This is a genomic window from Pontibacter sp. CAU 1760 (genome assembly GCF_054482735.1).
This window is the reverse complement of the sequence record NZ_JBTLRL010000008.1, coordinates 1-57,671: the sequence shown is the minus strand read 5'-3', so window position 1 is coordinate 57,671 and position 57,671 is coordinate 1. Positions and strand designations below refer to the sequence as shown.

The following is a 57,671-nucleotide window of genomic DNA, read 5'->3' as shown; positions in this document are numbered from 1 at the left end:
AGCGGTAAGATCGGGATGCGTATCTGGAAAGCGATTGACAATAACGGAAATGTCATTCCGAATGCTTATATCGTAGGCGCAGACTACCTGGGTACTGCCACCACTAACTACGACTACCAGGATAACATATACTATATCAGCAACATAAAACCAGAGTCTGGCACGGCTTATTATTCTGAGCTCAGCCCTGCTACCTCTGACGTTGACTTCGGCGCTGCACAAGTTAAAGGCACCAACTCACGTACGATCAGCCTGAAAAACCTTGGGCAGAGTTACGAAGACGGCACCAGCGACCCAAGTATAAAGATCACTAACATTGAAATTACAGGTGCCAACGCTGCAGAGTTTTCCGTAGGGGCCTTGTCGGCCAGCACCTTAGCGCCAGGGGCCACTGCTAGCTTAGCGGTCAATTTCAAGCCGATCAGCCGCGGAATCAAAAACGCGGATATGCTGGTGCATTATAACAATTCCCTTCCATTGCGCATCCCACTTTACGGGATTGCAAATGATGGCTGTGGAACGATCACGGCTGTCAAGCGCATCAAAGGCGCCGCTGATGCAAGCATCACCATTGCAGGTTTGGTCTGGGAAAGCGATGCCAGCTATCGCAAAGGCAGCATAAAACTCGACCGACCTGCCCCAACCCCAATAGCGGCTACGGATAAAGACGAGCTCTATCAGACCTATTTGTCTGCCGCGAGTGATCTGGCTGAAACGAGGTATGAAATTCCTGTAACCAACGGCAGTTACCTCATCAGAATGCACTTTGTGGAGAATTTCTTCACCAAGATTGGAGGCCGTGTGTTTAATGTATCGGTTGAAAACGAACTGAAACTGGCAAACCTGGATATCTACAAAGAAGTGTCTTATAAAACCGCCTTGGTAAAGGATTTTGAGACAGAGGTAAAAGATGGTGTGCTTACGATAAAGTTTAACCCATCCATTAACAGGGTTGCCCTTGCTGGTGTCGAAATATTCTCGATCCCCGGCAATGCGACTCCTCTTTCGCTGTCAACTGCTTCCATCAAGTCATCAGACTGTACAACCCCGAATGGAGCCGTGGAACTCAGGGTGTCGAATGGCTCCGGCAAAGTCGTGCAGTACAAATCAGGGCCGGCAGGAGCGTACCAAACCTCCCCTGTATTCTCTGGTCTTGCTCCGGGTACTTACATGTTTTTTGCGAGAGAAGAAGGAAGCACCTGTGAAGCTTTTATAGAAGTGGTTGTCCCTTCTAACAACAGTTTCTCCTTTGTTGTCTCTTCTGAAAAATTAAGCTGCACCGAAACGACAGGCAGTGCCACGGTGAGCAATATCTCGGGTGGCTCGGGCAATTTTGGGTTCGCCTGGAATACAAATCCCGTTCAGACAGGTAAAACAGCGACCAACCTGGCTCCGGGCATTTACCAGGTAACCGTGACGGACAATGCAAGCGGTTGCAGCGTCTCGAAGCAGATAACCGTTAACCAAGATCCGTCTTGCGGAACCTTGATTGCGAATGTGGCAAGCAAGACAAGTGGCAGCTATGTGTTGGCAAATCTGGTGACAGGCGTAAAGCACTACACTGATCGCAGTTACGAGGTGACCACGATACCATCTTACCTGGAGGGCGCCCCGTTTATCCGGACACCAAACAACGACAAGTCCAGCAGCAGTGCCGCTGTGGTCACTTTCGACCTGCTGCACAACGCTAACTTGTATGTGGCTTACGACCCACGCGCTACCATACTTCCTTCATGGCTGCAGAACTGGCAGCGTGTGCCTGAGGTATTGGGTGTGACTGATGGCAGCATCAACTCGCTTGTGCTGTATACCAAGGCGTTCCCGGCGGGCCCCGTTTCTTTAGGAGGTAATATGGTGAACCCGGCTGCTGGAGCATCTACCAACTACATTGTTATAGCAAACTATGGCTCACCTAGTTCTGGAGAGGTAAGTGAGTATAGCTTGGTAGTAACAGTTGATGGCAACGGTACCGTGAGCAAGAGCCCGAACCAAAGCACGTACGCAAGCGGCAGTACGGTGAGCTTAACGGCTACGCCTGCGGCAGGGTATAAGTTTATCGGCTGGACGGGAGCAGCGAGCGGTTCAACTGCCACTGTGAACCTCACCATGGACACAGACAAAGCCGTAACAGCCACATTTAGACCAGAAGAGAACACATCAGGTTTGATTTCGAACATAGCCTCACTGACAGGGCGTTCTTACCTTCTGGCTGAGCTAACACCGGGCGTGAAGCATTACACGGACCGTAGCTACGATGTGACCTCAGTTCCTTCGTTCCTGCAGGGTGCGCCATTTATTCGCACACCCAACAACGATAAAACTAACAATAAGACTGCCGTCGTGAGTTTTAATCTGAATCAGAATGCAGTTGTCTATGTTGCTTACGACCCGCGTGCCACGACTTTACCTGCCTGGCTGGATGGCTGGCAGAAGGAGTCTCAAGTGCTAGGTGTGAACGATGCCAGCATCAGCGCAATGAACATTTATAGCAAGAATTTTCTGGCTGGCCAGGTAACGTTAGGAGGAAACATGGCAAGTCCGGCTACAGGTGCTGAAGCAAACTATGTCATCATAGCCCAGCTTGCCAACTCTACACTTACCTCTTCTGCTTTGATAGAGCAGGAGCCGCTGGCGGAGGCTAATTCCACTATTGTTGCCTACCCTAATCCTGTGAAAGGCGATAAGGTACAATTGTCGCTGAAAGGGTTTGAGGGACAGGAAAAAGTTCAGGTAAGCCTGTACGATATGCTTGGCCGAATTGTGCATACGACACCAGTTGAACTTGACCATCGTGGCGATGTGCAAACAGAGCTTTCCGTAAGGAATCTAAAACGTGGCGTGTACTTGTTACGAGTAAAGACAAATGCTGGTACCAGACAGATCAAGTTACTGGTTCAATAATAATTGAATTATTCAACAGAAAAAGGGACTGTGCACCATAGTCCCTTTTTCTGTTGAATATTTTTTTGCTCATTAAATTCTGATGTTTAATATTTTAAGGTGTAAATAGGTTTCCAAAACCGGTTTTCGCCTGCTATTTTATCCGCACCTGATGTTTTATTTTTATAACATATCTTAGATGTAATTACTAAAAATGAAGTTGTTGCATTTTACTTTATAAGAAACAATTTCACAATATCCTTCATATTATATAGAACCAAACTGCGGTATTTTAGTATAAAGCATATAAAATATTTAACTTAAATCAGTTAAATTGCATTTCAAATACATTAATCAGTTTTAGCCCCAGGTATTAATGCATGTAGTCACCTGGATTTATTTTCAAACAGTTAGTTAAATATTATTAAGCAGTATTCGATCTGGCTCTTGGTAGTGGCATAGTACAACATCTGTTAAGAGATCACGCCTTAGACATGAGATCATCCTACTTATACAAATATTGTCTACGCCCCCTTTTTGCGCTATTAAAATGAAACAAATCCCCACATCTCGCCATTTACCGAGCATACTTAAACTGTTAGCCACGCTTTTCATGTTAAGTTTCGCTAGCTTCTTCCAAGGTAATTTTGCTTTTAGCCAGGATATCAAAGTCAATTTCCAGGATCCGAAATCCACACCTCCGCCGGGCTGGTTGAAAGACTATGGACAAGCATTTGGTGTACAGTCAGCCCCTTTTGAGGGAAAGAGCTTGAAATACGGTTGGAGGAACCGAGCCACAAATAGCCTGCTCGATTTGTCGATAGGAGGAAGCGTACCTGGTAATGGCCGTAACCGTAAAACTCCGGCCGATGTGCTTTTGGCCACCCTGATGCACATGCAGGCAGATGACGTTAGCGGATCGTTTAATGGTATGCCTGTGGAAGGCTACTGGGAAATAGAGGTACCTATCGGGATGTACAACATCACGGTTACGGTGGGTGATGGGTCTGTTAACAAAGACCCCGAAAGCCATAGCATCAACATTGAGGGCCTGAAAGTGATCACCGGATTTGTGCCTTACGGCCTGGCAGGTGAGCTGACCAGGTTCAAAACGGCTACGGCACAGGTATACGTGTCGGATGGCCATCTTACTATAAACGCTGATGGCGGGACGAACACGAAAATCAACACCGCCCACATAATACCTGTTACGCCCAGTATTTTCTGGTCGGCGACAACCCAGGACTTTGTGCTAGAAAAAGGCAAAGCCGGATCTAGCACCAGCTTCTCGCTCGATATCAGTAACACAAGGTATAGAGGTGATGTGAAGTATGCGTTATCTGCTGTTTATGACCAGCCTTCAGCACAGGGCTGGCTCAGCTTTGACAGCACGCACATGAGCAGCGAGCCGAACGTAACCTTCAATTATGCAGATGCTATGCAATTGCCGGGCGGCCTTTATTCTGCCACAGTCACCGCTGCAGCCCAGGGGTATACCAGTGGTACTTTCAGCGTGAAGGTTCATGTACTGGAGGGAGGTGATAACCAGCCCTTTGTTGTATCATCGTCGCCGGCATACGGTGCTACCAACGTGAGTATCAGCACTGTGAGCATCTCTGCAAATAACCTTTATGTGCCAGACGTAGAAGGATCGTTGGGTGGAGTGGATAACAGCACCCTGACTACATCAACAGTGAAGCTGCTTAAGTTGGCTGGCACCGACACAACGGAGGTGCTGGGCACGGTTCAGGGAACAGGCGGTGGAGATGCGATCTCATTTTCTCCTGAATTTGAGCTAGAACCCAACTCTACCTACCTCTTTGTGATTACAGCCGGCGTGCAGGCACACGGAGGCATACCGTTTCTGCCTTACGAAGCTACTTTTACCACCGGATCTAAAAAGATAGCGCCGCCTACAGATTTGTCAGACGTGGGCTTCAAAAAAATTGTGATACCGAGCACTGTGGGCAAACAGTATTCTACCGTTACTATTGGCCCGGACGGGAAGTTTTATGCCCTGCGCCTGAGTGGAGTGGTGGAGCGCTTCACCATCAACCCAGATGGGACACTTGATAACATGGAGGAAATCCAGACGTTAGTGACAAAGTATGGGCAACGATCCGCCATCGGCTTTACCTTCGACCCTTCCTCCACGCCCACCAACTTAAAAGTGTGGGTTTCCCATTGCTCGGCAGTCCTGTCCAGCGCTCCGGCGTTTGATGGGAATCTCTCATACCTCACAGGGGCTAACCTGGAGCAGGAGCAGCTTGTGCTTACGAAGTTGCCGCGGTCAGCAAAAGACCATTTAGTCAACAGCATCGCATTTGGCCCTGACGGCGCATTGTACTTTAATCAGGGGAGCAACAGCTCTATGGGCGCCTATGACAGAGCCTGGCAGCGCGATGAGAGCCTGCTTTCTGCTGCAGTGCTCCGGCTGGATTTGGCTAAGCTAGCCAGTTTCACGCTACCCCTGGATGTGATGACAACGAACGACCAGGCACTGATTAACAGTGCTCCTGAAAACCTCGTGAGGATGTCTGACGGCACGTATAACCCGTACGCAAGCAACGCTCCGCTGACAATTTATGCCTCTGGTGTGCGCAACGCCTACGACCTTCTGTGGCATAGCAACGGGCAGTTATACCTTCCTACTAACGGGTCTGCGGCTGGGGGCGTGACACCCGCCTCTGTTGCAGGTACCAGAAGACCTGACGGCTCCTTTTACAACGGGCCAGTTGTGCCGGGCACTTCCAGCGTGAATGTACAGCGCGATTGGCTGTTCCGGGCAAACCCGCAGAAGCCTGTAGGATATTTTGGGCACCCTAACCCGCTGCGTGGCGAGTATGTGTCATTTCGGGGCTATCTGGATAACTCAAAGTACATTGGTAATGTGCAGCCAGACTTTAACTTCAGAGATGCAGCCTATAATTTTGAGTTCAATGTATCGCCAAATGGGGTTATAGAATATAAGAGCGAGGCATTTGGCGGTAAGCTGAAAGGAATGCTGCTGGTTTGCCGCTTTAGCGGGGGGAGCGATGTCCTTGTGCTAGAGCCTGGGGCAAGGACAAAAGACTCTTCCATCACGATTGAGGATGATAGCATGTATGATATTGTGCGTTCTTACAGTGGAGCAGGGGCAGGAGGCATAGTTGGGCTCTCGGGCCTGACAAACCCATTGGACATAATAGAGGATGTGAATACAGGAAATTTGTATGTCATCGAGTTCAACTGGAACAATATCCCGGATAAGAGCTCGCAGATCACGCTACTCCGGGTGAAAGATGCCTCGGATCCGGGAGCAATAGCGACGGTAAGTCCGCTCAAGATAGTGGATAACGACGTTGCGGGGGGAGAACCCGGTAAGAATAAAACCATTACCGTTGGCAACAGCGGAGATGAAGACCTGTACCTCACAGGCATTGCAATGGCAGGTGCCGATCAAGAGCAGTTTAAGCTAATCGGCGTACCAGCAGCCAGTGTAGGGGCACCCGTAACGCTTGCACCGAATAGCGCCATCACCTTTAATGTTGCCTTTCATCCGACCGCAATTGGCATCAAAAAAGCTAAGGTAAGCTTGAGTTTTGCTAATAGCCCTAACCAGGAAATCCAATTGAATGGCCTGGGTACAAAAGGTATCGGTGGGGATAACGAACCATCTTTGCAGCAAATATTTGATGTGCATGGGTATGATGTTAAGGTAGGGGATGATGATAAAACCACCAAGATCATCCACAGCACTAATGCCAGTCAGTTGCTGCTTGGGGAGGAAGTAGATGTCAAGAGATTCCAGCGGGCGTTGAATGCGCCGGTTGCTGTAGAACCGCTGGCTGTTTTCGGAGAGGCGAGCACCGGTAACATAGCCTCGTTCGGCTGGCACCTGAGCGGCGACACCTTGACAGCAAAAGAGCTTTTCCAAGTGGAAGGCAAGGATTTCCAGACGGTAGCGGTGCAACCTGTCGGAGCGGTTTCATTTGAGCCGGATACGCTGTCCTTCGGCATATACGCTAAATGGTCTGCGGCCGGAAGCCACCGCCTATATGGCCAGGATACCCTTAACACGTTTACCGAAGCCTTACCGCATCATGTCAGAGTCTACAAACTCAAAAACACCGATAGCACAGCTGTCCCGAATGCCTATGCCGTAGCCATTGAATCGGGCAGAGACGGCTTGGATTACCAGGACATGGTGGTAGCGGTGCGGAACGTGAAACCATACGGGACTATCCTATACCATACCCTGTCCATAGCATCGGAAGGAGAAGGGACAGTCGTGAAATCTCCGGAGCAGAGCACATATAAACATGGCAGCCTGGTAACACTTACTGCAACGCCTGTATTTGGCTACCGTTTTGCGGGATGGAGCGGTGTTAGTGACACCACAGAGACAATCAAGCTTGTAATGGACAGTGACAAGGAAATAACGGCTATTTTTGAGCCTGCCAATCACGCAACAAATCTCATAACGAGCGTCACGTCGTTGACTGGCCGCAGCTATGTGCTGGCGAAGCTTGCCACCGGGGTGCAGCATTACACCGACCGCAGCTATGAAGTGACCGCGGTGCCGGCCTATTTGCAGGAAGCACCCTTCGTCCGGACGCCCAACAGCGATAAGGCCAGCAAGGCCTCCGAGGTGATGCGCCTGGAGCTCTCGCGCGACGCCCGGCTGTATGTGGCCTACGACCCGCGGGCCACGGCGCTGCCCGCCTGGCTCAGCGGCTGGAAGCAGGAAGCAGATGTGCTGGGCGTGACCGACGGCAGCATCAGCTCGCTGAAGCTATACAGCCGAAATTTCCTGGCAGGCACGGTGTCTCTGGGAGGCAACCTGGCCAGCCCTGCAGCAGGCGCCGGTACCGGTTATATTGTCATCGCTCATGAAGCGCAAGGAACAGTTGTGCCGTGGTATACCCTTTCTGTTACAAAAACAGGGGAAGGCACAGTCAGTAAATCGCCAAACCAAACCACCTTTAGAAGCGGTAGCAATGTGACGCTAATTGCTACACCCGCTTTCGGCTACCGTTTTGCAGGTTGGGGCGGAGCAGCAGCCGGAACCTTAAGCGACACTGCTGTGGTATTGATGGACGCAGATAAAGTAGTGACAGCACTGTTTGAGGAGATTCCTAAACCAGTAGACCTGGTAAAGAGCGTAACCAGTATAACTGGCCGCAGCTATGTGCTGGCGAAGCTTGCCACCGGGGTGCAGCATTACACCGACCGCAGCTATGAAGTGACCGCGGTGCCGGCCTACCTGCGGGGGGCTCCTTTTGTCCGGACGCCCAACAGTGATAAGGCCAGCAAGGCCTCCGAGGTGATGCGCCTGGAGCTCTCGCGCGACGCCCGGCTGTATGTGGCCTACGACCCGCGGGCCACGGCGCTGCCCGCCTGGCTCAGCGGCTGGAAGCAGGAAGCAGATGTGCTGGGCGTGACCGACGGCAGCATCAGCTCGCTGAAGCTATACAGCCGAAATTTCCTGGCAGGCACGGTGTCTTTTGGGGGAAACCTGGCCAGCCCAGCAGCAGGCGCCGGGACGAATTACCTGGTGATTGCATATGAGGCGCCAGAAAATAGTTTTGAAACCGCACAAGCAGCCCAAATCCAAGAACTTGGTTCAATTCCTGGTTTAGCAGTGTACCCCAACCCCACAGGAGGGGAAAAGGTGCAGGTGGAGCTGAATGGTTTTGCCGCCAGGCAATCGGTACGGGTAACTATGCACGATGCAATGGGGAGACACATCCAGACAAAAGCAGATGTAACTGACCGTAGCGGGGTTGCCAAGCTGGAGCTGCCGATAAACAACTTGAGCAAAGGTGTATACCTGATAAGAGCACAGACTGATACTGAAAGTAAACTTGTCAAACTACTGATTCGATAAACTCAGGAGCTCGGCGCTGTCGCAGCAATGCAGGAGACAGGATCTAAGAAAGCTAAATTGTAAAAGCGGTGACCCGATTCCACTTGGGTCACCGCTTTCATTTAGAGCTAAGAAGCTTCTTAAACAGGAACAGCGCCTTTGTTCATGCAATGATGAACAAAGGCGCTGTATGGTAGAGCACGAAATGTTCTAGTGTGCCTGCAGTGATTTTGGAACCTCTTTGCTTACTGTGCTGGTATCCTGGTCCATCGTAGCCTCGGTTGTTTCGGTTTCGATTGTCTCTTCTTCTACATTCTGGCTGCACGATGCAGTTAAAAAAAGGCATAGCACGAAGGCGAGTTTATACATAGCGTTTTTCATCTTGTTGAGTTCTAAGTTGACAAAAAATTAAAATCAGTTCTGAATTTCAAACCGGAAGATAAGCATAATTAGATTTTGGTGCAGCATTTTCAGCGGCTTACCAGCCCACCACTTCCAGGGTGCTTACACCCCCTGCCTTCTTCCGAACCTTGATTTGCGTGCTGATGCGGTCTTTCAGTGCTTCGACGTGTGAGATAATGCCAATGGTTTTTCCGCTTGCCTGCAGGTTTTCCAGGGTTGTGATGGCGGCATCCAAAGTGTCCGCATCCAGGGTGCCAAAGCCTTCGTCGATGAACAAGGAGTTAATTTGGGTACGGCGACCGGCAAGGTCGGAGAGCCCCAGGGCGAGCGACAGACTAACCAGGAAGCTTTCGCCGCCGGAAAGCGTGTTCATTGGCCGGATGGCTTCTGCCTGGTACGTGTCCACGATCAACAATTCTAAATCCTCTTTCGAAGATTTGAGGATACGGTAGCGGTCGTTGAGTTTCAGCAAGTGCTGGTTAGCCAATTCCACGAGGCGGGCTAGCGTCAGGCCCTGCGCAAAGCGGCTGAATTTATTGCCATCTGCCGACCCAATCAGCTCTGCTAACTGCGCCCAGCGGTGACAGACCTGCCTTTGGGTATGGAGTTGGAGCGCTAAGGCGGCGTGCTTTTCGCGCTGGGCCGCATCCTGATCCAAGAGTTGCTGCGTGCGGGCGCGCTGGGCAATCAATTCACGCTGCTGCGACGACTTCTCTGCCAATGCTATTTGTAAGGCTTCAACGCTGTCAGAAGTTAAGTTCTGCTCCTGCATGGCTGCCAGTTCGTGTTGCACGTCGAGCAGACTTTTCCGAAGCTCTGTCAGGTGTTTTTCCGTCTGAGCTTTCAGGTTCGCCAGTCTTTCGGCCTCATCCCGGTCAAGCAGCATCTGGGTAAGCGCCTCGATGGTAGCGATGCCCTTCGGCTGAATTGCCTGCTTTAGCCCCTCACATAAGCTGTCCAGCAATGATTTAGTTTTTTGATGGGTAGTTGTGCACTCTGTTTGCCGTAAGCGGGTTTCGCGAAGTTCCTGCTGCTTTTGCAGGAAATGTGTTCGGGCATCCTCTGCCGCTGTGGCTCTGGTACGCAGCGTTTGTTGGGCGGTTTGGCGTTCCTGCTGCGGTTGTTTAGTGCCAAAAAGCTCCTCACGCGTCTCTTTTAGCGCTGTAAGTTTGGCGTGTTCCTGTTTTAAGGTCTCCTGGCGTTTGGCAAGTCCCGCTTCTTTTTCGTCCAGCCTTGCCTGCAGGTGTTTTACTTCTGTATTTACCTGCGCATATTCCTCGCGCATTAGCTGCAGGGCATTGTGCTGCTGTAGGTACAAACTGGCCTGATGGCTCAATTCCTCCACTAGTTTCAGGGGATTCTCAGGATCAAAGGTATAGCCGTAGCTTAATGCAAATGAGGTGATGAACCCGGTATGGGTTTGGGCCTGCTCGGCCTCATCCTGCAGGTCGGTCTTCAGTTTGCTTAACTGCTCGCCTCGAATGGATACCGCCTGCTCCAGCTTGTCGCGTTGTGCCTGCGCGCGTAACTGCTCCTCCCGGCGCTGCTGTAACTGGTTGTTCAGCTGCTCGAGGGCACGCCCCGTTTGCCTGGCCTGGGTAAGGGTATGCTGTAATTGCCCGATAGCTTGCCGTTGCGCGTCCAGTTGCTGCTCTACAGCCGCAGTATCCTCGATCGAAAGCCCTGTCTCCGCCGAAGTTTCCGCAAAAGTCTTCTGCAGACGTGTTAATTCCTGGGTTAGTTCGGCTTTAAGGGCAGTATTGGCTTTCTGCTCCTGCTGTAAAGTGTTGTGCTGCAACTCGAGGTGCTGTATTGTCTGGAGCAGTTCATTAACCAGTGCTTGTTGCTTATCGCGTTTAAGGACTTCCTCTGGCAGATTCAGGGTATAACCTCCCTCCACGAAAGGATGATGCTGTGAGCCGCACAAGGGGCAAGGCGCATCCGGTTGCAAGGCATGGCGTGCCTCCTCATACTTTTGAATTTGCTGCTGCAATAGTACCAGTTTCTGCAAATCCTCGAGGCGCTCAGATGCGGTCTGCTGCTGTTGCTTATACCCAATTATCTCACTTGATTTTGTGGTGATAGCAGTTTGCAGATGGGTATGTTGTGCGATAAGAGTCGTATGCCGCAGGGTATGTTGGGCATGTTGCTTGGCAAACTCAGAAAGCTTTTCGAGGCGGGCCAGCAGCAGGGGCTGCGCTTGGGCAGATGCTTCCAGGTCATCCAGTGTTCTGTCAGCAAGCAGGTTTTGTAATACGGTAAGTTGTTCTTGCTTTTGCGTAGCCAGGTCTTTTAACTGCGTGTCGTGCGCCTGTAGCGATTTCTGCAAACGCGTTTGTTGCTTTGCATCTTCTGCCTGCAAGGTGGTGAGTTGTTGCGTATCCTTTTTTAGGCGTAGCATCCGCTGCGATGCTTCCTGTAGGGCTCTAACAGTACCTTTCAACTCTGGCAAATGCTCGTTAAGGTCCTGGAAACGCTGCTTTTCCTCCAGCCACGTTTTTATGGCAGTGGCTTGTGTAGTGAGCGTAGCCAGGTGTTGCTGCCGCGCTTGCAGTTGGGTTTGTTCCTGTTGCAGGGTTTCGCCAAACTGCACATAGGCGGTTTTCTCCTGTGTATAATGCTCCCGGATGCTTTGGAGCTGATGGTCGAGCTGGGTTACCTGCGCGAGCAGGGGCTCTAGCTCCTGCAAGGACTTCTCCTGTTGCATGTGCGCATTTGCCGCCGCCGCTGCCGCTGCACTGGCTTGCTCCAATTCCTGTTGCAGGGTGGGTAACTGGCTTTCAAGGGTGAGCAACTGGGCTTTTACCTCTTGCACCTTGCCTTCGGCGCTTCGGATCTCTGCCAGCTCGCCGGCGTATTGATAGGCTTGTTCGTGCTGTTGGAGCTTCCGGAACTCGGGTTGCAGTTGGGTAAGCTTTTGCTCCTGCACCTGAAGCGACTGTTCGTGCTGCTCCTTTTTTGTTTGCAGCTGCGCGAGTTGTTGTAGCCACTGTACCTGTGCCTGCAAATCAGCAATCTCTTGCTGCAACGCCGTTTCCCGCTCCTGCACTTCTGCTACGCTTTGCGCGTAGGCCTGGCGCTGTTCCTCAGGCAGTAGTTGGTTATCCTGCAGGCGGCGCTCCAGGTCCTCCTGCAATTGCCGCTCTGTTCTGGATTTAGTATAGGCGGCTTTTGAGATCTCAGAGTAAATGCCGGTATCCGTAATTTTCTCCAGCAAGCTGCTGCGCTCGTTGGGGTTGGCTTTCAGGAAACGGGCGAAATCGCCTTGCGACAGCATCACCGAACGCAGGAATTGGCTATAATCCAACCCGCAAAGTTCCGCTACTTTGTTCGGGACCTGACTGGGTTTGAGGTCGAAGGGTTTTTCATCGGCTAGGTCACAGAGTTCCATGTGCACCGGGCGCATGTTTCCCTCCACCTTGCCCCGGCTGCGGCGGATATGCCACTTAGAGCGGTACCGTACTCCATTCGCCTCAAACTCTACCTCCGAAAAGGACTCCGCTGTATGTCGCGTCATCAACTCAAGGGGACTGTCGTTGTTGTGCCGGTGCACTAACCCGTATAAACCAACCGTAATGGCATCTAGAATAGTGGTTTTGCCGGCACCAGTCTGCCCCGTAATGGCAAACAAACCTGCATCCGCCAAAGGGCTTTGGTCGAAGCGGATTTCGTGCTCACCTTTCAGCGAGTTGAGGTTCTGGAAACGGACAGAGAGGATTTTCATGGGCTTGTTTTTCCTGGCGATGTAGGGTTTACCGGTAGTTGTAGATAGGTACTGCTACTGGCGGAGCAAATTTTTAAGGGGTATAAATCTTGAAAAGGAAGCTGTGTATGGTAAAAGCTAACTCTCTTTTTCCTGTTCTATCAGTTCGAGCAGTTCAGAAAAAGTGGCCATCAGCTCCGTATGGTCGAGATTAGGGTATGTGCTTTCGCAGCGTTTCCGGAAAACTTCCTGTTCACGAAGCAAATGCAAGTCAACCTCCTCGTGCACCTGCTGGGCCAGCGTCTGTCGCTCGTTCTGCAGGATAGGCGGTCGGTGGATAAGCAGCTGTAGCTCAGGTTTCAAAGCGAAGACTTCTTCGATTAGATGGTTTATGCCAGGTATGGGGCTCTCAAGTTCTAACTGTACCTCAGCCCAGGCAGGAAGGGTATAGACGCTATTGTCAAACAGCAGCACCTGCTGCTTCACTTGCTCCAGAGAACCCTTAAAGCGTACGAGTTTCCGGCGACAAGGAATTTCAAGCTCCTGCAAATGAGCTAGTTTTCCATCCTTGAAATCGAGGATATAATTTACTTTTTTGTCGGTAACCTCACTGAAGCTGAGCGGAATAGGAGAGCCGGAATACCGGATATGATGGCTGTTGTTTACTTTTTGAGGCCGGTGCAAATGCCCAAGCGCCACGTAATCAAAGGCTTTCGGGAACTGGTCGGCGCCAATTTGGCCAAGGTTACCGACGTGTATCTCCTTCTCGCTGTCAGAAGCAGAACTGCCAGCCGCAAACAAGTGGCCGGTAGTTACCACGGCAATGGCCTGAGCCTTGTATTGTTGCAGGTGGGGTATAAACGCCTCGTAATGCGCTACAATGCCAGCTTTCAGGCGTTGCTCCCGCTGCTCGGTGTGCTCTCCGGCTACAGATAGGCGCAGGTCACGGTCGCGGAGGAAAGGCACGGCGCATACCACCAGCTCTACTTCACCCTGCTCATTCTTTAATTCGAAAAGTTCGTCCAACGGATTCTGGCTGGCTCCCCCTACCACATAAATGTTAAAGCACTCCAGCAGCTCGCGGGGAGCGTTTAACGTAGAAACAGAATCGTGGTTGCCCCCTGTAATAATGACGTGCCGGCAGCAGGTAGCGCATACCCTCCGCAAGAAATCGTAATAGAGTTTAAGCGCAGTGTTGGAGGGTGTGCCGGTATCAAACACATCGCCCGCCATCAGCAATACCTCTACCTGCTCCAGCTCAATGGTTTGCAGCAGCCAGTTGAGGTAGTATTGGTGTTCTTCGGTTCGCTCGAGGTTAACGAGGCGCTGCCCCAGGTGCCAGTCCGATGTATGTAATACGCGCATATCCCTTTCCTTTTCAATCCAGCATCTAAGATACAGGAAGATGGCGTGAAGTCACAGTGGGGCAGGGGAGGTTTTACAAAATTCCCGCCTTTGCTTGCTTATTGTTCGCTTCCAGCTTCGGTTGGCAAGCCCGCTTCCTTCAGGGCCGGAAATCCGCCGATGTTGTAGATGTGTTTGAAGCCGGCCTCCTTCATCAGCTCAGAAGCTTTGCCGCTCCTGTTGCCTGAAGCGCAATAGAGGTAATACACCTTATTCTTGTTCCAGTCTTTGATCTCCTCTGCAAAGGCACCTCCCCGAAAGTCTGAGTTGATGGCGCCATCCAGATGGCCAGCTGCAAACTCCTCGGGTGTCCGTACGTCCACGAGCATGGTTTTTCGGCCCATACGCTGGTCCTTAAACTGCTCCGGGTTCAGGATTTGCACCTGTGGAGGCAACTGCTGCTGCGGTGCTGCACAACTTAGCAGGCCAAGGAATAATAGGGAGAGGACGGTCGTTTTCATGGTAGAGCTTTGCATTCACAAATGGGAATAAGGTAAAGTTAATTAAATTGGCAAGGATACTTTTTGTCGTTCTCTAATAAATTAAGGTTGACTTGAATCAAAGCACCCTGCAGTTGTTCAGGCAAGCCATGATGTCTTCCTGGTTCAGGAGGAAATAGTAAATGTTCTTGCCTTCGCGCTGGGTACCCAGAATGCTTTTGTCACGCATGCTGGTGAGGTGGTGCGAGAGCAGCGACTGCTCTATCTGCAGCACTCCCTGCAACTGAGTGACAGAAAGCCGTTCCTGTTGATCCAGTAAATCGATGATGCTCAAGCGTAGGGGGTGAGCCATACATTTGAGCACGTATGCTATCCTTTCCAGTTTGCTCTGCTCAATTCTAACTTTTAAGCTACTCATACAAGGTATAAATGGGTGCTTCTAACGAAACATGAACACATGTGCATGTTTACACAAATACAATTTTGCAGCTTCCGAAGTTCCTGTATCATTCAATTAGAACCCTATTGATTGTATAAAAAACCGAAGTCATCTACACGGTGAAAAGCGGTTGTTTTCAGCATTTGTTAGCAAGCAGGAATAAAGGTGGGAGGAATTCAACGAGAGGATCTTGGCTTGTTGAGCTTGGTCGCTGGCAGGTCTAAGCGCAATACGCATGCGTTCGTATAGGGGCCACGCATTTAATGAGGTCTAAATGCTGGCGTGTCAGCTGTAAAAAATGGGGTGTTGTATCCCATCATTTGCTAGTTTTTATTTAGCTTATAAAGCTGGAATGGTTTGCATATTCTGCTTCTATAATATTGGGTAATATCCTTTAATTCCTTGACAGTGCTATGTTTGCCCGAACCCTTAGCAGGTACTCAACGAACTGGGAAACATCTGCAATTAGGGTGTGTCAGGTTTTCGTGCGGGATGGAATCCTGAGGTAAGAATATATCCTTTGAGCTAGTTGGTTGAGCGACTTTGCGTTCATAAATTGATTATGAACAGGCTATTCTCAGGCGGTTTTTGTTTGACTTTTTAGATGTGGTGTGGTTATTAATGTATTATGTTGCTGTTGATTATGCCTTTAAAGCACCTAGCCCCAATTCATTGATCACACAAACTAAGCACAATGAGAAATAATCAATCATCGAAACCTTTTACCTTTTAATTGAGCAACTTCTATACAAATATAATTGTATTAAATTTGTGTTGATTAGTATTTAATGTATTCCTTAGTTATCTGTTTTGTCTGTTACCATTGTTATTGTTGTTAGGAAAATGGCTGAAGCTTCCACCATTTTGCTTTTTATTTCAACAAGCCTAAATTATTTATTTACAATCTTTTAATGAGAATAGAACAGCTAACATTTACAAGATTTATTGCTGCCATTTCCATAGTGATTTTTCATTATGGCAGAACGAGCTTTTTGTTCAACAACAAAATGGTGTCATTCATCTTCGAGCAAGCAAATGTAGGAGTAAGTTATTTCTTTATACTGTCTGGCTTTGTAATGACAATAGTTTACTATAACCGGAAAGGATTCAACACGAGGCAATATTTGGTTAACAGGTTTGCAAGAATTTACCCACTGTACATTTTTGCAATCTTACTTATACTGATAGCCGAACTCTCTAATAAGATGCCCTTTTATGAATTGCTTTTAAATGTTACGATGCTTCAATCCTGGGCTTCCAATATGGCACTGACTTTAAATTACCCCGGTTGGTCCCTCTCAGTCGAAATGTTCTTTTACATTTGCTTCCCTGCTATATTCTATTTGATCAATAAACATAGTATTAAAGCCATTGCCTCATCGATTTTATTGTTCTGGTTAGGCAGTCAGGTAATATATCATCTCATACTATACAGTGTTATCCATCTTCCATATTACACTATAGATGACATGTTATACCTTCCCATTCTCCATTTAAATGAATTTCTAATTGGAATCATAACAGGACTTGCGTTTCTATACACCCCAACCAAGGGTATATCGGATTGGCTGAACACAGCTTTAATAACCTTACTCATCGGTGTTATTATTATAGCTTTGAAATATCCTTTCGGCTTAAATTACCATAATGGACTGCTAGCAATTCTTTTTGCTCCTTTAATTTATTTTATTTCTAAAAATGAGGGTAGAATTCAGAAGTGCTTCTCTAAAAATATGTTTGTATACCTTGGAGAAATCAGCTTCGGAGTTTATTTACTTCAGTACCCAATTTGGCTATTTATAACTGACGCTAGACTTGAGAAGTATTTTGGAGTTTTTCGAAACGGTACAGACGATACAGTAGGGTTTTGCATCAGACTCGTTGCACTGATTTTGCTTTCTGCTTTTGCGTATAGATTTATTGAAAATCCTTTGAGGGATTTTATAAAAAAGTTAAGCACAACAAAGTACAGACAACTCTAACACATACTTTTTGCGACTGCTGTTCTCACTTTCATTTCTGTTATTTATTTTGATCTTACGCTAGCATTACTATTAAGCAATGGCTGCAACGCCCATCAGAGTAAGCTTTACATTCTACATGTTTAGTACCGGGCTAGCGTGATGCTCATAAATTCTTATAACCGATTGGAAACTACGTTCCAACATGGTTATATTTGGTAAACAAATCACACCTACTCACCTTAGCAATTACTTCATGAGAAAAGTTTTAACCCTTGCAGCCTGTCTGGCTTGGGGCGCGGGCACCGTGATGGCGCAGGATACCTTCCCGCGCAATGGCGTTTACGACGAACGCGCCGGGCTGGTGGCCTTCACTAACGCCACCATACATACCGATTATAAGACGACCCTGCCCAATGCCACCCTCCTTATCCGCGACGGTAAAGTACAAGCCGTTGGAACAGGTATAAAAGTGCCGGCCGGCGCGGTGGTAGTAGACGCCAAGGGCAAACACATTTACCCTGGCTTGGTGGATATGTTCACCAGTTACGGCCTGCCCGAGGTAAAAAGTGAGCGGATAGGGTATGGCTCGGCTCCGCACCCCGATACCGACAAGCAAGGCGCTTATAGCTGGAACCAGGCCATCCGGCCTGAAACCAATGCGGTAGAGCTATTTAAAGTAGATAAGAAACAAGCCGAGGAGCTGCGGAAGCTGGGTTTTGGCACCGTGCTGTCGGTGCACCGCGACGGCATTGCCCGCGGCACGGCTGCGCTGGTAACTTTGGCTGAGGAACGCGAGAACCAGGTTATTGTACTGGATAAAGCCGCTGGAGCACTGTCGTTTGATCGGGGCTCTTCGAAACAGGATTACCCGAACTCGTTGATGGGAGCCGTGGCTTTGTTGCGCCAGACGTATTTGGATGCCCAGTGGAACGCTAAGAACCCGGGGAAGGAGCAGAATATCTCCCTCAAGGCCTTTGCGGAGGCCAACAAATATCCACAGATTTTCGAGGCTGAGAACAAGCTGAACGTGCTGCGCGCCGACAAGGTGGGCGATGAGTTTGGCAAGCAGTATATCATGAAAGGAGCAGGCGACGAGTACCAGATGCTGCCGCAGGTGAAAGCCACCAACGCACCCATCATCCTGTCGCTGAACTTCCCGGATGCTTATAATGTGGAAGACCCGTTTGATGCCCGCCGTGTGGACCTGAGCGATATGAAACACTGGGAGATGGCCCCCGCCAACCCAGCCTTGCTGCAAAAAGCAGGTATCGCTATTGCCTTCACCGCATCAGACCTCAAAGATAAAAAAGACTTTCTGCCTAACCTGCGCAAAGCCATTGCCTATGGCCTGTCGGAGGAAGAAGCGCTGAAAGCCCTGACGGCCACCCCTGCCAGATTGCTAAATGCCGATGACAAAGTGGGCAGCCTGCAAAACGGTATGTTGGCCAACTTTATCATTACGAGCGATAAGCTGTTTGCCAAAGAAGGCGTGATTCTGGAGAACTGGGTACAGGGCAAGCAATACAAGGTGTCGGAGGTGCCTACCGATTACCGTGGCGTTTATACCCTGAAAGTGGGGAACCAGTCGGACCGTAAACTGCTGATTGGCGGAACACCCGAAAAGCCGGAGCTGAAAGTAGTGGCGCAGGACACCGTGAAGGGCAAGATCACTTTCAAAGGAAACTTGGTAACGCTTTCTTTCGGGAAAGACAGGAAGAGCGCCGAGAGCATCCGGCTAAGTGGTTGGCTGGCCGATAAAAACCTGCAGGGCGAAGGGCAGTTGCCAGACGCGACCCAAGTAAAGTGGGCGGCTGTTTTCTCGGAGGCCATGAGCCAGAAGGCCAAAGCCGACAGCACCAAAACCGAGAAGCCGGTGGTGTTGGGGCAGATGATTTACCCGTTCCAGTCGTTTGGGGCAGCGGAGTTGCCAAAGCAGGAAACTGTGCTGATCAGGAACGCGACAGTTTGGACGAACGAGAAAGAAGGCAAGCTGGAAAATGCCGATGTGCTGTTAAAGAACGGCAAGATAGCCAAAGTCGGCAAGAACCTGAGCGAGTCCGGTGCCCGCATCATCGACGGCACGGGCAAGCACGTTACCCCAGGTATTATTGATGAGCACTCGCACATTGCCCTGGATGGCGTGAACGAAGGCACGCAGTCTGTTACCGCCGAGGTACGCATGGCTGACGTGGTGAACCCGGAAGACATCAACATTTACCGCCAATTGGCCGGGGGCGTCACCACCACGCAGTTATTGCACGGTTCGGCTAACCCGATTGGCGGGCAGTCGGCGGTGGTGAAACTACGATGGGGCAAGAGTGCCGACGATATGCTGATCAAAGATGCCCGGTTCATTAAGTTTGCTCTGGGCGAGAACGTGAAGCATTCCAACCGCAGCAACCTGCACAGCATCCGATTCCCGCAGTCGAGAATGGGTGTGGAGCAGGTATATGTGGATGCTTTTACACGTGCAAAGGAGTATGAGCAGGCCTGGAAGGAGTATAACAAACTGAGCAAGCGTGCGCAGGCCAAAACGGCCGCCCCGCGCCGCGACCTGGAACTGGATGCCTTGGTAGAGATATTGAACGACAAGCGTTACATCACCTGCCATTCCTACGTGCAATCTGAGATTAACATGATGATGAAGGTGGCCGAGGAAATGGGTTTCCGGGTGAACACGTTCACGCACATCCTGGAAGGGTATAAAGTGGCTGATAAGATGAAGGAGCACGGCGTAGGAGCCGGCACATTCTCGGATTGGTGGGCATATAAGATGGAAGTGAAAGACGCCATCCCATACAATGCCGGTATCATGAACAATGTGGGTGTGGTCACGGCCATCAATTCGGATGATGCCGAGATGGCCCGCCGCCTGAACCAGGAAGCTGCCAAAAGCGTGAAGTATGCCGGAGTGAGTGAAGAGGATGCCCTGAAGATGGTAACCTTAAACCCTGCCAAGCTGATGCACCTCGACGATAGAATGGGTAGCCTGAAAGCAGGCAAGGATGCTGACGTAGTGTTATGGAACGACCACCCGCTCTCCATTTATGCCAAGCCGCTGAAGACGTTTGTGGACGGTGTGGCTTACTACGACCTGGAGCGCGACGAGCAGATGCGTGAGCAGTTGGAGCAGGAGCGTATGCGCTTGGTGCAGAAAATGCTCACTGAGAAGGCCAGCGGAGCGAAGACGCAAGCCCCTTCCAGCCGCAAAGCGCGTGTGCTGCACTGCGAGGAAGTGGAGATGGGTGAGGAAGAAGCTTACCTTGCTTACTAATTGTTAAATTGATTAAGGGCTAAAGTGCTGTACTAACAAAGATGGTTGGGCTATAAAAGGGCCAACAATTTAACAATACAGCACTGCAACAATAAATAGGATGAAACTGAAAAGAATATATATAACGGCGGCTTTTGCGGCTTTGCTGAGTTTACCGGCTTTGGCCCAGGTGCCTGCGCCTGCACCCAAGCAGAGCAAACCCATGTTGCTGAAAGGCGCTACCCTGCATGTGGGCAACGGGCAGGTGGTAGAGAATGCCGCTATCGGGTTCGATAAGGGCAAGATCACATACGCCGGTCCGCAAAGCGGTGCCAGCCTGGCAGGGTATGAGGTGATTGACGTGACCGGCCAGCATGTATACCCCGGCTTGATTCATACCAATTCGGCATTAGGTTTGAATGAGGTCGAAAGCGTACGGGCGACCATCGACTGGCGCGAGGTAGGGGACTTTAACCCGAACGTGCGCTCGATCATCGCTTACAACACTGACTCCGACATCATCCCGACCATCCGTACCAACGGCGTATTGATGACGCAGCTGACACCTGTGGGCGGGACTATTTCCGGTTCTTCATCCGTAGTGCAGCTGGATGCCTGGAACTGGGAAGATGCTTTGGTAAAAGCTGACGAGGGCATTCACCTGAACTGGCCGAACATGCTGCTTGACCTTGGCAACAACAATAGCAACGACACCCGCCTGAAGCGTATGGCCGAGAACCGCGAGCAGACGCTGAGAGATCTTGCCATACTACTGCGCGATGCATCGGTTTACAAAGCCAGCAAGCCCGACACCGAGAACCTGAAACTGGCTGCTCTGACAGGTTTGTTTGACGGTACAAAAAAGCTGTACATCCATACCAACTATGCCAAGGAGATCATCGAGTCGGTAAACTTTGTGAAGCAGTATGGCGTGAAAGAGGTCGTGATTGTAGGTGCCGGAGATGCGGTGGCCGTGACGGATTTCCTGAAGGCAAACAACATTGCCGTGATTTACTCGGGAGTGCACGCGCTGCCAGGCCGTGCCGGTGAGGATGTGGACATGCCTTACAAAACACCATACCTTTTGCAGAAAGCAGGTATACCGTTTGCGCTAGACTACGACCTAAGCATCCATGGCATCCGTAACCTGCCGTTTATAGCCGGCACTGCCGCTGCCTATGGCTTGGACAAGGAGCAGGCGTTGGCCGCTGTAACTTTGGCCCCTGCCAAGATTCTCGGTATCGACAAGCAGGCAGGGTCAGTGGAAGTAGGCAAAGACGCCACACTGGTGGTGTCGAAGGGCGATCTGCTGGACATGCGCACCAACAACGTAACGCACGCATTCATACAGGGCCGTACCGTAGACCTGAGCAACAAGCAAAAGCACCTGTATGAAAAATTCGACAACAAGTACAAAAAGCAAGCTGAAAAGCCCGTGAATACGGCTACTTCGATGAAGCAGTAGGAAGCAAGAGATAAAAAACAGAAAGCGGAGTTGCCCCATGCTTAGGGTGCTCCGCTTTTTTCGTTTGCTCCCTGAACCCAAAAACCGAAGCCCCGGCAATTCACCAGGGCTTCAGGAGTTTGTATTGATAGCTTGGAAAGGCACAACAACTACCATGTAGGGTGGTTAGTGCCTGCAAGTCTAAGTTCAAACGTCGTTCTAGTGGATAAAATTCCCTGTAAGAAATGAAAACCTGCCATGTTTATATGCTTTTGAATGACCTGAGGCATAGTGGAGGTACACGATATGTATCACAGCAAGTATAAAAGAGAGAATTGATGAAATCAAAACGTTGAACGCTCAGGTTCGTTAAAAAGCATAGTTTTAACATACATAAGCGAACAACACTATGGAAAGAGACAACAGAGATTATAACGACAACATCAGAAACCAGCAAAACCGCAGCGGCAACAGATTCCGTGACCATAACGAAGAGAGCTTTGAGAATTACCGCGACCGCTACAGCGACCGGGGCAATTATTACGGCATGCGCAACGAAGATGCAGCCTACCGCAATGTAGAGAGTTCCGGATTTGGCTCTGATCGAAGTTCAGAACGTAATAGAGGCCGCAGCAATCAGGAGTATCATTACGGCGACCCTAACCCTTATATGGACAACGAGCGAAACGGTGGGTATGAGCGCACCCGTGGCACCGGTTGGAGAGACAACAACGACCGCTATAACCATTACGACAGCAACCGCGTCTCAGACAGGGACCACAGGGGCAACGACCGCTACAGCCGCCAGGATAACAGCTATGAGTACGGGGACCACGGCAGTGGCAAGCGCTACCGCGACTTTGGACGCGACGAGGGACGAACCTATAACCCAGACCGTAACCGGGGCTACAACATGGCCACCGAGGACAGCTACTACGACCGCTCGGACTTTGACAGAAGCCCGGAAGACAACAATTACCGTGGAAGCAGAGGTGACCGGGAGTATGACAACTGGCGAGACAGCAGCAGAGACCGCGATGACTACCGCTACAGTGGGCGCGTACAGCGCACCGGCAGTGGCCAGTCCTACGGCAGCGACCGCCCGTCTAACAGCGACGGCGACCGCACCAGCAGCCGACAAAAACGAAGCGGTTTCTCAGGGCCCGACTACTCCAGTCACTCATCCATCAGCAGTTATGGCAGTGGAGAATACCGGGGATAACTTCGCATAGAACTTTACGAAAAGCCCACCGCAACGTGGGCTTTTTGCTGTTAAAGCCTATTTGACCTCACACTTACACCGGCAATTTTTCGCTATAAAACCAAGAACTGATACGATGAAGATGCTATCCGACAAATTTTATACAGCCTTATTGCTGCTTTTCATAATGGTGGGAACAGCCTGCACCATGCAGCCCCGACGGGGCGACACGGCAGGCGATACCATTCAAGATGCCTACTGGGTGTTGCTGTCCCTGGAAGGGAAGGAAGTGGAAATGCAAAACGATATGAAAACGGCTTACCTGCGCTTAGAGGAAAACGAGAACGACGTGAGCGGTTTCACGGGCTGTAACCGCCTGTTGGGTAATTATACCTTAAGCGGCACACAACTGAGTTTCTCAAAACTACGCTCGACGCGGATGGCCTGCCCCGACATGGCTACCGAAAACAAGCTGTTGGAAGTGCTCGGGCAGGTTACCGCTTACAATATTACGGGAGACCTGCTGACACTCTACAATGGGCAACAAGTGGTTGCGACTCTCAAAACCGGCAACCCGGAGCTGATGCAGCAGGAAATAGAAGACAGGCCAAGCATCAAGATTGTGGATTGATACCCTGGCTTGAAAAGGTATACAAACTAAAAGCTCCGGCTCTGTACTCGTATTGGTTTAAGGCGGGAGCTTTCAGTTTGATGCAGTTGTAGGGTGTTACTTCGACTGAGAAGTCTTTATAAGCAACTCGTTGAAGTTCTCCAGCAAAGCAATGTATTTGCGCTGCAGCTTTACGAGTTCCTGCTCACACTCCTTCATGTTGTTGGGCTTATAAGGTTCCTGAGGCCCTCCATCAAATGGGAGCAGCAGGTTATTGTTAGCAGGTGCCTGGGGCTTAGGAGCTTCTTTCTTTACAGTTTTACTCAAATGCGGGTATTCCTGCGAAAAATCGTGGTGGATCACCTCGCCCAGCTTTAGTATAAAGCTATACGGAATGCTTGCCTCCTTGAATTTATTATAAAGCGTTTTACGGCTTATACCCAGTTTTTCGGCCACTACACCTACGGCCACACCACTCGCCTTGATTGCTTCTTTTATCGTTTCGCCTCTGTGCGTGCTTGTTTTTATCTCTGTCTGCTGCATGTTACCAGTATGTGTAAGGGAGTTTATATTTACAAATATAGGTAACCAGTATGTATGATTTGTGCATGTGGACAAATTTTACACGCCTGTAAATGCAGGGAAAATGTAAAAATTGTTTAATTAACTTAAAATCAAACAGTTGAAGACTGGCATTGCAGCAATCAGGAGGGTAGATTAGGGAATTATACACACCTTATCCACACGGATGGCTTTGCATATGTATAAGTTTAGTCGTGGTTTTTGCCGTCGGCAGTGTTCTAGCCCGCAATACATCGTTATTTCCAAATCTTACTTCCCGAATCAAGCCAATAAGAATTCAGCGGCAACCGTGAAGAAATTTATCATTCAGAAACGAAACCAGCGGGCAAGGAGATCAAGACCATTCTCGCAGCATCTTAAATCCTTTCAGGAAGACAGAAGAGAGTGGCTTTATATCCGCCCCCTGCAGCGGATTAGTTTTATACATCCTTACGCGTGTAGTGTTTGCCGGGCAACAGGTAATAACAGGTTAACTGAGATTGTTAGTCGTGTGGGTTACCTACATACAGAAGCAAGATTAGATTGGCAAACAGCATCTATATTAGTGCAAGTAAATTGCATTTATAACTTAACGACTAATGGATAAGGATATCCAAAGTAAGGTGCGGAATTTTATGAATATTGGGTAAACTATACGCTTGAAATCCGTATTCCTAGTAATCTGAAATTCTTAAATATTGCCTTAGTTATGTTGAAAACCAGCGCCAAAAAGGCCGTAGAAGACGTGCTAAGCATTGCACTCGGTGAGAAGGAGTCACAGGAACTATACTACAGCATCTGCAATTACCTCATCGACCATGACGATACTTGCTATATAGGCGTCATCCGGTTCAAATACACGTTGCTTTGTGATGGCATTGATAGCCAGGTAAGCGATTATTTTATCATGGAGTACATGTTAGAGAAGATGCGGAAAAAGCACCCGCTCATGCTGCTAGCCCTGACCAATATCGTGGTCAGCAAGTCCTAAATAATATTGCTATTTCTTTATAAACCAGCCTATACAAGTCAACTACTTCACAAGCTTTAACAGCGCTCTAAATAAGCGTATTCCTTCAAAGCTACTTTCTTTTGCCCATTAACAGATTCCTAAAACAGGAGCGGATGATTGCGAAGATAGTATGATTATACCCACCTCAGGATAAAATAATAAGTATAAACACGTATTATAGCAAGTATTTGTAACCAAGTCCTGCCTTTAGAGTTCAAGTACTTAGCAGTCGCTTGATTGTGTAAACATGTATTGGGCTATTAGCACAGAACTAAACGATTACCAAATGAATGAGTTGAGAGAATTTTCGGTGAAGCTGTTGGCCTGCGATTTCATTGCTTTAACACCTGTGAATGAAGACCGGATGTATTGTCGCTTCTATTTGGATAAGCTCTATAAGGACAGAATGATCATCATAGAACCCGTTTTGTTGAAAGACTTGGCACTGCTGTGCAAAGTAGATGAGATAGTAAAAGACGAGGAACTGAACGCCCTTAAAAATAAATACAGCCACCTGGAAAACCTAGTCTCAGGAAAAACTACCCATTAGAAATTTTGCCTGTAAACGGCTTAACCAACTTTCAGAATTGAGGTCATCCCGCCAAGTAATTACTGCGGTGGCCTACTTATTTGCCAGTAGCTTCTGGTACGCTTCGTTCTTTTGAATGTACTTTGCTACCATAGGGCAGGTAGCCACTACTTTTAAGCTGTTAGCTTCAGCATACTCCAACCCGGTTTTGACCAGTTTATTTGCCAAGCCTTGTCCACGCTCATCGGGTGGCACAAAGGTATGCGTAAAATCAATTACCTTATCTTCAGGGCGCGCGTAAGCTAATTCCGCTTCCTCACCGCCGCCTGTTTCTATCGTGAATTGCTGGAATTTCTCTTCGTGCTTCACTTCCATACTCATGTCGTTTGGTTATAGATGAGGTAGAGCAAGGCATTCGCTGGAAGGCTTATACCCCGGTGTCATCCTGATTTGTGATTGATTACTACGCGGCGGCAGAATAGTTACGGTAAGATTAAACTATAAATCAATTCTGGTGTTAATGAATGTCGTAACTTTGAATCTTTTTACAACATGACGCGCAAACAATACCTCACGCTTATCCTCATTTTAGGGGCGCTGGCCACCATCAGCCCCTTTTCGATAGATATGTACCTGCCGGGCTTTCCGGCCATTGCCAAAGACCTGAACACTACCATTGAGCAGGTGCAACTCTCCCTAACCAGTTACCTGATAGGTATAGCGGCGGGGCAATTGCTCTACGGTCCTCTGCTGGACCGGTATGGGCGCAAGAACCCACTATATGTCGGCTTGGCAGTATACATCATCGCTTCCATAGCCTGTGCTTTTACGACCTCTTCCGATGCCCTTATCCTGATGCGCTTTCTGCAGGCGCTTGGCGGCTGTGCCGGTATGGTGGCCGCGCAGGCGATGGTCCGCGACTTGTTTCCGGTGAAGAAGACGGCGCAGGTGTTCTCCACGATCACGTTGGTAATTGCCGTTTCTCCGATGATAGCGCCCACTGTCGGCGGTTACGTGACGGCGGTTTTCGGTTGGCATTACGTATTCCTGATTCTGGCTGCCATTACGCTCCTGATCATGCTTAGCGTGCATTTCGCGCTTCCAGACGGAAAACAGGCGGACACTTCGCTTTCGCTACGCCCACAGCAGGTACTCCAGAATTTCCATATGGTGCTGAAGCAGCCCCAGTTTATGGTGTATGCGCTGGTGGGAGGGGTGGCAACGGCTGCGCCTTTTGCCTACATCGCAGGTTCTGCTAACGTGTTCATGAACATCTACAAGGTGAGCGAGCAAACCTATGGCTGGATTTTCGCCTTTCTGGCCTTTGCCATGATCGGCTCCACGCAGCTAAACCACGTACTGCTCAAGAAATTCACCAGCCAGCAGATCATCAACTTTACGCTTATTTACCAAAGCATGGTGGGGCTCCTGCTGGTGGTTGGCATCTGGTATGGTTGGTATAACATGTATAGCCTCATTCTGCTGATGTTCGTGTTCCTGACAGGGCAAGGGCTGACAAACCCCAATGCTACGGCTCTGTCTCTGGCTCCGTTTTCGCGTTACGCAGGAAGTGCAGCGGCGTTAATGGGCAGCTTCCGGATGGCGATGGGTGGCCTGATGTCGGCGGCGGTAAGCGTGTTCCACAACCAAACGGCCCTGCCGATGGTGGGCGTGATGCTTGCCTGCGCCTCCGGCGGACTCATTATTCTGCTCATCAGCAAACGGAATGTTCGGTTTGCCGCTAGCCAGCGCATGGTAGAAGAAGATACATCCGTGGTGATGTAAGCCTTCCGGTCCTGCCTGAGCAAAGCCTCTGTTGTCAGCAACAGGGGCTTTGTTTTTAGGTGCTTTCCGGTTTTATTTCGATACATGGATTAATCTCCCTATTTTAGAAGCTATACCCGCCTGAACAGGGCGCACACTTAAAACATCACCCCACATGAAGCAGCTTTCTTTCTTAGGAATGGATATCGGTACAACCAGCACGAAAGCCGTGGCTTTTGACTTGAAAGGAAACCAACTGTACCGCGCTGCCGAAGAATACCCGCTCATCAGTACCCGGGCAGCGTTTGCCGAGCAGGACCCTGAGGTGGTGCTGCAGGCTGTGCTCGATGCCTTTCGGGTAGTGGCTGCACAGCTCAATGCCTCTGAGGAGTATACCCTGGCTGGCGTGTGCTTCAGCAGTGCCATGCACAGCCTGATTGCCGTGGATGCCGAAGGTCAGCCGCTGACGAATTGCATTACCTGGGCCGACACCCGCAGCATGGAACAGGCCATCGCGCTGAAAGAGAGCGTTATAGGGCATGATATTTACCTGCACACGGGCACGCCTTTGCACCCTATGTCGCCGCTGCCCAAACTGCGTTGGCTGAAGGAGCACGAGCCCGCTGTGTTTGCCCGCGCGGCAAAGTTTATCGGCATCAAAGAGTATGTTTTTTACCGCCTTTTCGGTGAGTTTAAGATCGATTACTCCATTGCCTCTTCTACTGGCCTTTTTAATATTTTCGATTTAAAATGGCACGCTGATTCTTTGGAGATGGCTGGTATCACTCCGGAAAGACTCTCAGACCCGGTAGCCCCGACCTATACTTTCCGGAACATGCAGGCTGCCTATGCCGAGTTGCTGGGCGTGCCGGCGTCGCTGCCTTTTGTGATCGGGGCCAGCGATGGCTGCCTGGCAAACCTGGGCGCGCATGCCGTGGAACCGGGCGAGGCCGTGGTCACCATCGGTACCAGCGGCGCCGTGCGGGTAATGGCCGACAAGCCGGCCACCGACACCAAAGAGCGCATCTTCAGTTATATCCTCACCCCAGACCGCTATGTGCTGGGCGGTGCCGTGAACAACGGTGGCGTGGTCCTGCGCTGGTTCCGTGACAATTTTTACACAACGGAAGCTGCTGTGGCAATAGCAGAGGATAAAAACTTCTACGAGCTCCTGAACCAGAAAGCCGCCGCAGTGCCCGCAGGTGCTGAGGGACTGGTGTTTCTGCCTTACTTGCTTGGCGAGCGGGCACCCATCTGGGACCCTATGGCACGGGCCTGCTTTTACGGGGTGCATTACAACCACACCCGCGAGCATTTCCTGCGCGCCCTGATGGAAGGGGTGATTTTCGGGGTATACAGCGTAGGGCGTGCACTGGAACAAACGGTTGGTGCGGTCAGCACTATTTATGCCAATGGCGGCTTCTCCCGTTCCAGGTTATGGGTACAGATGCTGGCCGATGTGTTCAACGTGGAAGTGCATTTAACAGACACGCATGAGGGCTCTGCGCTCGGAGCCGCGATCATGGGCATGTATGGTTTGGGCCATATAGCAGACCTGGAGCAGGCCAAAGCGATGGTTCGGATCAAAGAAACATTCCTGCCAGACCCGTTGCAGCATGCGAAGTATATGCAGAGCTATGCTATCTTCGAGGCTTTATACCCCCGCCTCAGGGGCAGTTAAGCCCTCGGCTGGCAGCACTTGCTTTCAGGAAATTCAGGTTGTATAAAATATTATCTATATATTAAGGGATAGTATAACATTTCCTAACTCCTTCCATCAAAGTATTTAACCTGCATTATGTCGCTATTTATTGTTTTGCTCGGCGTTATCGCGCTTTTAATTCTAACGCTGGTCTTTCGGATTAATGCCTTTATTGCCCTGGTGCTGGTAGCGCTGGGGGTGGGGCTGGGAGAGGGGATGCCGGTAAAAGAAGCGCTGGCCTCGTTGCAAAAAGGTATAGGCGATACGCTGGGTTCTCTGGTCCTGATCCTGGGCTTTGGGGCGATGCTGGGCAATTTGTTATCGGAGAGTGGGGCAGCGCAGCGCATCACCTATGGTCTGATCAAACGTTTCGGGAAAAAGAACCTGCAATGGGCCATGGTGCTGACGGGCTTTATCGTGGGCCTGCCCATGTTTTACAATGCCGGTTTTGTCGTGATCATTCCGCTGGTGTTTGCGGTGGCGGTGTCGGCGGAGCTGCCTTTACTGTACGTGGGTATACCGGCCGCAGCAGCCCTTTCGGTTACGCATGGTTTTCTGCCGCCTCATCCGGGCCCAACGGCCATTGCCGTCATTTTCGGTGCCGATATTACCTTAACCCTGCTGTACGGCCTGTGCCTGGCAGTGCCGACTATCATTGTGGCTGGTCCCATTTTCACTCGTTTCACAAAGAAAATCAAGACCGCTCCGCCGCAGAACCTGTTCGTCATCAAGCCGCTGCCCGAAGAGCAGATGCCGGGGTATGGCGTTAGCGTGTTCACAGCCCTGGTGCCCATTGCCCTGATGGCTACTTCGGCGGTGCTCACCATTTTGCTGCCCGAAGGCTCGCCGGTGCGCAACCTGTTTGAGTTTATTGGAGACCCGGTGATGGCCCTGCTTATCTCGGTGCTGGTAGCCATTTATACCCTGGGCCTGAAGCGTGGCCGTGATATGCCCGATGTGATGAAAATCTGCACGGACTCTATCGGTGGCATCGCCATGATCCTGCTTATCATTGGTGGGGGCGGTGCCCTGAAGCAGGTGCTAGTGGACAGTGGCGTGGGCAACGAGGTGACAGCTATCATGAGCGGTACAAATTTGTCGCCGCTTTTCCTGGCCTGGCTTATCACGGCGCTTCTGCGCGTAAGCCTGGGTTCGGCTACGGTTGCCGCCATTACGGGTGCCGGTATTGCCCTCCCGCTGGTGGCTAGCACAGGCGTGAGCCCGGAGTTGATGGTGCTTTCTATCGGGGCAGGGAGCCTTATGTTCTCGCACGTGAATGACCCTGGCTTCTGGATGTTCAAAGAATACTTTAACCTCACGATTCCCCAGACTCTGGCCACCTGGTCGATCATGGAAACACTGGTGTCGGTGCTGGGGCTTTTAGGCGTGCTGCTCCTACAAATGGTGATCTGAACAGGCTGAAAGTAAATGCATGGGCTAAAGCAAGGGGTAGAGTTCGGGAGCCTTAGACAGATTTACACAGCAGGAACTTTTTGAGCCGGATACCGCTTTTAAGTGCAGAACATGGTACTAATTTCGCATTTATGTGTAAGTTCTTGCGCCATCCGGTAACACTTGCATTCTTTTCAGTAACTTATTCTTCCTTAGAGCAAGTATCTTTCAGAAGTCTTTAGTAGATTTAAGAGAAGAGTTTGCTAAATGGATTGAGCAGTAGGTTATAGCCGGTATAGCAAGCTTTCTCCAATACATATTCTGCCTGTGATTTTAAACGTTTTGCCTCAATGAATAGAAGAATAGTCATCAGAAACATGGCCCTGGCGGTTTCTGGCCTAGTATTGCTTCCGGGTTGTGACCTTGGGAGTAAAAGTGCCCTTACAGATGAGTTACAGCCATACCTCACCCCGAGCCAAGAGAGCCTGTTATCGCATATCGTGGATACGATTATCCCGGCCACCGATACGCCTGGTGCCAAGGAATTGAATGTGCCCATCTTTGTCCAGAAAATGGTGCTGGATTGTTATGAGAAAGAAGCACAGGACAATCTGGTGTATGGCCTGGATAAGCTAAAGGCCAGCACCAAGAAAGCGCATGGCAAAACCTTTGATAAACTGGCAACTGCCGAGCGGATTGCGCTGTTGCAGGCCATGGAAAAGTCGGAGGATGCCCGGGAGCAGGACTTTTACAGGACAGTAAAGGGCCTGACAGTGCGTGGCTACATGAACTCCGAATACGTGATGATGAACTTAACCAACTACCAGGCAGTGCCTGGCCATTATTATGGCTGCGTTCCGGTAGAAGCTAAACCCCTTACCTAAGATCATGGCAAACATAGGAAACAGTACCGTAAAAGACAGAACATACGATGCCATCGTGATCGGATCGGGCATCAGCGGCGGTTGGGCAGCGAAAGAACTGACTGAGAAGGGCCTCAGGACGCTGGTGCTGGAACGAGGAAAAGACGTGCGGCACATAAAGGATTACCCTACCGGCACCAAAAACCCGTGGGAATTTGAGCACCGGGGGCAGTTGCCCCTAGATGTTAAAAAGGCCAACCCTATCGTGAGCAAGTGCTATGCGTTTTACGAGGGCACCGAGCACTTTTTTGTGAAAGACGCGGAGCAGCCATACGTGCAGGAAAAGCCCTTCGACTGGATACGCGGTTACCAGGTGGGCGGCAAGTCGCTGCTGTGGGCACGGCAAACGCAGCGTTGGAGCGAGTTCGATTTTGAAGGACCAGCCCGCGATGGCTTTGCCGTGGATTGGCCGATCCGGTATGGCGACATTGCCCCTTGGTATAGCTATGTGGAGAAGTTCGCGGGCATTTCCGGTAACCGTGACGGTGTGCCGCAACTGCCCGACGGCGAGTTTTTGCCGCCGCATGAGATGAACTGTGTAGAGAAATTCTTTCAGAAGCAGGTTGCCAGTAAGTACAAAGACCGCCAGGTAATTATGGGCCGCGCCGCACACATCACCAAACCGCAGCCCATACATCTGGAGCAGGGCAGGGCGCAGTGCCAGCACCGCACCATCTGTGAGCGCGGCTGCCCGTTTGGTGGATATTTCAGCAGCAATGCCTCCACTATTCCGTGGGCGGCACGCACCGGCAACATGACATTGCGCCCTGATGCCGTGGTGCACTCTATCATTTATGATGATGCAAAGGAAAGGGCTACCGGTGTGCGCGTGATTGATGCAAATACCAAAGAGGAAATAGAGTTCTACGCGAAGATCATATTTGTGAATGCTGCTGCGCTGAACACGAACCTGATCTTGCTGAACTCCACCTCCAACCGTTTCCCGAACGGTCTGGGCAACGATAATGGCCTGATGGGTAAGTATGTCGCTTTCCATAACTACCGGGCACGCGTTTCGGGCGAGTATGAAGGGGATTTGGACAAGACGACAGACGGCCGCCGCCCAAACAGCCCCTACATCCCGCGCTTCCGCAACTTGCACAAGCAGGAAACAGATTTCCTGCGTGGGTATGCCGCCGGGTTTGGTGCCAATCGCAACACCGTCAGGAGCCAGGATGGATTAGGTGCCGACCTCAAAAACAGCTTACTCAACCCAACCTTGGGTGGCTGGTCGGTAGGCTCGCACATGATGGGAGAAACGATTCCGAAAGAGAGTAATTACGTGGCTTTAGATCCAACCAAGCAGGATCCGTACGGAATGCCGCAACTCAAGATCTCCATCGATTATGATGAGAATGACGAGAAAATGACCCAGGACTACATCGAGCAGATGACCGAGATGTTTACCTTAGCTGGTTTCAAAAACATACAGGCTAAGGACTCAAAGCAAGCGCCTGGCCTGGACATACACGAAATGGGTGGGGTACGCATGGGGCATGACCCAAAAACATCATTGCTGAACAAGTGGAACCAGCTACATGCCTGCAAGAACGTGTTTGTGACGGATGGCGCTTCCATGACATCCACCTCCACGCAAAATCCTTCGCTGACCTATATGGCTTTCACGGCGCGCGCCGTTGATTATGCCGTGAATGAGATGAAGAAGATGAACCTGTAAGGCTTGTCTCGAGATCGGTTGATTACCATATCAATAAAAAGCAAAAGAGCCGCTGCGTACTGCAGCGGCTCTTTTGCTTTCATGTCTGCTAATAGCGTCTCTTCCTGCGAAGCGGATCTAGCAAGTACATCAAACCATTGGTCTTAATCTCGAAGATAGTAGCTAGCTGCATCCCGAGTTTGCCTGCTGGAAAACCTTTTTGCTGAAACCACTCGAGGTAAGAAACCGGCAGGTCGCAGAATAACACGTCCTTATACTTACCGAAAGGCATTTTCTGTGTTACCAGGTCCAGCAGGATGCCCGAATCCGGTTGTGTGTATTCAGCCATCTGTATTACAAGTTATTATCCGTTGTGGGTGCAGGCTTGGTCATTTCGATGTGGTCGATGCCATCCTCATCGTATACTGCACCGCTCTGCACAAACCCAAATGGCTCATAGAACTTCTTTGCGTACAGCTGTGCCCCGATCTTGATAGCGCCCTGGCCATACAACTGGTAGCAAGCCTCTATCGATTCATCCAGTAAAGCTCTGCCGACACCAGTGCCACGCACGTCCCTACTTGTCAGGATACGGCCGATGGACATTTCGGAGGGGTAGGCGAGGCCCGGCGGCACCAGGCGCGAATAGGCTACTAGTTTGTCCTGTGCATAAAGCAGCAGGTGTTGGCACTGCTGGTCTTTGTTGTCGAGGTCCAAAAATACGCAGTTCTGCTCCACCACAAACACATCGCTCCGCAATCGGAGCAGGTCATAGAGTTCGTGCGGAGTAAGGTAATCGAATGCTTTGTGAATGATCTTAAAATCCATGCTTTGGTATAAATGCTGACTTTTACCGGGAAGAACCAGGCTGCCGCTAAGGCCGGTATAAATTTCAGAAACAAAGATACGGTAGCAGTTCCAGACATACTACCGTATAAGCCGTAACTCCATCAGACTATAATCAAGCGGGGAAAAGGTTTACCAATGTATAAACACTGTTTATTGCTTTTTCACTCAATTTCTACTATGTTTTAGCCCTTAACTTGATTATATTCAACCTTTCACACATACTTCTCAAAATATATGCATCTCAAAACGAAGAACATTTTTGCCCTCTGCCTGCTGGTACTTTGGGTAGCCGCTGCCTTGCCCGTATTCAGCCAAAGCGCGAAGCCCGGCTTTTATGCGCTGAAGGTATACCACCTGAAAGACAAGAGTCAGGAAGAGCGCCTCGACAACTATTTGCAAAAGGCTTATTTGCCAGCCCTCCACCGTGCAGGCGTTTCTAAAGTAGGCGTTTTTAAGCCGGTGGAAGATGCTGCAAAGTCAAAACCCGATTCAGCCGGGAAACAGGTATATGTCTTCATCCCGTTTACGGCTCCCGATCAGTTTTTTAAGCTGGATGATAAACTGGCGAAAGACAAGCAGTACGCTACTGCCGGGAAGGAATATTTTGATGCGCCTTATGACCAGCCGCTTTACAACCGTTACGAGATCACGCTGATAGAAGCGTTTGCTGGGATGCCAGGGATATTTAGCCCGAAGTTCAGTTCTGCGCCATCCGAGCGCGTGTATGAGCTGCGAAGCTACGAGTCAGCTACCGATAAGCTGCACCTTAACAAGGTGTCGATGTTCAACAACGGAGAGATCGATATCTTTAAAAAGCTGAACTTCAACGCGATTTTCTACGGCCGCGTGCTCGTGGGCGACAAAATGCCGAATCTGATTTACATGACCTCGTTCGAGAACATGGCGGATCGGGACAAAAGGTGGAAATCCTTTGGGGCTGACCCGGACTGGAAAAAGCTGAGCGCGATGTCGGAGTACGCCCATAATATGAAGCACGCTGATATTTTCCTGCTCCACCCAACTGCATACTCTGATTTATAAAGCATTCTTTCAGGTTTCATAGAAAAGAACGCCTCCTACTTTTCCACGCCCAGGGCGGAAATCGTAGGAGGCGTTATAGGTTAAAAACCCTTTCAAGGCACTCCACAGGCTTACCGGGCATAGTGCGATCGCCATGTGCCCGTGATTGGGCTAATTACACTATAGCATGCCACGGGCGAAAACGCTCACGTCATAGCTACAAAGGCAATCAAGCAAAAAGGGCCAAACGCTACTGTGTACCGTTTGGCCCTTTTTTTTATAGAGCGCACAAGTGGCTACATGCTGAGTTTTTTCAGGTAGTTGTAGTTATGCTGCACGCTGGCCATCGGCTCGCCGGCGTATTCTTCCTGCTCCACAAAAAAGTACTTCATCTTCGACTTGTTGGCGTTCTGCAGCATTTTCTTGATGTCGATGGCGCCCTTGCCAAACTCGGTGCTATGCTGCTGAGCACGGTTCATGTCCTTAAGGTGCCACAACGGGAAGCGGCCCGGGTATTTATTGAAGTAATCCACCGGGTCGTTGCCCGTCAGAATCACCCAACCCAGGTCCATCTCCATCTTCACCAGTTCCGGATCCGTTTGCTCCAGCAGCACGTCATACAGTACCTTGCCATTCTCCTTTTCAAATTCGTACTCGTGGTTGTGGTAGCCAAACTTAATACCCACTTTCTGGCAGTCTTCACCTGCTTTCGAGAACATATCCGCCACCCGCGTGTAATTAGCCACTGTTTGTCCCTCAGCAGGCATGGAAGAACAGATCAGGTACTCCTGCCCCGTTTCTGCGGCGGCCTCTACGGTGCGTGCCCAGTCTTTGTCGAGGGCCACGTGGCCACTGCGCAAATTCATACCCAGGTCTTTGGTGATCTTTTGGATTTCCCTAGGCTGCAGACCATAGTATAACCCCTTTTGGCTTCGCGCCGACTCCAGTTCTTTATATCCGATCTTAGCTAACTGCTTCAGCGTGCCTGGGGCATCAGCCAGCATCTCGTTGCGCACCGTGTAGAGCTGGATGCCCACATTTTTGACCTCCGCCTTGCCTGCTGCTCTTGCTGCGAGGTTAGGGAGGAACAATGCTCCAAGGGCCATGGCACCAGAGCTTTTCAGAAAATCACGTCTCTTATTCATGTTGTTTTGAGTCTTTGTGGTAATGCGTTCAGGGAGCAGTTATCCATTACTTTATTTTTTCCTGTGGCAGAACCGTGTTGCTGATAAAGGCTACCTTTTTGCTGTCCGGGGACCAAGAAGGGGTGTTGATGGTGCCTTGGCCGCCATACAGGTAAGCGATAACCTTCGGCTCTCCGCCAGTCACTGGCATCATGCGCAGATACACATGCTTGTAAAACGGATGGTCGCCGGGTTCAACTTCCTCTTTCAGGAACGATACAAAAATGATCGACTTCCCGTCTGGCGATACATGCGGAAACCAGTCGTGGAAATCGCTGTTGGTAAGGGACACCTGCTCACTGCCGTCGGCTTTCATGCGCCAGATCTGCATGTCGCCGCTGCGGTTGGAGTTGAAGTAGATGTACTTGCCGTCAGGGGAATATTCCGAACCGTCGTCCAGCCCCTTGGTTGTGGTCATGCGCTTTTCCTTGCCTCCTTTAGAGGGAACAGTATAAATATCCCATTCACCGTTTCGCTCTGCCGTGTAGGTAAGTGTTTTTCCGTCCGGCGACCAGCCGTGCAGGTAAGAAGGACCTTTTGGCGTAATCTGCTTAGGTTCTCCGCCAGTAACAGGCAAGGTATAGATGATAGAGCCGCCCAGTGCCTCCACACCACTGCTGATGCCCAGCATCTTACCATCGAATGAAAGCACGTGGTCGTTGTTGTTATTGGTCACGCTGCCGGTGTTTAATTGCTTTGGCTGGCGGGTGGCCAAATCGAAGGTGTAAATTAGGCCATCGCTGTTGTAAATCAGGGTCTTATTGTCCGGGGTCCAATTCGGGGCCTGCAGAGATTTGGGGGAGGTATAAATAATCTCCCGATCGCCGGTGTTCACATCCAGAATTTCGAGGTTGCTGCCCAGGTACTCGCGGTACTGCACCAAGTCATCTGGGGCAGGCACCGTGAGGCGCACATCGCTAAAAATGCCCTTCTCCAGCACATCCTTGTTGTGCGAACCCACAAACAGGCCCACGTACACTTCATCACCCAAGTTCAGGTTCGTTACTTCCTTTGTTTCAAAAGGCTGACCGAATTTAGCCACACGCATGGTATAGGTATTGCCTTTGCGCTCCAATTGGATCACGTCGGCACCAGTCAAATCCGCACGGATTTCTTTGGTACTGTCGCCTTTGGCTTCGCGGTACTGTAGGGATGTCAACCCATCGCCGTGCACTGCTACATTAACGTGTGGGGAGTTTCCTGAAAGGTCCTTGCGAACCATCCAGCCCACTTTGCGGTGCGGGTCCACGCCTTTGCCCACGAGTTTCGCGCGGGTGTACAGGATAAAATCACCTGTCATGCGCTTATACAGGTAGTGGAACTCGTCATGGTCGAACCACACGTTATAGCCCGATCCGGCAACTTCATACTGCCGGGTTTTCTGATCAAATTTTGCAGCACCGGGTTTTAACACTTTTCCAATGTCCGTGTTCCCCTCAAATACACCTAATTGCTTTTGCTGGGCAAAGGCTGCCAGGCTACACAGGGTTAGCAACATTACGCTCAGGAGAAGCGCACGACTGATAATATCTTTCATGTTAATTTAAGTATAAGTGATTGCTCATTTTATTTATTTAAAATATGAAAAAATAAGCAAAGCCCCTTCATCTTTTATTAAAATATTGATGAATGATAAGAATGTATTGGTTTAAATGGCAAGAAACCCTTTTATGAAGGTCAAGCTAATTTGATTATGGTTTGAAACATACGCACCGGGCCGGAGATATCGGCATGAAGGTTAGGTTTTACCTATAGCTGGATTCTTTCAGATGGGCTTCGCGGTACATCTTGATGCTATATCCTTAGCCTGACATCACGGTGTACTTAAACTTGAGCTAAATTGTGTTATTTGATTCTAAAATAAAACAATTAGTCTTGTGGGGACCGGATTATAGCTTAACTTTAATACACATTGCCAGCCCTGAACAAAGCCTCTATGAAAAAGATAAAACCACACCTCCTATTGGTATTCGCGATGGGAATGCTGACGGCGTGCTGGGAAACGGCGTCTCCCCAGCCGCTGTCTGCTTACCAGCCCATTCTCATGAGCAGAGCGCAGTTGGAATCCTCTATCAAAATGCTGGCGCCGATTCCGATTAGCGATGCAGGCAAACTATACAAGTACGGTGCGTATGTGCTGGTAAATGAGCGCTACAAGGGCATTCATCTAATCGATAACCGCAATCCCTCGGTCCCCATCAAGTTGGGATTTATACAGGTGCCGGGCAGTGTAGACTTTGCTGTGAAAGACAACGTGCTGTATGTTGACAATGCGGTGGATCTCGTCGCCATCGATATCAGCGATGTGAACGCGCTAAAAGTCCGGAAGCGGGTACGGGAAGCGTTTCCGCCATTGCTCACGCCTGATGCCCTGGGCTGGTACTACGACCGGGCAGGTGCGCCAAAGGATGCTGTGATTGTGGGTTGGGAATTAATAAAACCAGAATAACAGCGCATGAAAAACCGAACCAATTTACTTGTTCTTCTGGTGCTGGCGGCGTTTGTGCTCACAGCCTGCCCCGACGGTGGCTCTTCCCCTTCAACTGATTCTTCCTCAGGAGGCACGCAGGGGCAGGGCGGCTCCATGGCCCGATTTGCCGTCAGCGGCGACTACCTTTATACCGTGGACCAACAAAGCCTGAACCTTTTTGACATCAGCGACCCGGCAGATCCACAGAAAAGACACCGGCTGCCGCTGCAGACCGGTGTCGAGACAATCTTTCCGTTTCAGGATAAGCTGTTCATTGGCACCATGCGGGGCATGTACATCCTGAGCATCGAACACCCGGAAACGCCCGAGGTATTGTCGTTGTATGAGCACGTGACCAGCTGCGACCCTGTGGTGACGGACGGCCGGTATGCCTACGTAACCCTGCGAACCGGCAACACCTGCACCACGGCCGTTAACCAGTTAGACATTGTGGACATAGAGGATTTCCGGGCCCCATTCCTGGCAAAGCCATACCCCATGACCAACCCCATAGGACTCGGCATAGATGGTGGGTTGCTTTTTGTGTGCGATGACGGCCTGAAAGTATACGACGCCACCGATGTGATGAACCTGAAGCTAAAGCACCATTTTCAGATCAACGCCTATGACGTGATTCCAGATAACGGCCAGCTACTGGTGGTGGGCAGCGACGGACTGTATCAGTATAACTATACCGGTCATACAATTAAGCTCCTCAGTAAAATCGACATCACCCCTGAGCCTTAACTGATAAGCTTATGGCAAAGAGATTTATAGTATGGGCACTATCAGGGCTGGCATTGCTGCTTTCGGGGGCTGCAACTGCGCAGGAAGTCACGCCAAACCCACAGCCGATGAGCCTTAAATTCAGTCCGCAGCATCTGATTTTCGGCGGGCTTCATTTGGATATAGAGAAAACCCTGATCACAGACAGTTTGCAGAGCCTGCTTCTATCGCCCCGCTTCTACAGCGGCCAGACACGAGCCCTCGATCAGTTTACGGGCCGCAGCCGCGAAGAAGAAGATGGTAGCAAGGTGATGGGGTATGGGCTGGAAGTACTGCACCGGATTTATCTCTCAGAGCTATCTCACGAAGGGAGCTATTTTGCATACGGCCTAAATTACCACCACTTTAATGTTGAATTCGAAAAGAAAGGGTGGACCCAGCAAATTGATGCGCAAGGCCTGGAGACATAGCACTACCGTTACCGGCCTTTCAACGAAAAAATTAACCGCTGGGGAGCTACCGCCTTGATTGGGGTGCAACGGCCACTCAGGCCCAGGCCACTGCTGATAGATTTATACATAGGTTTTGGTTACACCATAAGTAGCAGCAATCCCAACTACAGCAGCAAACGGTTTGATGTGAATGCCTATGATTTTGGGTTCAGCGGCATGCGCGTGTTAGGTGGGCTGAAGCTTGGGCTTCTCTTATAAATAAAAAGCCATTCAACTGTAACGATTCCAATCAAAGCGTAAAGCAACCAGCCACCAGGGTGTGGCAAAACAAACAGCCCGGCCCTGATTTGCATTGGGGCCGGGCTGTTTGCTTATACCTGTAAGGTGTAGCGGTTTACTGCGACCACTCGGTAGGCTCGCGGTCCCAACGGTGCTGCTTCAGTTCTTGTAAAAGGTCTTTGGGTAAGCCTTTGCCGTCGCTTGCGCTCAGGTTCGACTTCACGTGCTGCGCTTTGCGCATACCCGGTATGGTGGTGCTCACATCGGGGTTGCTCAGGATAAAGCGAAGCGCCATTTCCGGCATGGTCATACCCTCTGGTACCAGCGGCTTCAGGCGGTCGGCGTGCTCTACGCTGGAATTCAGGTTTTCGGGCACAAAGTAGGTGCTGCGCCAATCATCTTCAGGGAATGTGGTTTCCTTTGTGAAGGTGCCGGTCAGGGTTCCTTCGTCAAACGGTACGCGGGCGATGGTAGCGATGTCCAGTTCCCTGCACAGCGGGAACAACGTGTCTTCCGGTGCCTGGTCGAAAATGTTATAGATCACTTGCACACTACTGATATGGCCGGTGCGCAGGGTGTTCAGCACGTTTTCAGGCTCCCAGCGGTTCACGCTCACACCCATGTGCTGAATTTTGCCGTCGGCTTTCAGTTTCTCCACGGCACGCTGCCACTCCTCGTTCTCGGCCCAGGCATCCTCCCATACATGAAACTGCTGCAGGTCGATGGTTTCCACCCCCAGGTTCTTCAGGCTTTTCTCCGTGTATTCGATGATGTGGTCTGCCGGGAAACAGTCTTCCAACTTGAAATCGGGTTTGGATGGCCACGTCATGTTCTTCGGCGGGATTTTGGTGGCGATGTAAAGCCGCTTCTCCGGGTGGCGCTTTACTAGGCGGCCCAGAATCTGCTCGCTCTTGCCCGCGCCGTAGCCCCAGGCTGTATCGAAAAAGTTACAGCCGCCTTCCACGGCTATATCCAGGGAGCGGTCCGACTGCGTGTCATCCGACTCCGTCCAGCCTGCCATACCCCACATGCCATACCCAATCTCGCTGACGTCCCAGCCTGTTCTTCCAAATCTTCTATAGTTCATAGTTTTCTGTTTAAGTCTACTAGTAAATATAATAAAACCTTCTAAAGGTTTAGATAAAACGGTTTAGTAAATTGGTAAATGCCCTAAATCATACGTGGCAAACTGTGAGATGACAAGTGCTCCTGATTTTTACAGTGTGTTCCAACAGCTCATGAAACCTGGGAGGGGGTTAATAGACCCGTTAAACGCGAAATAGGATGCGCTGCTGGTAAAAACCACTTCAAACACTAATATCGGGGATTATTTTACTCTTTGCTCCTGGCAAGCGGGTAACCGACTCCCACGGTAATGCTGGCGGTGTTGAGTGGCTGCTTGTCGTTTATACGGTTACCCTGTGCATCCACGACTTCAAACCCAGACTGCGTATTTAGCAAGCTACCGCCAATATCAAGCACAACTCTGTTTAGGGTAAACTGCACACCGCTGCTCAGGCCAAACATCAGCGCAATAGCCGTGTCCTTTTCTCGCTTGATAGTGCCAAAACGGGTTTCCACTAGCAAGGAAGCCGATCGGTTAAAAGCCCCACCCACACTGCCGCGCAAATAATAAGCAGTTTTGGTATGGAGTGGTACCTGTAACTGCACGTCAGCCAAGGCATAGGCAGTGCGCCAACCCGTGCTCTGGATGCTGATGACCAGGTCGTCATTGTCTTTTGCGAAGGCATCTTCTTGGAAGGGATTACTGCGATAGCCCGTGGTTGCCCCAAGCACCAGAAGAGGCCGGACAGGATGGGTATAACTCAGCTGTACCAGCAATCCTTCCGCAGCAAAGGCCGGTAAGGTATCATCAAAACGGGTTTTTGAAAAATCGCCGATCGGGTAAGCGGAACCTAACCGGAGCGAAAGCATAGCGGGGGCGGTAGGCATATCTTGCGCTGTGGCTACCTTTACAACACAGAGTACAAGCAGCAAAAGAAACAAATTCCGCATTAGTAGCTTAGTTGGTAGGTTAAATGCTGCCCTGGTGCCAGCAGCAGGGTGTCTTGGGCTGTTGTTCGCACGCCATTTTTTGTCCGGTAGGTTTCTACTACAACCGGTTGCTCTGCAGGAACATCACGTTCCACGCTTTGTGACGTATTAGTGCTCCAATTTACTACGCCACCCACGCAGTTGCTTCTGTTGATGCCAGCCTTGTAAGTGATAATGGTCGAGAATGCATCTCCGGAAGAGATGGCCTCTCGGTTTTGGAGTTCAAGTGCTAGAGTGGCCCTGCGTGGCAATACATAGTTTCTTACCAAGGTAGTGTCGCGAGGAAGGTCCCCAGCCATATAAAATGCAGGCTGGCTTGCCCCGCAGGTTATAAACTTGCCCTCATCTATAGCGGTTTCTATAAATATTCTGCCATCCACCAACTCGTCATCGCGCAGCAAAAAGCGAAGCTCGTAATTTCCGTCAGCATCAGTTTGAGTCACAGCCTTTCTGCGCACAGTACCCCCGCTTAACTTCGGCAGGTTCACATTGCTCCAGGTGGCTTCGAGTTTTATACCCGACAGTGGAACCGTGCCATTCGCAGTAGCGATGTTACCCTTAATCACAGTACACGACCCAGGGCAGTACTTGCTGATAAAATCGTTTTCTTGTGTGACGCAGCTGCTTCCTAGAAGCAGTAGGAGAGAGAGGTACAGGGTGTAAGTTTTCATGAGGATCTAGTGGGTTTGGATGGTATAAATATAATGTTTTTTTGATGTAGGATGCGCTCTATATCTCCCGGCTAGTGTGTGCGCGCAAAGGCTTTTGTAAGTATGATACTCTGCCTGTACCTTTGTGCCAGTTTTATACCCCACCTGACCATGCACCGTCATTTCATCCTTTTTAAACCTTATGGCTATGTCAGCCAGTTTATCAGCGAAACCAAAAAGAAAAAAGTGTTGGGGATGCTGCATGATTTTCCGGAGGGCACGATGGCCATTGGCCGCCTCGATGAGGCCAGCGAAGGGCTACTGCTACTTACCACCGACGGGAAGGTGAGCGAACTGGTGCGCAGCAGCAAGGTAGAAAAGGAATATTATACCCAGGTGGATGGCATGGTTACGGACGAAGCGATGCAGCAATTGCGGGAAGGCGTCGAGATCAGGACGGAGCAGGAACTATATCTCACTAAGCCCTGCGTAGTCCGGAGGTTGGGTGAAGCACCTGATCTGCCGCCCCGTGCTCGCAAGATACGTGATGAGCGCCATGGACCTACCAGTTGGATAGCCATCACTTTAACGGAGGGCAGAAACCGGCAGGTGCGCAAAATGACCGCCGCTGTCGGCTTCCCAACGTTGCGCCTGGTGCGCGTCCGTATCGCGGACATCACTACAACAGGTATGTTGGCAGGTGAGGTGCAGGAAGTAAGCCGGTTTGAATTGGGGCTACCCATAGAAAAGCACTTGCAGGGAGCGCAATAAGTCTTAAATTTATACCAGTGGGCATGTTAAAAAAGTGATTCCCTATAGCCCGAATGGAATTTCCACCATTTATACCTGGTATGCAAAACAAAATAATACAAGTCATTATAGCTGCTGCATTGCTGGGAACAGCTTTTGTTGCCGGATGCCAGCAAGGGCCTGTTCAGGCAGTAACAGAGGTCCCAACTGCCGAACTATGGCTCACTACGCCAGATCAGGCAAAGCGCTTTGAGCGGCAGGCGGCAACCATTTCTTTCAAAGAGAGCCCGGCACAAGGCACCACCATCGTCCTTAACGAAGCTGAAACCTACCAGGAGATGGACGGCTTTGGCTATACCCTGACGGGCGGCAGTGCCATGCTGCTGCACCAGATGTCGCCCGATGCCCGGGCCGCTATCCTGCAGGAACTGTTCGGCACCACAGGCAACAGCATTGGGGTGAGTTACCTGCGCCTGAGCATCGGGGCCTCTGACCTCGATGACCGGGTTTTCTCCTATAACGACCTGCCTGCCGGCGAGTCAGACCCTGAAATGCAGCGCTTCAGCCTGGCCCCGGAGCAAGCGCATCTCATTCCGGTTTTGAAAGAAATCCTGGCAATCAATCCGGGTATAAAGCTGATGGGCTCACCCTGGTCGCCACCCACCTGGATGAAGACCAATAACAACTCGAAGGGTGGCAGCCTGAAACCGGAATACTATGATGCCTATGCCCGCTACTTTGTCCGTTATGTACAGGGGATGGCCGCCGAGGGTATACCCATCGATGCCATTACGGTCCAGAACGAGCCACTGCACCCCGGCAATAACCCCAGCCTGCTGATGCTCCCCGAAGAGCAGGCCAATTTCATCAAGCAAAGCCTTGGACCCGCGTTCCGGAAAGCAGGCATCAAAACGAAGATCATTCTTTACGACCATAATGCCGACCGCCCTGACTACCCGATCACAATTCTGAACGACCCGGAGGCCAGACAATATGTCGATGGGTCTGCCTTTCACCTGTATGGCGGCAAGATCGAGGCGCTCTCCGAGGTGCACGCGGCACACCCCGACAAAAGCCTCTACTTCACGGAGCAATGGATCGGGGCACCCGGCAATTTCCCGGAAGACCTGGCCTGGCACGTGAAAAACCTGATGATATTGGCGCCCCGCAATTGGGCCAGAACAGTGCTGGAATGGAACTTGGCCGCTGACCCAAATCAGAATCCCCATACCCAGGGTGGTTGTACCAAGTGCCTCGGCGCTATTACGATAGATGGAGATGCGGTTACCCGCAACCCGGCCTATTATATTGTGGCCCATGCCGCCAAGTTTGTGCGCCCAGGCTCGGTGCGCATCGGGAGCACCATGCCCGACAGCCTGCCTAGCGCAGCCTACAAAACCCCAACTGGGCAAACAGTGCTCTTAGTTATGAACGAGAGTGCACAAAGCCAGAATTTTCAGATACGGGAGGGCGAGAAAGCAGCATCTGTATCACTTGCCCCAGGAGCCGTAGGAACCTATGTATGGTAATTTTATGTAGGCGCAAAGCATAAAAAAAGCGATGGGCTCACAGTGTATACCGGGAGCCCATCGCTTTTTTGTGGGATATGTGAACAGCTTACTGTGCTGCATGCACTATTCTGCGGATCTCAACCTGTAGGTCTTCATCCTGCTCATACGCTTTCATGATCGTGTCGTATTTCTCCATGGTCAAGCCCTCGCCCTCAATGGCCTGCTTGATCTTCTCTTTTGTCTCAGGCTGTAGTTTCACGATGGCCTGCGCGGCATTACTAAAAGCCGCGATTTCCTCAGGGTTTTCTGCAACTTCCTTCAATTTTTTCTCACGATGGGCTTTAGCCATCTCATTGAAACGGTCCACCGTCAGTTCTTCTGCCTCGATAGCGGCGATCAGTGACTCGCGGCTCTCCTTCTGGATTTTAGTAGCTTTGGTGTTAGCGGCTACAAAGCTTTTCAGCTCCTCTTGAGAGAATGGGCTGTCATTTTGCTCCTGCGTAGCGTTACCTTGGGCGGTAGTTGTTTGTGAAAAAGCTGCAGGTCCGAAGCACATAGATGCCACTACAACAGCGGCTACAATACTCCCTTTCTTCATTGATACCATAATGGTTTGGTTAGGATTGGGTTAGAAAATAGATTTAGTACATATACCTGCCATCGCGGAAAATATAACAGAAACAAGCGAAATAGTTGCCGAGTGATATTTCCTGCACAAGCACACGTAGCTAAAGTTACCCAATTACGATGCCAAAGTCAAACCAAAAGTGCAAAAAGCTCCGGATTTATACCTGCTGATTATGTGGTTAAACTGAGTTAATTTGGTAGTGCGTGCTGCACAGGCATCATGTTTTTGTGATAAATCTCATGGCGGACAGGCCCTTTAATGGTAACATTATTTGCGGACAAAGGCCATGATCCAATTTAAGCCGGTTCTTGCACAGGAGAGGCTACCGGCGTGCGTTGCATCCGAACCTCAGAGAACAAGCCTACGCCAACGGTAAGTAAACCGGCACCCAGCAAAACCACCTCGGCCCCAAACAAATCTCCGATAATGCCGGCGGCTATGGCACCTGCCACATACCCGAAGTCGCGCCAAAACCGGAAGATCCCCAGGCTCTGCGAGCGCTGGCTGGGGTGTGTGTTGTCGGCTACCAGCGTCAGGAAAGTGGGGTATACCATGGCTGTGCCCAAACCTACCGCTGCCAGCGCTAGGCCCATCGTAGCGTAAGACCCCACAAAAAAGAGCGTGGCCACCGCTGCGCCCTGCACCAGCATGCCTATGCATAGCAGTTGCTTGCGCGAGTAGCTGTCTCCAAGTTTGCCCGTGAACAATTGCCCAATGCCCCATACAGCCGGGTATATGCCCGCCAGAAAACCGATTTCCACAATGGTATAGCCTTTAGAACTGAGCACAACAGGCAACAGCCCCCATAACACACCGTCGTTGATTTTGGTTACGAAGCCATTCATCGTCACCGACCCTAGGTTAATATGGCGCCAGGTCGTGTCTTTCCAGATGCTTGGGAGCAGCGGTACGGTGCTGATGGCCGCTTCCGCCTGCACGTGTGCCTTTGTGTCGCGCACCCAAAATTGTGTCAGCACTATACCTGCCACCGAGAACGCAATGCCCGGAATAAAGGCATAGGTCACATCGCCAGTGGAAGATACAATGTACCCCGCCAGAAAAGAAGCAAGGCCTACCGCCAGGTAACCGGCAAACTCGTTGATGCCCATGGCCAGGCCACGGTTCTTTTCGCCTACCAGGTCAATCGTCATCACGATGCTGGCCGTCCAGGCGATGCCCTGGTTCAAGCCCAGCAGCAGGTTGGCCACAATCACCCACCACCAGCTGTCGGCATAAACCAGCAGCCAGGGTACAGGCAAGGCAAACAGCCAGCCTGCCAGCAGCAACTGCTTGCGGGTATAATGGGCTGAGAGTTGCCCCATAAGCATATTGGCCACTGATTTGGACAAGCCAAAAGCAATGATAAACGTTAAGATGGCGGAATGGCCTTTCATGCCAAACATCGTTTCGGCAAATCGGGGAATTACGGCGCGTTCCAGGCCAACAGTGGCTCCGATGAAGCCAACGATCAGCATCAGCAGCCAAAACTGGCCTGCGTTTTCCTTTAAGCCCAGTTGGGTTGTTGTCTGTGTCATGTTGCCGGAGTCTGAATAGGTAGCGGGACATACCCGGGAATAGTGAGGTGTCGCCCGATATCAGAATGATGTATAAACTTCAAAAGTAGCGCAGTAGCCCCACACCGCAAAGGTATACATGGCTTGATTTTAAAGTTTATGGAACAACAGCGTAAGAAGCTGCCGTATAGTTTTAAGCTGTGCAAAGGTGGCAATAGGCACAGGTTTTAGTATCTTCGCTGAAGCACAACACAGATCAATAACTTAAATTATACCTATGACGACAAGGGTTTCAGATATATTGGAAAGTTTACAGCAAGCGCAGGACATCGTAGATTGGCAAAACCTGTTGCAAGACACGATCAGCGCTTTCGACTGCTCTGCGGGCACGCTGCACTTTTTAAATCAAACCACAAACCTGTTGCAATTGCAGGCACAGGTAGGCATTCCGGCTTTTCTGCTTCCTAAAATGGCTGCCATACCTGTTGGCAAGGGGATGGCAGGGATTGCCGCAGAGCGTATGGAACCGGTAGAGATGTGCAACCTACAGACCGATGATTCCGGCGTGGCAAGGCCTGCTGCCAAAGAAACCAAAGTGGAAGGCTCCATTGCGGCGCCACTTCTGCTGGACGGGGAACTGTACGGCACTATTGGGGTGGCTAAACCTGTACCTTATGATTTTACAGCAGAAGAAACCAGCAACCTCATGCAAATAGGGGAGGCCATCAGCCGCTTCCTGCGCGCCAACAACCAGAGGCCCGCATAAAAGCCAAGCATATTTTTTGTGATCAAGGCATAACTGATCTCAATAAAAACGGCTCCTCACGCATGAGTGGGGAGCCGTTTTGGTTTAAGGAAATGCCAGTTAAGCTTTGAGGCCTTCCTCAATTTGCTTTAATATACCCAATTCGTCGGAGCTGCCCCACCGCTCTACAATTTTGCCATTTTCGAAGCGGGCGATCTGCACACCGCGGGCACTTATTTTTTTACCCGTTGCAGGCAAGCCCATGAAATCGCCTTTGTGGGTTCCGGTCACAGTGTAGGCAATGGCCACATTGTCCTCGTCGGCAACCATGTGGTCTACTGCCACCTTTAGGTCAGGGAAAGCCGAGCGGAAAGTGGTGAAAAACTGCACGAAGCCTTCTGGGCCGGATCCTTGGTCTGGTGCAGGGTCGTGGTCTTTCACATGCGGGGCCATCAGGTCATGAAAACGCTGCAAGTTTCCGGTGTTGATAGCTTCCCCAAATTGTTTTTGTGTTTCTATATTCTGTTGTTTGCTCATAGTGCGGTTAGTAAAGATAAATTTTGCATCCTTTCTACTCAGAAAGGCTTTGCCTGTGTACGAACACTAAACTATTTGTTTGCCTAATGTTCAGGATTAAAAGCCAATTTACAGATGAATAAAATATCATATTTAAACGAGGGGCACTTGTGCACTACATGCTTTTGGTCTGGCCCTATCGAAATAAATGCCGTGCCAATGCGGAATTATTGTAGTCTGGGGCCGCATTTTCGGGGAAAGGCTTTAAATATTTATGGTATTATAGCTAGAAGACTATAAGCCTGGCCTAATGCTAAACCAGGGCATGATTGTATTTAATTTTTTTGTATTGAAAATTTTAATATTAGTAAACATATAATTATATATTTCGTTAATGGTATGCAGTATACAAATTGTTAATAGATGTGCATATGAAAACAAAGCTCTACTACGCTTTAACTAAACTTCGCCTTCGCCCTCTTTTCACTGTCGTTTTACTAGCCAGCGTACTGCTGCGCGCAAATGCACAGCACCCTGAAAATATTTTCCCGGCCCCGCTTAGCAGCGCGCAGCAAACGGGCATTATGGTAAGTGAAGTAATTACCACCACAAACAAAACTTACGCGCTGACAAGTCTGGAGATTGGAGCCAAAGTGTTCACCGACCGAACCTATGGCGTAACCGCTGTGCCTTCTTCTTTGGAGGGGGCCACCTTGCTGCAAACCGCCAACGACGACAAGCAAAACAAAGACGCCAAGATGCTGTCCTTTGTGTTGAGCCAAAAAGCAACCGTAGTAGTGGCCTATGACCCAAGGGCAAAGAAGCTACCGGGCTGGCTGACCGGATTTCAGAAGCTTAGTGAAAACATCGGGGTAAATGACTCCAGGATCAGCAGCATGGATCTGTATAGCAAAGAGTTTCCGGCAGGTAAGGTGAGCTTAGGCGGCAACCTGTATGGTCCGGCAACAGGGGCACTCAACAACTATTTTGTGATGGTGACGGAGAAGATTGTACCGGTGCTGGTAAAAGACATCGAAACCACAACAGGGAAAACCTACATCCTCTCGCATCTTTCTGAGGGCGTAACGCATTATTCTGACCGGGCTTACAAAGTAAACGCAGTACCTGAGTACCTTGTCGGAGCCCCGTTCATCAAAACGCCCAATGTAGATAAAGCCAGTACAGCCACTATCGCGCTTTCTTTCGAATTAGGGGAGAAAGCCACTATGTATGTTGCTTACGACCCAAGGGCTACGGCGCTTCCTTCCTGGTTGGAAGGATGGCAGAAAATGCCAGAAAAACTCGGCGTTGACGACTACTCCATTTCGGAACTGGATTTGTATATGAAAGCGTTTCCGGCGGGTAAAGTAAGCCTGGGAGGTAATTTAATGGCCCCGGCCACAGGCGCTATGAGCAATTACGTGGTTGTGATAAAGCCTGAGAAACCGTTGGACAGCGTTAAAGAGAAAATCCGCAGCCTGGTGATATATCCTAACCCCAACGCAGGTACCAGTTTGTCTGTTATGCTGAAGAAGTATGGGAGCGAAGAACAGGTAAACATCACCTTGTTTGATCTCCTGGGGAATAAGCTATACACCACCGATGTACTGACTGATGCCGGGGGTGATGCAACGGTGGAATTGAATTTTAACCGGCATGTTGAGAGCGGCCTTTACATACTGCGCGCCAGTAGCAAGTCGGCATCGCTGCAACGCAAGTTAGTGGTGAATTAACTATACAAAGCCCATCAAATAAGAAAGGAGCAGCTGTCAGGCTGCTCCTTTCTTATTTAGGCTCTCGCAAGCTTATTTGCTGGAGGTAGGTTTAGGAACCGGGAAACCGCGGTCACGCATTAAGGCATCTATCTTGGCATCGCGGCCACGGAACTTGCGGTACGCCTCTGCGGGGTCCATGGAGTTGCGCGGCGCAAACAGGTATTTCACCAGCTTGGCGGCTACTTCCTTATCATAAAATCCGCCTGGTGCCTCCTCAAATGCTTCGGCAGCATCCGACGTCAACACATCGGCCCATAGGTAGCCATAGTAGCCGGTGGCATATCCCTCGCCAGAGAATACGTGCCCGAAATGCGGTGAACGGTGGCGCATCACAATCTCCTTCGGCATATTCAAAGCTTCCAGCGTCTCGCGCTCAAACTTGTCTGCATCCATGCCCTCTGGGTCAACAGTATGGAATTTCATGTCCATCAGGGCAGAAGCCAGGAACTCGGTGGTGGCAAAACCCTGGTTAAAGGTAGAGGCGTTTTTGATCTTGGCAATCAGAGAGGCTGGCATCACCTCGCCGGTTTTGTGGTGCTTTAGGAACTGGTTTATCACCTTGTCCGTCGATAACCAACGCTCCAGCAACTGCGAATGGAACTCGGTATAGTCGCGCACGCCACTGTTCAGCGTTGGGTACTTTACGTTAGATGCCAGGAAATGCAGCGCATGGCCGAACTCGTGGAAAAACGTAGTGGCATCATCCCAAGACACCAATACTGGTTCGCCTGGTGCTGGCTTAATGAAGTTAGAGTTGTTCGACGACAACACCGTTTCCTTACCGTTGAAGGTGGTATGGCTACGGTACGTTGTTGCCCAGGCCCCAGAGCGCTTGCCCTGTCGCGCAAAAGGGTCGAGATACCAAAGGCCGATGTGCTGTCCGGTGGTCTTGTCTTTTACTTCCCATACCTTCACATCCTCATGGAAAACAGGTACAGAGCCTTCCGGCACAGGGGTAAAGGCAAAGTTAAAGAGCTCGCCAGCCGTAAAAAACAATGCCTGCGTCAGGTTGTCTAGCTGCAGGTATTGCTTTACTTCATCAGAGTCGAGGTCGTATTTCTGCTTGCGCACTTTCTCGGCGTAGTAGCGGTAGTCCCAAGGCGAGATGGGGATCTTCTTGCCACTGGCATTGGCCACGGCCTGCATGTCGGCCACTTCCTCCTTCACCCGGGCCAGGGCTGCGGGCCAAACGGCGTCCATCAGTTCCATGGCGCGCTCAGGCGTTTTGGCCATCCGGTTCTGCAAACGCCACTGGGCATAGTTTTCATACCCCAACAGCTGCACACGCTCATCACGCAGCTTCAGAATCTTGGCAATGTTCTCGTTGTTATCGTACTGGTCGGCATTGTCGGCACGGGAATAGTAGGTGTTCCATACCTTCTCGCGCAACGCACGCTCATCCGAGTATGTCAGAAACTGATCCATAGACGAGCGGGTGTTGGTTACCGCATACTTGCCGGCCTGGCCACGGTCTGTGGCGGCCTTGGCGGCTGCTTTTACAAAAGACTCCGGCAGGCCGCTCAGTTGGTCTTTTGTCAGGTATACCACATAGTTTTCCTCATCGGCCAGCACATTGTTCGAGAAGGAGGTATAAAGTTTGGAAAGCTCCTTGTTGATGGCGGCGTACCGTTCTTTGGCTGCGGCATCCAGGTTAGCGCCTTCCATGGCAAAGTCCTCATACACCAATTGCACCACCCGCTGCTGGTCGGCTGGCAGCGGTGCTTTCTGCGACTTGTCGTAAACCGCTCTGATGCGCTGAAAAAGCTTCTCGTTCTGAGAAATTTTAGAGCGGAACTCAGACAGCTTGGGGGCCATTTCCGCCTGAATTTCGCGGAACTCCGGAGAAGAAACATTGCTGCTCCAGATACCATAATACGTCATAGCGCGGCCAAGCTCTTCGCCTGCCTTTTCCATCGGCACAAGGGTGTTCTCAAAAGTAGGGGCCGCTGGGTTGTTCGCAATTTTCTCGATCTCGGCCAGTTGCAGTGCCATACCCTTTTCTATGGCAGGCTTCAGGTCTTCCAGCTTCATCTTATCAAAAGCCGGTACCCCGCCATAAGGACCTTGGAATTTTGCCAACAGGATGTTGTCCTGCTCTTTTTGCTGCTCAAAAGCAGTTGCGGTTGTTTGGGATGGTGTTTGTGTTTGGGAGGCCGTGCAGGCACCCAAGCCAAGTATGGCCAGTAAGGCTGATTTTTTTCCAGCCAATAGAAGCTTATTCGTCATGTAAATGAGTTAAAGTGAGTAATGCAGCGCGAGTTAAACGCTTTAGGTTGTTATTTGGGCCATAAGTTACAAAAAACATGCCGTTGGTGCGGAATATTATCATAGTCTGTCAAGCAACGCTACCTCGGTAAACCGGATATTTTTGGAGTTGGAAGGTATAGCCTGTAGTTTTGAACATCAGAGAGCGCGAATGGTTTTTGAAATATAAACGATTGAACTCTCTATAACTCTTTATACCAGTACGCCATGTCAGAGATCACCCGAAGCAAGCAAACCATTCAGCAACTATACGACAGGGTATTGCCAACCCTAGGCCAGCAGGTGCACCAAAGCCTGGAGCCTGTGCTGCCGATGTTTGAGAATTTTGGCATAGAGTTGATCGTGGATACCTGGACGAGAGGCCCTCGTGTAGAGCCCGATGATGTAGTCAGCATTGCGCAGGGAAACGTGTTGCATCTGGGCATCCGGGTGCGGCTAGAGGGCTTCAACAGACCGGGGGCAGAACCGTTCGACCTGACCAAGAACCTGGTCTTTACTTTAGAGGAGGATGATTATACCATTGGCCCTGACAAGCAACAGACCTGGCTCCGCAAGGATTACCTGCAACGCTGGGAGAGAGAAGAGTATGAGGTGATGGCGGTCAAGTGGAGCGAAGAGATAATAGATGACATGACGCAGCGACTGGAAAAACTGATCTAACGCCAGGTGATTAAGTCGTTTACATCGGTTCAGTAGCGAGGTGAGCCATTCTACATTTTTGGATACTATGAAGCGGACATGCTTTGGTATAAAAATTTATTCGCTTTATCGCATTTGTTTCGTAACTTAAGATACTCACCAAGGCGAAGCGATATGTATACCACCGTGTTCAGGTTTGAGGCCACGAGTCCCTATGTGCAGGTAAAGCGGCCCGTCGGATTAGAGATATATAACCGCCTGCTCTGGAAGGCAACCGCTATCGCTAAAACCGGAAAAAGGATTCTGAAAAGAGGATTAATTATCTATACTCCGATCCCTGCCTACTTGGATGGGCCCACAACGCTGGAGGTATACTGGGATTTCAAAAGCCCGGAAGAATACGGAGTCGGGTAAGTATGCCGCGATGATACCGCTTTAAAAGCAGAAGGCTTGCACCACAAAGTGCAAGCCTTCTTTAATATTATTGTGAGTGAGTCAAAGCCCCTCAGCTTATGTTAGATTTTGTCTAACCCTCTCAGGTCTTTTCTGTCAGCTACTTTAACGCTGACAGCCACTCCACCACCAGGGGCAAGATACTGCTTCAGGGTGCTTTTAGGCGTTACCTCTACCTTACGGATAGTGTACTTCTGCGGGTTTTTGTTCCAGCTGGCGTCTTTTGCATCGGCGTAAATAGTGGCGATGTAGCGGTTGCCTTTCGGCAGGTAGCTGAACGGGATGGTGGCTGTACGAGCCGTCTCATCTGTTACGCCTCCTACATACCACTCGTCTTTGCCCTTCGCCTTACGGGCAATTGTCACGTAGTCGCCTGGTTCAGCTTCCTGAATGTAAGTGTCATCCCAATCGATGGCCACATCTTTGATAAACTGGAAAGCATCCGGGAAACGCAGGTAGTTTTCCGGAAGGTCGGCAGCCATCTGCAATGGGCTATACATGGTTACATAATAGGCAAGCTGCTTTGCCAGCGTGGTGTTCACGCGCTGGGTGCTACCGGTTCCGTAGTACGAAAGGTCTGTCTGGAAGATACCGGGGGTATAATCCATTGGGCCGCCCATCAAACGGGTAAACGGCAAGATGGTGGTATGCTCCGGCGCAAGGCCGCCCATCGACTCAAACTCGGTGCCGCGGGCAGATTCCTGCGCAATCCAGTTCGGGTACGTGCGGTGCAAACCGGTAGGTCGGACGGCCTCATGACTATTCACCATAATCTGGTAGTCTGCGGCTGTTTTGGCTACATGGATGTAGTGGTTTACCATCCACTGGCCGTCGTGGTGCTCCCCGCGCGGAATGATCTTGCCTACATAACCTGTTTTCACAGAGTTATACCCGTTGTCTTTCATGAATTGGAAAGCTTGGTGCAGGCGGCGCTCATAGTTAGTGGCGGAGCCGGATGTCTCGTGGTGCATCATGATCTTTACGCCCTTGGAGGCGGCGTACTGGTATAATTCTTTCACGTTAAAGTCAGGGTACGGCGTCACGAAATCGAATACCTCTTCTTTCCAGTTGCCAAACCAGTCTTCCCAACCAACGTTCCAGCCTTCCACCAGCACAGCATCAAAGCCATTTGCAGCTGCAAAATCAATATATTTCTTTACGTTCTCGTTCGTCGCGCCATGGCGGCCGCTTGGTGTCAATTTCTTAGGGTCATCGCTTAGTTTTACGTTTGTTTCGGTGCCATACGCCCAGGTGCTTTTACCTGCCACAAAGTATTCCCACCATACGCCAACATATTTTACCGGCTTAATCCAGGATACATCCTCGTAAGCGGTTGGCTCATTCAGGTTCAGGATAAGCTTAGATGCCAGAATGTCCGTTGCCTTATCGCTTACCACAATGGTACGCCAAGGCGTTTGTGCGTCTGTTTGCAAATACGCTTTGTTCCCAACTGCATCTGGCACCAGGTGCGCGCTCAAGCGGTAGTTTTTCGGGTCCACGTTCAGCTGCATGGCGGGATAGTTGATCAGGGCTGCCTCGTGGATGTTGATGTAAAGCCCGTTGTCCGTCTTCATCATAGCGGGCGTCTGCACCGACAGGGTATCGATCGGGGATTGCGCGTGCACGTCGATGGTAGCTTTCTCTATCAGGTTCGGGATCTCGGAGATCTTAGACGTGGTATAGGCATACTCATTTGTGTCATAGTCGCCCCGGATCCAGAAAATCTTGTGGTTACCTGCCAGGTTAAACTCTGTGTGCTCATTCTCTACAATGAAATACTTGAGTTGGTCCTGCTTCGGAAACTCATAGCGGAAGCCCAGCCCGTCGTTAAACAAACGGAAGCGGATGCGGATAAAGCGGTCCTTCTGCTCCGGCTGTGCCAGAGTAACCAGCAACTCATTATAGTTGCTTCTGATTTTGCTTTGCTCTCCCCAAACCGGAGTCCAGGTGGTGTCTTGAGCGCTTTGCTTTGTATTGGTGACTTTAAAGCCTTTCATAAAGGAAGGCACGTCCTGGGTTTCAAGGCCAAGGCGGCTTTGCTTGATGACAGGCTTTTTCTTAAATGTCAGCTGATAGGAGGGAACACCGTTTTCCAACAACTCAAACTTAAGGGTAAGGTTTTTGTCCGGAGAGGTGATGACCTGTGCTTCAACTAATGTCGTTACCAGCAACATGGCCAGTAATAGAAATTTACGCATGGTTAAGATGGTATAATGAATTTATGATTGCTAGGGGTGCTACCCTAGGCATACAAAATTATGCAAAATCCATTCCTTAGGAAAACGCCCTGCCTAACCATACCTTACTCAGTTACCTGCAAAGCACTGGCCAGCCATTAAAAACAGGAATGAGAATGGCATCCTACTGCAGCATACTATTTTGCTGCTGACCTGATGCGATACAAATGTAAAGCGATGCTAAAACGATTTGAAGTCGCAGGGACACACCGCTATAGCCACAGCCTTTTTTGGAGAAGGCATCGGGAAGCGCATGTACGCTGTTGAAACAAACTGTGAGACAGGTTGCCAAATAAGCGACAACCTACTTTTATTTCTTTTTGAGTGTGTCTAATTTTTTGATTTTGACATCGCGAAACTCAATTCCCTGGCCTTCGCTCTGTAAGGCAATGTATCCTTCTTTCAAAAGCTGTCCCTGCTGAATCACTTGTTGGTCGTAGTTATTAGCTATACCTCCGCCAATCTGTGGTAAGCTGTATTGCAATACCGTGTCGCCATTAATAAGGTGCGTTACCAACGAGTCTTTATATACTATAAGGTCCGCCTTAACCCACTGGTCCCACTTAAAGGTTTTGGAGGAGGAGTCGATGCAATGCCTGGGGTCGATTTTTCCCTGGTAAACCACATCGGTGCCTGGCGAGCACATATTACCCGTAGGCCGCGGTTTGCCATTGTCCTCACCCGCCAGCAACTGAAACTCTACAGATACAGGCCAGTCCTGCTCCTTTAGGATAGTAGAGGGCGCTTGCGAATGAAACATAATACCACTATTCCGATAGGTATAATCCGGTGCATCCTCCAGCCACTCATCCGTAAACCGGTATTCCAGACTCAAATGGTAAGAGGAAAAAGGCTCCTTGTAAAACAAATGCCCATACCGGTTATCGAAATCCCCATACCCATCATAACTCACCTGGATCTTATCATCTTTCACCCGAAACGTTTGTGCATAATTATCACCTACTTCATGGTGGTGTATCTTCACAATCCAATCATCGAGGTCTTTGCCATTAAAAAGCGACTGCCACTCATTCGATTTACCTTGCTGAAGGGATGAAACAGGAGGTTCAGATGAGCAGGAAGAAGTAAAAGACAGCAGAGAGATACAAGATAGCGCAACAAGAGATGCTAAAGAGCCTGATTTAGGCTTATAATATACCAGTTTGAAGTTCATGTAGCTAGATTTTGTAAGATCAGTAAGGTAAATGGGTATAACTACCACTTATTAAATATATAAGGAAAGTAGGCTACCGCAAAGGCATATAGTAACTTATTCAATCCATGGCTGAGATTACAATGACGTTGCTCAAGAAAACAGCTGAGGGTTGCTTTTAGTAATTTCAAAACTATTCCCGCTCGCTTAGAGTGCGTTAGCTAAGAGGAGGGGGATTCTGGCTGTTTTTTTCTGGCGGGGGCCTTGCATCGCAGTTCTTTTTGCCTACTTTTGCATCCCGGTTCAGCAGGAACGTCGGGAAAGAGAGGATGAGAGCGGGGGCAGGTTCAGGGCAGAAAAAAACTTCGCCTGTCTGCTTGTTCGGGACGGAAAGGTGCTTACCTTTGCAACCCGGTTCCGAAAGGGGGCCGCTTCGTAACACAGGGTTCAGGCCCTGCTCGCTTCGAAAAAAACTTTCCTTTGTTGCTTGCGGAAAGGGAAAAGGTTCTTACCTTTGCAACCCGCTTCACAAGGAAGCCTTCGCTGAAAGGCAAGAAAAAAAGATTGAAAAAAGATTTGCAAACTAAGTGAGAAGTTCACTACCTTTGCACCCCGCAAAAGAGCGAACGGCTCGGGGGAAACAGGAAACACAGGCCGAAAGGCACACGCTAG

At 50.2% G+C, this 57,671-nt stretch carries 44 protein-coding genes (1 of these 44 running past the window's edge); 24 read left to right on the top strand and 20 right to left on the bottom strand.

What is annotated here, in order from left to right; all coding sequences use genetic code 11:
- On the top strand, positions 1 to 2,901 hold the 3' portion of the coding sequence (locus ACXYMU_RS12655; RefSeq protein WP_458986767.1) for a malectin domain-containing carbohydrate-binding protein. It extends 2,028 nt beyond the left edge of the window; the window shows 2,901 of its 4,929 coding nt (coding positions 2,029-4,929); its start codon lies beyond the left edge, outside the window; the stop codon is at positions 2,899 to 2,901.
- A 793-nt stretch (positions 2,902 to 3,694) separates the two neighbouring features.
- Complete coding sequence (locus tag ACXYMU_RS12650; RefSeq protein ID WP_458986766.1) at positions 3,695 to 8,749, top strand: InlB B-repeat-containing protein; 5,055 nt, start codon at positions 3,695 to 3,697, stop codon at positions 8,747 to 8,749.
- 189 nt (positions 8,750 to 8,938) lie between these two features.
- On the opposite strand, the gene ACXYMU_RS12645 is transcribed toward ACXYMU_RS12650, so the two are convergent.
- The 5 genes from ACXYMU_RS12645 to ACXYMU_RS12625 form a co-directional block, all read right to left on the bottom strand.
- Positions 8,939 to 9,109 (bottom strand): hypothetical protein, encoded by a 171-nt coding sequence (locus ACXYMU_RS12645; RefSeq protein ID WP_458986765.1) that lies wholly within the window; start codon positions 9,107 to 9,109, stop codon positions 8,939 to 8,941.
- 97 nt (positions 9,110 to 9,206) lie between these two features.
- Positions 9,207 to 12,854, bottom strand: a complete 3,648-nt coding sequence (locus tag ACXYMU_RS12640) for an AAA family ATPase (RefSeq protein ID WP_458986764.1) — start codon at positions 12,852 to 12,854, stop codon at positions 9,207 to 9,209.
- Between the two features lie 117 nt (positions 12,855 to 12,971).
- Positions 12,972 to 14,198, bottom strand: coding sequence for an exonuclease SbcCD subunit D C-terminal domain-containing protein (locus tag ACXYMU_RS12635; RefSeq protein WP_458986763.1), 1,227 nt, complete (start codon positions 14,196 to 14,198; stop codon positions 12,972 to 12,974).
- 98 nt (positions 14,199 to 14,296) lie between these two features.
- A complete protein-coding gene (locus ACXYMU_RS12630; RefSeq protein ID WP_458986762.1) occupies positions 14,297 to 14,698 on the bottom strand; it encodes a rhodanese-like domain-containing protein in 402 nt (133 codons plus the stop codon).
- Positions 14,699 to 14,795: 97 nt separating this feature from the next.
- On the bottom strand, positions 14,796 to 15,095 hold the full coding sequence (locus tag ACXYMU_RS12625) for an ArsR/SmtB family transcription factor (protein WP_458986761.1): 300 nt from the start codon (positions 15,093 to 15,095) through the stop codon (positions 14,796 to 14,798).
- A gap of 932 nt (positions 15,096 to 16,027) precedes the next feature.
- Between ACXYMU_RS12625 and ACXYMU_RS12620 the strand changes: the two genes are divergently transcribed.
- The 5 genes from ACXYMU_RS12620 to ACXYMU_RS12600 all read left to right on the top strand — a co-directional run bounded on the left by ACXYMU_RS12620 (position 16,028) and on the right by ACXYMU_RS12600 (position 23,609).
- On the top strand, positions 16,028 to 17,098 hold the full coding sequence (locus ACXYMU_RS12620) for an acyltransferase family protein (RefSeq protein WP_458986760.1): 1,071 nt from the start codon (positions 16,028 to 16,030) through the stop codon (positions 17,096 to 17,098).
- 235 nt (positions 17,099 to 17,333) lie between these two features.
- On the top strand, positions 17,334 to 20,354 hold the full coding sequence (locus ACXYMU_RS12615) for an amidohydrolase family protein (RefSeq protein WP_458986759.1): 3,021 nt from the start codon (positions 17,334 to 17,336) through the stop codon (positions 20,352 to 20,354).
- A gap of 100 nt (positions 20,355 to 20,454) precedes the next feature.
- Complete coding sequence (locus ACXYMU_RS12610) at positions 20,455 to 21,798, top strand: amidohydrolase family protein (protein ID WP_458986758.1); 1,344 nt, start codon at positions 20,455 to 20,457, stop codon at positions 21,796 to 21,798.
- A 388-nt stretch (positions 21,799 to 22,186) separates the two neighbouring features.
- Positions 22,187 to 22,999 carry a hypothetical protein gene (locus tag ACXYMU_RS12605; protein WP_458986757.1) on the top strand — a complete coding sequence of 271 codons (813 nt, stop codon included), beginning with the start codon at positions 22,187 to 22,189 and terminating at the stop codon, positions 22,997 to 22,999.
- A gap of 115 nt (positions 23,000 to 23,114) precedes the next feature.
- Positions 23,115 to 23,609: an META domain-containing protein gene (locus tag ACXYMU_RS12600; protein ID WP_458986756.1), complete on the top strand. Its 495-nt coding sequence runs from the start codon at positions 23,115 to 23,117 to the stop codon at positions 23,607 to 23,609.
- Between the two features lie 96 nt (positions 23,610 to 23,705).
- Here ACXYMU_RS12600 and ACXYMU_RS12595 read toward each other — a convergent pair whose 3' ends face one another.
- A complete protein-coding gene (locus ACXYMU_RS12595) occupies positions 23,706 to 24,131 on the bottom strand; it encodes a helix-turn-helix domain-containing protein (RefSeq protein WP_458986755.1) in 426 nt (141 codons plus the stop codon).
- A 727-nt stretch (positions 24,132 to 24,858) separates the two neighbouring features.
- On the opposite strand from ACXYMU_RS12595, the gene ACXYMU_RS12590 reads away from it, so the two are divergent.
- Together ACXYMU_RS12590 and ACXYMU_RS12585 are read left to right on the top strand one after the other, a co-directional pair.
- The gene (locus tag ACXYMU_RS12590; RefSeq protein WP_458986754.1) at positions 24,859 to 25,140 is read left to right on the top strand and encodes a hypothetical protein; all 282 of its coding nucleotides are present in this window, start codon (positions 24,859 to 24,861) and stop codon (positions 25,138 to 25,140) included.
- Between the two features lie 307 nt (positions 25,141 to 25,447).
- On the top strand, positions 25,448 to 25,711 hold the full coding sequence (locus tag ACXYMU_RS12585) for a hypothetical protein (protein WP_458986753.1): 264 nt from the start codon (positions 25,448 to 25,450) through the stop codon (positions 25,709 to 25,711).
- Between the two features lie 72 nt (positions 25,712 to 25,783).
- On the opposite strand, the gene ACXYMU_RS12580 is transcribed toward ACXYMU_RS12585, so the two are convergent.
- Positions 25,784 to 26,071 carry a GNAT family N-acetyltransferase gene (locus tag ACXYMU_RS12580; RefSeq protein WP_458986752.1) on the bottom strand — a complete coding sequence of 96 codons (288 nt, stop codon included), beginning with the start codon at positions 26,069 to 26,071 and terminating at the stop codon, positions 25,784 to 25,786.
- A 171-nt stretch (positions 26,072 to 26,242) separates the two neighbouring features.
- Between ACXYMU_RS12580 and ACXYMU_RS12575 the strand changes: the two genes are divergently transcribed.
- From ACXYMU_RS12575 to ACXYMU_RS12555, 5 genes are all read left to right on the top strand, one after another.
- Positions 26,243 to 27,475 carry a multidrug effflux MFS transporter gene (locus ACXYMU_RS12575; protein WP_458986751.1) on the top strand — a complete coding sequence of 411 codons (1,233 nt, stop codon included), beginning with the start codon at positions 26,243 to 26,245 and terminating at the stop codon, positions 27,473 to 27,475.
- A 154-nt stretch (positions 27,476 to 27,629) separates the two neighbouring features.
- Positions 27,630 to 29,135: a gluconokinase gene (locus tag ACXYMU_RS12570; RefSeq protein WP_458986750.1), complete on the top strand. Its 1,506-nt coding sequence runs from the start codon at positions 27,630 to 27,632 to the stop codon at positions 29,133 to 29,135.
- A 117-nt stretch (positions 29,136 to 29,252) separates the two neighbouring features.
- The gene (locus ACXYMU_RS12565) at positions 29,253 to 30,569 is read left to right on the top strand and encodes a gluconate:H+ symporter (protein ID WP_458986749.1); all 1,317 of its coding nucleotides are present in this window, start codon (positions 29,253 to 29,255) and stop codon (positions 30,567 to 30,569) included.
- Between the two features lie 329 nt (positions 30,570 to 30,898).
- Positions 30,899 to 31,432, top strand: a complete 534-nt coding sequence (locus ACXYMU_RS12560) for a gluconate 2-dehydrogenase subunit 3 family protein (RefSeq protein ID WP_458986748.1) — start codon at positions 30,899 to 30,901, stop codon at positions 31,430 to 31,432.
- Positions 31,433 to 31,436: 4 nt separating this feature from the next.
- Positions 31,437 to 33,149 (top strand): GMC oxidoreductase, encoded by a 1,713-nt coding sequence (locus ACXYMU_RS12555; protein WP_458986747.1) that lies wholly within the window; start codon positions 31,437 to 31,439, stop codon positions 33,147 to 33,149.
- An 88-nt stretch (positions 33,150 to 33,237) separates the two neighbouring features.
- On the opposite strand, the gene ACXYMU_RS12550 is transcribed toward ACXYMU_RS12555, so the two are convergent.
- Together ACXYMU_RS12550 and ACXYMU_RS12545 are read right to left on the bottom strand one after the other, a co-directional pair.
- The gene (locus tag ACXYMU_RS12550; RefSeq protein WP_458986746.1) at positions 33,238 to 33,477 is read right to left on the bottom strand and encodes a DUF3820 family protein; all 240 of its coding nucleotides are present in this window, start codon (positions 33,475 to 33,477) and stop codon (positions 33,238 to 33,240) included.
- 5 nt (positions 33,478 to 33,482) lie between these two features.
- Positions 33,483 to 33,956 carry a GNAT family N-acetyltransferase gene (locus tag ACXYMU_RS12545; protein WP_458986745.1) on the bottom strand — a complete coding sequence of 158 codons (474 nt, stop codon included), beginning with the start codon at positions 33,954 to 33,956 and terminating at the stop codon, positions 33,483 to 33,485.
- 255 nt (positions 33,957 to 34,211) lie between these two features.
- On the opposite strand from ACXYMU_RS12545, the gene ACXYMU_RS12540 reads away from it, so the two are divergent.
- Positions 34,212 to 35,018: an NIPSNAP family protein gene (locus ACXYMU_RS12540; protein ID WP_458986744.1), complete on the top strand. Its 807-nt coding sequence runs from the start codon at positions 34,212 to 34,214 to the stop codon at positions 35,016 to 35,018.
- Positions 35,019 to 35,293: 275 nt separating this feature from the next.
- On the opposite strand, the gene ACXYMU_RS12535 is transcribed toward ACXYMU_RS12540, so the two are convergent.
- Positions 35,294 to 36,142, bottom strand: a complete 849-nt coding sequence (locus ACXYMU_RS12535) for a sugar phosphate isomerase/epimerase family protein (RefSeq protein ID WP_458986743.1) — start codon at positions 36,140 to 36,142, stop codon at positions 35,294 to 35,296.
- Between the two features lie 46 nt (positions 36,143 to 36,188).
- Positions 36,189 to 37,718, bottom strand: coding sequence for a TolB family protein (locus tag ACXYMU_RS12530; RefSeq protein ID WP_458986742.1), 1,530 nt, complete (start codon positions 37,716 to 37,718; stop codon positions 36,189 to 36,191).
- Between the two features lie 399 nt (positions 37,719 to 38,117).
- Between ACXYMU_RS12530 and ACXYMU_RS12525 the strand changes: the two genes are divergently transcribed.
- Genes ACXYMU_RS12525 through ACXYMU_RS12515 form a run of 3 tightly spaced genes read left to right on the top strand, consistent with a single transcriptional unit; the run spans position 38,118 to position 39,847 of the window.
- Positions 38,118 to 38,630 (top strand): hypothetical protein, encoded by a 513-nt coding sequence (locus tag ACXYMU_RS12525; protein ID WP_458986741.1) that lies wholly within the window; start codon positions 38,118 to 38,120, stop codon positions 38,628 to 38,630.
- Positions 38,631 to 38,636: 6 nt separating this feature from the next.
- On the top strand, positions 38,637 to 39,398 hold the full coding sequence (locus ACXYMU_RS12520) for an LVIVD repeat-containing protein (protein WP_458986740.1): 762 nt from the start codon (positions 38,637 to 38,639) through the stop codon (positions 39,396 to 39,398).
- 11 nt (positions 39,399 to 39,409) lie between these two features.
- Positions 39,410 to 39,847, top strand: a complete 438-nt coding sequence (locus ACXYMU_RS12515; RefSeq protein ID WP_458986739.1) for a hypothetical protein — start codon at positions 39,410 to 39,412, stop codon at positions 39,845 to 39,847.
- A gap of 376 nt (positions 39,848 to 40,223) precedes the next feature.
- On the opposite strand, the gene ACXYMU_RS12510 is transcribed toward ACXYMU_RS12515, so the two are convergent.
- The 3 genes from ACXYMU_RS12510 to ACXYMU_RS12500 form a co-directional block, all read right to left on the bottom strand.
- Positions 40,224 to 41,195, bottom strand: a complete 972-nt coding sequence (locus ACXYMU_RS12510; RefSeq protein ID WP_458986738.1) for an aldo/keto reductase — start codon at positions 41,193 to 41,195, stop codon at positions 40,224 to 40,226.
- 245 nt (positions 41,196 to 41,440) lie between these two features.
- Positions 41,441 to 42,061, bottom strand: a complete 621-nt coding sequence (locus tag ACXYMU_RS12505) for a hypothetical protein (protein ID WP_458986737.1) — start codon at positions 42,059 to 42,061, stop codon at positions 41,441 to 41,443.
- A 62-nt stretch (positions 42,062 to 42,123) separates the two neighbouring features.
- Positions 42,124 to 42,834 carry a hypothetical protein gene (locus tag ACXYMU_RS12500; protein ID WP_458986736.1) on the bottom strand — a complete coding sequence of 237 codons (711 nt, stop codon included), beginning with the start codon at positions 42,832 to 42,834 and terminating at the stop codon, positions 42,124 to 42,126.
- Between the two features lie 150 nt (positions 42,835 to 42,984).
- Between ACXYMU_RS12500 and ACXYMU_RS12495 the strand changes: the two genes are divergently transcribed.
- Both ACXYMU_RS12495 and ACXYMU_RS12490 read left to right on the top strand, forming a co-directional pair.
- The gene (locus tag ACXYMU_RS12495; protein ID WP_458986735.1) at positions 42,985 to 43,584 is read left to right on the top strand and encodes a pseudouridine synthase; all 600 of its coding nucleotides are present in this window, start codon (positions 42,985 to 42,987) and stop codon (positions 43,582 to 43,584) included.
- A gap of 80 nt (positions 43,585 to 43,664) precedes the next feature.
- Positions 43,665 to 45,092 carry a glycoside hydrolase family 30 protein gene (locus ACXYMU_RS12490; RefSeq protein ID WP_458986734.1) on the top strand — a complete coding sequence of 476 codons (1,428 nt, stop codon included), beginning with the start codon at positions 43,665 to 43,667 and terminating at the stop codon, positions 45,090 to 45,092.
- 88 nt (positions 45,093 to 45,180) lie between these two features.
- Here ACXYMU_RS12490 and ACXYMU_RS12485 read toward each other — a convergent pair whose 3' ends face one another.
- Together ACXYMU_RS12485 and ACXYMU_RS12480 are read right to left on the bottom strand one after the other, a co-directional pair.
- Positions 45,181 to 45,672 carry a DUF4168 domain-containing protein gene (locus ACXYMU_RS12485; RefSeq protein ID WP_458986733.1) on the bottom strand — a complete coding sequence of 164 codons (492 nt, stop codon included), beginning with the start codon at positions 45,670 to 45,672 and terminating at the stop codon, positions 45,181 to 45,183.
- 326 nt (positions 45,673 to 45,998) lie between these two features.
- Positions 45,999 to 47,237 (bottom strand): MFS transporter, encoded by a 1,239-nt coding sequence (locus ACXYMU_RS12480; protein WP_458986732.1) that lies wholly within the window; start codon positions 47,235 to 47,237, stop codon positions 45,999 to 46,001.
- Positions 47,238 to 47,493: 256 nt separating this feature from the next.
- Between ACXYMU_RS12480 and ACXYMU_RS12475 the strand changes: the two genes are divergently transcribed.
- Positions 47,494 to 47,982 carry a GAF domain-containing protein gene (locus tag ACXYMU_RS12475; RefSeq protein ID WP_458986731.1) on the top strand — a complete coding sequence of 163 codons (489 nt, stop codon included), beginning with the start codon at positions 47,494 to 47,496 and terminating at the stop codon, positions 47,980 to 47,982.
- Between the two features lie 99 nt (positions 47,983 to 48,081).
- Here ACXYMU_RS12475 and ACXYMU_RS12470 read toward each other — a convergent pair whose 3' ends face one another.
- Positions 48,082 to 48,498, bottom strand: a complete 417-nt coding sequence (locus ACXYMU_RS12470; RefSeq protein WP_458986730.1) for an ester cyclase — start codon at positions 48,496 to 48,498, stop codon at positions 48,082 to 48,084.
- A 410-nt stretch (positions 48,499 to 48,908) separates the two neighbouring features.
- Here ACXYMU_RS12470 and ACXYMU_RS12465 point away from each other — a divergent pair, with 410 nt between their 5' ends.
- Entirely contained in the window at positions 48,909 to 50,210 is a 1,302-nt protein-coding gene (locus ACXYMU_RS12465; protein ID WP_458986729.1) for a T9SS type A sorting domain-containing protein, read from the top strand.
- A 72-nt stretch (positions 50,211 to 50,282) separates the two neighbouring features.
- Here the strand turns inward: ACXYMU_RS12465 and ACXYMU_RS12460 are convergent, their stop codons facing one another.
- Positions 50,283 to 52,478: a M3 family metallopeptidase gene (locus ACXYMU_RS12460; protein WP_458986728.1), complete on the bottom strand. Its 2,196-nt coding sequence runs from the start codon at positions 52,476 to 52,478 to the stop codon at positions 50,283 to 50,285.
- A 246-nt stretch (positions 52,479 to 52,724) separates the two neighbouring features.
- Here ACXYMU_RS12460 and ACXYMU_RS12455 point away from each other — a divergent pair, with 246 nt between their 5' ends.
- Positions 52,725 to 53,177 (top strand): hypothetical protein, encoded by a 453-nt coding sequence (locus tag ACXYMU_RS12455; protein ID WP_458986727.1) that lies wholly within the window; start codon positions 52,725 to 52,727, stop codon positions 53,175 to 53,177.
- A 153-nt stretch (positions 53,178 to 53,330) separates the two neighbouring features.
- Positions 53,331 to 53,570, top strand: a complete 240-nt coding sequence (locus ACXYMU_RS12450; protein ID WP_458986726.1) for a hypothetical protein — start codon at positions 53,331 to 53,333, stop codon at positions 53,568 to 53,570.
- Positions 53,571 to 53,671: 101 nt separating this feature from the next.
- On the opposite strand, the gene ACXYMU_RS12445 is transcribed toward ACXYMU_RS12450, so the two are convergent.
- Both ACXYMU_RS12445 and ACXYMU_RS12440 read right to left on the bottom strand, forming a co-directional pair.
- Positions 53,672 to 55,807: a glycoside hydrolase family 97 protein gene (locus tag ACXYMU_RS12445; protein ID WP_458986725.1), complete on the bottom strand. Its 2,136-nt coding sequence runs from the start codon at positions 55,805 to 55,807 to the stop codon at positions 53,672 to 53,674.
- Positions 55,808 to 56,156: 349 nt separating this feature from the next.
- Positions 56,157 to 57,020, bottom strand: coding sequence for a 3-keto-disaccharide hydrolase (locus tag ACXYMU_RS12440; RefSeq protein WP_458986724.1), 864 nt, complete (start codon positions 57,018 to 57,020; stop codon positions 56,157 to 56,159).
- Positions 57,021 to 57,671: the final 651 nt, after the last annotated feature.

What these genes read in the sequence shown, in the direction of transcription:
- ACXYMU_RS12560 (WP_458986748.1), top strand. Translation starts at nt 30,899, where the DNA reads ATGAATAGAAGAATAGTCATCAGAAACATGGCCCTGGCGGTTTCTGGC.
- ACXYMU_RS12630 (WP_458986762.1), bottom strand. Translation starts at nt 14,698, where the DNA reads ATGAAAACGACCGTCCTCTCCCTATTATTCCTTGGCCTGCTAAGTTGT.
- ACXYMU_RS12615 (WP_458986759.1), top strand. Translation starts at nt 17,334, where the DNA reads ATGAGAAAAGTTTTAACCCTTGCAGCCTGTCTGGCTTGGGGCGCGGGC.
- ACXYMU_RS12465 (WP_458986729.1), top strand. Translation starts at nt 48,909, where the DNA reads ATGAAAACAAAGCTCTACTACGCTTTAACTAAACTTCGCCTTCGCCCT.
- ACXYMU_RS12565 (WP_458986749.1), top strand. Translation starts at nt 29,253, where the DNA reads ATGTCGCTATTTATTGTTTTGCTCGGCGTTATCGCGCTTTTAATTCTA.
- ACXYMU_RS12590 (WP_458986754.1), top strand. Translation starts at nt 24,859, where the DNA reads ATGTTGAAAACCAGCGCCAAAAAGGCCGTAGAAGACGTGCTAAGCATT.
- ACXYMU_RS12580 (WP_458986752.1), bottom strand. Translation starts at nt 26,071, where the DNA reads ATGAGTATGGAAGTGAAGCACGAAGAGAAATTCCAGCAATTCACGATA.
- ACXYMU_RS12570 (WP_458986750.1), top strand. Translation starts at nt 27,630, where the DNA reads ATGAAGCAGCTTTCTTTCTTAGGAATGGATATCGGTACAACCAGCACG.
- ACXYMU_RS12535 (WP_458986743.1), bottom strand. Translation starts at nt 36,142, where the DNA reads ATGAATAAGAGACGTGATTTTCTGAAAAGCTCTGGTGCCATGGCCCTT.
- ACXYMU_RS12575 (WP_458986751.1), top strand. Translation starts at nt 26,243, where the DNA reads ATGACGCGCAAACAATACCTCACGCTTATCCTCATTTTAGGGGCGCTG.
- ACXYMU_RS12610 (WP_458986758.1), top strand. Translation starts at nt 20,455, where the DNA reads ATGAAACTGAAAAGAATATATATAACGGCGGCTTTTGCGGCTTTGCTG.
- ACXYMU_RS12495 (WP_458986735.1), top strand. Translation starts at nt 42,985, where the DNA reads ATGCACCGTCATTTCATCCTTTTTAAACCTTATGGCTATGTCAGCCAG.
- ACXYMU_RS12600 (WP_458986756.1), top strand. Translation starts at nt 23,115, where the DNA reads ATGAAGATGCTATCCGACAAATTTTATACAGCCTTATTGCTGCTTTTC.
- ACXYMU_RS12605 (WP_458986757.1), top strand. Translation starts at nt 22,187, where the DNA reads ATGGAAAGAGACAACAGAGATTATAACGACAACATCAGAAACCAGCAA.
- ACXYMU_RS12645 (WP_458986765.1), bottom strand. Translation starts at nt 9,109, where the DNA reads ATGAAAAACGCTATGTATAAACTCGCCTTCGTGCTATGCCTTTTTTTA.
- ACXYMU_RS12530 (WP_458986742.1), bottom strand. Translation starts at nt 37,718, where the DNA reads ATGAAAGATATTATCAGTCGTGCGCTTCTCCTGAGCGTAATGTTGCTA.
- ACXYMU_RS12620 (WP_458986760.1), top strand. Translation starts at nt 16,028, where the DNA reads ATGAGAATAGAACAGCTAACATTTACAAGATTTATTGCTGCCATTTCC.
- ACXYMU_RS12480 (WP_458986732.1), bottom strand. Translation starts at nt 47,237, where the DNA reads ATGACACAGACAACAACCCAACTGGGCTTAAAGGAAAACGCAGGCCAG.
- ACXYMU_RS12640 (WP_458986764.1), bottom strand. Translation starts at nt 12,854, where the DNA reads ATGAAAATCCTCTCTGTCCGTTTCCAGAACCTCAACTCGCTGAAAGGT.
- ACXYMU_RS12550 (WP_458986746.1), bottom strand. Translation starts at nt 33,477, where the DNA reads ATGGCTGAATACACACAACCGGATTCGGGCATCCTGCTGGACCTGGTA.
- ACXYMU_RS12545 (WP_458986745.1), bottom strand. Translation starts at nt 33,956, where the DNA reads ATGGATTTTAAGATCATTCACAAAGCATTCGATTACCTTACTCCGCAC.
- ACXYMU_RS12510 (WP_458986738.1), bottom strand. Translation starts at nt 41,195, where the DNA reads ATGAACTATAGAAGATTTGGAAGAACAGGCTGGGACGTCAGCGAGATT.
- ACXYMU_RS12635 (WP_458986763.1), bottom strand. Translation starts at nt 14,198, where the DNA reads ATGCGCGTATTACATACATCGGACTGGCACCTGGGGCAGCGCCTCGTT.
- ACXYMU_RS12470 (WP_458986730.1), bottom strand. Translation starts at nt 48,498, where the DNA reads ATGAGCAAACAACAGAATATAGAAACACAAAAACAATTTGGGGAAGCT.
- ACXYMU_RS12555 (WP_458986747.1), top strand. Translation starts at nt 31,437, where the DNA reads ATGGCAAACATAGGAAACAGTACCGTAAAAGACAGAACATACGATGCC.
- ACXYMU_RS12625 (WP_458986761.1), bottom strand. Translation starts at nt 15,095, where the DNA reads ATGAGTAGCTTAAAAGTTAGAATTGAGCAGAGCAAACTGGAAAGGATA.
- ACXYMU_RS12475 (WP_458986731.1), top strand. Translation starts at nt 47,494, where the DNA reads ATGACGACAAGGGTTTCAGATATATTGGAAAGTTTACAGCAAGCGCAG.
- ACXYMU_RS12485 (WP_458986733.1), bottom strand. Translation starts at nt 45,672, where the DNA reads ATGAAGAAAGGGAGTATTGTAGCCGCTGTTGTAGTGGCATCTATGTGC.
- ACXYMU_RS12460 (WP_458986728.1), bottom strand. Translation starts at nt 52,478, where the DNA reads ATGACGAATAAGCTTCTATTGGCTGGAAAAAAATCAGCCTTACTGGCC.
- ACXYMU_RS12505 (WP_458986737.1), bottom strand. Translation starts at nt 42,061, where the DNA reads ATGCCTACCGCCCCCGCTATGCTTTCGCTCCGGTTAGGTTCCGCTTAC.
- ACXYMU_RS12450 (WP_458986726.1), top strand. Translation starts at nt 53,331, where the DNA reads ATGTATACCACCGTGTTCAGGTTTGAGGCCACGAGTCCCTATGTGCAG.
- ACXYMU_RS12540 (WP_458986744.1), top strand. Translation starts at nt 34,212, where the DNA reads ATGCATCTCAAAACGAAGAACATTTTTGCCCTCTGCCTGCTGGTACTT.
- ACXYMU_RS12490 (WP_458986734.1), top strand. Translation starts at nt 43,665, where the DNA reads ATGCAAAACAAAATAATACAAGTCATTATAGCTGCTGCATTGCTGGGA.
- ACXYMU_RS12585 (WP_458986753.1), top strand. Translation starts at nt 25,448, where the DNA reads ATGAATGAGTTGAGAGAATTTTCGGTGAAGCTGTTGGCCTGCGATTTC.
- ACXYMU_RS12440 (WP_458986724.1), bottom strand. Translation starts at nt 57,020, where the DNA reads ATGAACTTCAAACTGGTATATTATAAGCCTAAATCAGGCTCTTTAGCA.
- ACXYMU_RS12595 (WP_458986755.1), bottom strand. Translation starts at nt 24,131, where the DNA reads ATGCAGCAGACAGAGATAAAAACAAGCACGCACAGAGGCGAAACGATA.
- ACXYMU_RS12500 (WP_458986736.1), bottom strand. Translation starts at nt 42,834, where the DNA reads ATGAAAACTTACACCCTGTACCTCTCTCTCCTACTGCTTCTAGGAAGC.
- ACXYMU_RS12520 (WP_458986740.1), top strand. Translation starts at nt 38,637, where the DNA reads ATGAAAAACCGAACCAATTTACTTGTTCTTCTGGTGCTGGCGGCGTTT.
- ACXYMU_RS12525 (WP_458986741.1), top strand. Translation starts at nt 38,118, where the DNA reads ATGAAAAAGATAAAACCACACCTCCTATTGGTATTCGCGATGGGAATG.
- ACXYMU_RS12445 (WP_458986725.1), bottom strand. Translation starts at nt 55,807, where the DNA reads ATGCGTAAATTTCTATTACTGGCCATGTTGCTGGTAACGACATTAGTT.
- ACXYMU_RS12515 (WP_458986739.1), top strand. Translation starts at nt 39,410, where the DNA reads ATGGCAAAGAGATTTATAGTATGGGCACTATCAGGGCTGGCATTGCTG.
- ACXYMU_RS12455 (WP_458986727.1), top strand. Translation starts at nt 52,725, where the DNA reads ATGTCAGAGATCACCCGAAGCAAGCAAACCATTCAGCAACTATACGAC.